Source organism: Sphingosinicellaceae bacterium (assembly GCA_019285715.1).
Lineage (GTDB): Bacteria > Pseudomonadota > Alphaproteobacteria > Sphingomonadales > Sphingomonadaceae > Glacieibacterium.
In genome coordinates, this window is the sequence record CP079108.1 from 741,531 (window position 1) to 799,201 (window position 57,671).

Annotated in this window: 40 protein-coding genes and 1 pseudogene (2 of these 41 cut by a window edge); 23 read left to right on the forward strand and 18 right to left on the reverse strand. The window is 67.3% G+C overall.

Going from position 1 to position 57,671, the window contains the following annotated elements; translation table 11 throughout:
* Positions 1–3,191, reverse strand: partial view of a transglutaminase family protein gene (locus tag KX816_03550; protein ID QXQ08381.1) — the 5' portion only. The gene continues 70 nt to the left of window position 1, outside the view; the window shows 3,191 of its 3,261 coding nt (coding positions 1–3,191); the start codon lies at positions 3,189–3,191; its stop codon lies off the left edge, out of view.
* 79 nt (positions 3,192–3,270) lie between these two features.
* Positions 3,271–4,098, reverse strand: coding sequence for a transglutaminase family protein (locus KX816_03555; protein ID QXQ07139.1), 828 nt, complete (start codon positions 4,096–4,098; stop codon positions 3,271–3,273).
* Between KX816_03555 and KX816_03560 the strand changes: the two are divergent.
* The 11 genes and pseudogenes from KX816_03560 to KX816_03610 all read left to right on the forward strand — a co-directional run bounded on the left by KX816_03560 (position 4,070) and on the right by KX816_03610 (position 18,939).
* Positions 4,070–4,623, forward strand: a pseudogene (locus KX816_03560) (alpha/beta hydrolase). The gene KX816_03555 and the pseudogene KX816_03560 sit on opposite strands and share 29 nt — an antisense overlap.
* A gap of 97 nt (positions 4,624–4,720) precedes the next feature.
* The gene (locus tag KX816_03565) at positions 4,721–5,371 is read left to right on the forward strand and encodes an ABC transporter substrate-binding protein (GenBank protein QXQ07140.1); all 651 of its coding nucleotides are present in this window, start codon (positions 4,721–4,723) and stop codon (positions 5,369–5,371) included.
* 105 nt (positions 5,372–5,476) lie between these two features.
* A complete protein-coding gene (locus KX816_03570; GenBank protein QXQ07141.1) occupies positions 5,477–5,623 on the forward strand; it encodes a hypothetical protein in 147 nt (48 codons plus the stop codon).
* 49 nt (positions 5,624–5,672) lie between these two features.
* The gene (locus KX816_03575) at positions 5,673–8,117 is read left to right on the forward strand and encodes a LuxR C-terminal-related transcriptional regulator (protein ID QXQ07142.1); all 2,445 of its coding nucleotides are present in this window, start codon (positions 5,673–5,675) and stop codon (positions 8,115–8,117) included.
* Positions 8,118–8,202: 85 nt separating this feature from the next.
* Complete coding sequence (locus KX816_03580) at positions 8,203–9,783, forward strand: hydantoinase/oxoprolinase family protein (GenBank protein QXQ07143.1); 1,581 nt, start codon at positions 8,203–8,205, stop codon at positions 9,781–9,783.
* Positions 9,776–10,873 carry a DUF917 domain-containing protein gene (locus tag KX816_03585; protein QXQ07144.1) on the forward strand — a complete coding sequence of 366 codons (1,098 nt, stop codon included), beginning with the start codon at positions 9,776–9,778 and terminating at the stop codon, positions 10,871–10,873. Before KX816_03580 ends, KX816_03585 begins: the two co-directional genes overlap by 8 nt.
* 55 nt (positions 10,874–10,928) lie before the next feature.
* Positions 10,929–13,040: a TonB-dependent receptor gene (locus KX816_03590; GenBank protein QXQ07145.1), complete on the forward strand. Its 2,112-nt coding sequence runs from the start codon at positions 10,929–10,931 to the stop codon at positions 13,038–13,040.
* Between the two features lie 24 nt (positions 13,041–13,064).
* Complete coding sequence (locus tag KX816_03595; protein QXQ07146.1) at positions 13,065–14,327, forward strand: cytosine permease; 1,263 nt, start codon at positions 13,065–13,067, stop codon at positions 14,325–14,327.
* Between the two features lie 242 nt (positions 14,328–14,569).
* Positions 14,570–15,802 carry an HlyD family secretion protein gene (locus KX816_03600; GenBank protein ID QXQ07147.1) on the forward strand — a complete coding sequence of 411 codons (1,233 nt, stop codon included), beginning with the start codon at positions 14,570–14,572 and terminating at the stop codon, positions 15,800–15,802.
* Complete coding sequence (locus KX816_03605) at positions 15,803–17,401, forward strand: DHA2 family efflux MFS transporter permease subunit (protein ID QXQ07148.1); 1,599 nt, start codon at positions 15,803–15,805, stop codon at positions 17,399–17,401. It abuts the gene before it with no gap.
* Positions 17,398–18,939 carry an efflux transporter outer membrane subunit gene (locus tag KX816_03610; protein QXQ07149.1) on the forward strand — a complete coding sequence of 514 codons (1,542 nt, stop codon included), beginning with the start codon at positions 17,398–17,400 and terminating at the stop codon, positions 18,937–18,939. The genes KX816_03605 and KX816_03610 overlap by 4 nt, the downstream gene beginning before the upstream one ends.
* A 3-nt stretch (positions 18,940–18,942) precedes the next feature.
* On the opposite strand, the gene KX816_03615 is transcribed toward KX816_03610, so the two are convergent.
* Positions 18,943–21,255: a TonB-dependent receptor gene (locus tag KX816_03615; GenBank protein QXQ07150.1), complete on the reverse strand. Its 2,313-nt coding sequence runs from the start codon at positions 21,253–21,255 to the stop codon at positions 18,943–18,945.
* A 121-nt stretch (positions 21,256–21,376) separates the two neighbouring features.
* A complete protein-coding gene (locus KX816_03620) occupies positions 21,377–22,357 on the reverse strand; it encodes a GlxA family transcriptional regulator (protein QXQ07151.1) in 981 nt (326 codons plus the stop codon).
* 127 nt (positions 22,358–22,484) lie between these two features.
* Here KX816_03620 and KX816_03625 point away from each other — a divergent pair, with 127 nt between their 5' ends.
* The 3 genes from KX816_03625 to KX816_03635 are packed head-to-tail and all read left to right on the forward strand — an operon-like array spanning position 22,485 to position 26,000.
* On the forward strand, positions 22,485–23,615 hold the full coding sequence (locus tag KX816_03625) for an aromatic ring-hydroxylating dioxygenase subunit alpha (GenBank protein ID QXQ07152.1): 1,131 nt from the start codon (positions 22,485–22,487) through the stop codon (positions 23,613–23,615).
* The gene (locus KX816_03630) at positions 23,599–25,266 is read left to right on the forward strand and encodes a choline dehydrogenase (GenBank protein ID QXQ07153.1); all 1,668 of its coding nucleotides are present in this window, start codon (positions 23,599–23,601) and stop codon (positions 25,264–25,266) included. Before KX816_03625 ends, KX816_03630 begins: the two co-directional genes overlap by 17 nt.
* The gene (locus KX816_03635; protein QXQ07154.1) at positions 25,263–26,000 is read left to right on the forward strand and encodes a class II aldolase/adducin family protein; all 738 of its coding nucleotides are present in this window, start codon (positions 25,263–25,265) and stop codon (positions 25,998–26,000) included. Before KX816_03630 ends, KX816_03635 begins: the two co-directional genes overlap by 4 nt.
* Here KX816_03635 and KX816_03640 read toward each other — a convergent pair.
* The 6 genes from KX816_03640 to KX816_03665 all read right to left on the reverse strand — a co-directional run bounded on the left by KX816_03640 (position 25,988) and on the right by KX816_03665 (position 31,597).
* Complete coding sequence (locus KX816_03640) at positions 25,988–26,296, reverse strand: hypothetical protein (protein ID QXQ07155.1); 309 nt, start codon at positions 26,294–26,296, stop codon at positions 25,988–25,990. The genes KX816_03635 and KX816_03640 overlap by 13 nt on opposite strands.
* On the reverse strand, positions 26,293–27,876 hold the full coding sequence (locus KX816_03645) for a PepSY domain-containing protein (GenBank protein ID QXQ07156.1): 1,584 nt from the start codon (positions 27,874–27,876) through the stop codon (positions 26,293–26,295). The genes KX816_03640 and KX816_03645 overlap by 4 nt, the downstream gene beginning before the upstream one ends.
* Complete coding sequence (locus tag KX816_03650; GenBank protein ID QXQ07157.1) at positions 27,873–28,166, reverse strand: hypothetical protein; 294 nt, start codon at positions 28,164–28,166, stop codon at positions 27,873–27,875. Before KX816_03650 ends, KX816_03645 begins: the two co-directional genes overlap by 4 nt.
* Before the next feature lie 150 nt (positions 28,167–28,316).
* Positions 28,317–29,210: a hypothetical protein gene (locus tag KX816_03655; GenBank protein QXQ07158.1), complete on the reverse strand. Its 894-nt coding sequence runs from the start codon at positions 29,208–29,210 to the stop codon at positions 28,317–28,319.
* 142 nt (positions 29,211–29,352) lie between these two features.
* Positions 29,353–30,216: a hypothetical protein gene (locus KX816_03660; GenBank protein QXQ07159.1), complete on the reverse strand. Its 864-nt coding sequence runs from the start codon at positions 30,214–30,216 to the stop codon at positions 29,353–29,355.
* A gap of 34 nt (positions 30,217–30,250) precedes the next feature.
* On the reverse strand, positions 30,251–31,597 hold the full coding sequence (locus KX816_03665; GenBank protein ID QXQ07160.1) for a lipopolysaccharide biosynthesis protein: 1,347 nt from the start codon (positions 31,595–31,597) through the stop codon (positions 30,251–30,253).
* Positions 31,598–31,719: 122 nt separating this feature from the next.
* Here KX816_03665 and KX816_03670 point away from each other — a divergent pair, with 122 nt between their 5' ends.
* Positions 31,720–32,427, forward strand: coding sequence for a nucleoside triphosphate hydrolase (locus KX816_03670; protein ID QXQ07161.1), 708 nt, complete (start codon positions 31,720–31,722; stop codon positions 32,425–32,427).
* A gap of 55 nt (positions 32,428–32,482) precedes the next feature.
* Here KX816_03670 and KX816_03675 read toward each other — a convergent pair whose 3' ends face one another.
* Genes KX816_03675 through KX816_03690 form a run of 4 tightly spaced genes read right to left on the reverse strand, consistent with a single transcriptional unit; the run spans position 32,483 to position 37,619 of the window.
* A complete protein-coding gene (locus tag KX816_03675) occupies positions 32,483–32,779 on the reverse strand; it encodes a formate dehydrogenase subunit delta (protein QXQ07162.1) in 297 nt (98 codons plus the stop codon).
* Positions 32,776–35,628 (reverse strand): formate dehydrogenase subunit alpha, encoded by a 2,853-nt coding sequence (gene fdhF, locus KX816_03680; protein ID QXQ07163.1) that lies wholly within the window; start codon positions 35,626–35,628, stop codon positions 32,776–32,778. The genes KX816_03675 and fdhF overlap by 4 nt, the downstream gene beginning before the upstream one ends.
* A 6-nt stretch (positions 35,629–35,634) precedes the next feature.
* Positions 35,635–37,155, reverse strand: coding sequence for an SLBB domain-containing protein (locus tag KX816_03685; GenBank protein QXQ07164.1), 1,521 nt, complete (start codon positions 37,153–37,155; stop codon positions 35,635–35,637).
* On the reverse strand, positions 37,152–37,619 hold the full coding sequence (locus KX816_03690; protein ID QXQ08382.1) for a formate dehydrogenase subunit gamma: 468 nt from the start codon (positions 37,617–37,619) through the stop codon (positions 37,152–37,154). The genes KX816_03685 and KX816_03690 overlap by 4 nt, the downstream gene beginning before the upstream one ends.
* A 203-nt stretch (positions 37,620–37,822) precedes the next feature.
* On the opposite strand from KX816_03690, the gene KX816_03695 reads away from it, so the two are divergent.
* The gene (locus tag KX816_03695) at positions 37,823–38,761 is read left to right on the forward strand and encodes a LysR family transcriptional regulator (protein ID QXQ07165.1); all 939 of its coding nucleotides are present in this window, start codon (positions 37,823–37,825) and stop codon (positions 38,759–38,761) included.
* 39 nt (positions 38,762–38,800) lie between these two features.
* Here KX816_03695 and KX816_03700 read toward each other — a convergent pair whose 3' ends face one another.
* Positions 38,801–46,891: a glycosyl transferase gene (locus KX816_03700; GenBank protein ID QXQ07166.1), complete on the reverse strand. Its 8,091-nt coding sequence runs from the start codon at positions 46,889–46,891 to the stop codon at positions 38,801–38,803.
* 377 nt (positions 46,892–47,268) lie between these two features.
* On the opposite strand from KX816_03700, the gene yghU reads away from it, so the two are divergent.
* The gene (gene yghU / locus KX816_03705; protein ID QXQ07167.1) at positions 47,269–48,141 is read left to right on the forward strand and encodes a glutathione-dependent disulfide-bond oxidoreductase; all 873 of its coding nucleotides are present in this window, start codon (positions 47,269–47,271) and stop codon (positions 48,139–48,141) included.
* A 14-nt stretch (positions 48,142–48,155) separates the two neighbouring features.
* Here yghU and KX816_03710 read toward each other — a convergent pair whose 3' ends face one another.
* The 3 genes from KX816_03710 to KX816_03720 all read right to left on the reverse strand — a co-directional run bounded on the left by KX816_03710 (position 48,156) and on the right by KX816_03720 (position 51,602).
* A complete protein-coding gene (locus KX816_03710) occupies positions 48,156–49,295 on the reverse strand; it encodes a DUF1501 domain-containing protein (GenBank protein QXQ07168.1) in 1,140 nt (379 codons plus the stop codon).
* Between the two features lie 2 nt (positions 49,296–49,297).
* On the reverse strand, positions 49,298–50,776 hold the full coding sequence (locus KX816_03715) for a DUF1800 domain-containing protein (protein QXQ07169.1): 1,479 nt from the start codon (positions 50,774–50,776) through the stop codon (positions 49,298–49,300).
* A 100-nt stretch (positions 50,777–50,876) separates the two neighbouring features.
* Positions 50,877–51,602, reverse strand: coding sequence for a hypothetical protein (locus KX816_03720; GenBank protein ID QXQ07170.1), 726 nt, complete (start codon positions 51,600–51,602; stop codon positions 50,877–50,879).
* A gap of 194 nt (positions 51,603–51,796) precedes the next feature.
* Here KX816_03720 and KX816_03725 point away from each other — a divergent pair, with 194 nt between their 5' ends.
* The 6 genes from KX816_03725 to KX816_03750 form a co-directional block, all read left to right on the forward strand.
* Positions 51,797–52,198, forward strand: a complete 402-nt coding sequence (locus KX816_03725) for an acyl-CoA thioesterase (GenBank protein ID QXQ07171.1) — start codon at positions 51,797–51,799, stop codon at positions 52,196–52,198.
* A 90-nt stretch (positions 52,199–52,288) separates the two neighbouring features.
* Positions 52,289–53,056, forward strand: a complete 768-nt coding sequence (locus KX816_03730) for a 2-oxo acid dehydrogenase subunit E2 (protein ID QXQ07172.1) — start codon at positions 52,289–52,291, stop codon at positions 53,054–53,056.
* Positions 53,057–53,319: 263 nt separating this feature from the next.
* The gene (locus KX816_03735; protein QXQ07173.1) at positions 53,320–55,641 is read left to right on the forward strand and encodes a TonB-dependent receptor; all 2,322 of its coding nucleotides are present in this window, start codon (positions 53,320–53,322) and stop codon (positions 55,639–55,641) included.
* A gap of 272 nt (positions 55,642–55,913) precedes the next feature.
* Positions 55,914–56,747 (forward strand): kinase, encoded by an 834-nt coding sequence (locus KX816_03740; GenBank protein ID QXQ08383.1) that lies wholly within the window; start codon positions 55,914–55,916, stop codon positions 56,745–56,747.
* A gap of 174 nt (positions 56,748–56,921) precedes the next feature.
* The gene (locus KX816_03745; GenBank protein QXQ08384.1) at positions 56,922–57,389 is read left to right on the forward strand and encodes a MarR family winged helix-turn-helix transcriptional regulator; all 468 of its coding nucleotides are present in this window, start codon (positions 56,922–56,924) and stop codon (positions 57,387–57,389) included.
* A gap of 232 nt (positions 57,390–57,621) precedes the next feature.
* Positions 57,622–57,671, forward strand: the 5' end (the start) of a protein-coding gene (locus KX816_03750; GenBank protein QXQ08385.1) for a VOC family protein. The gene runs 436 nt beyond the window's last position; 50 of the gene's 486 nt are visible here — the first part of the coding sequence; it begins with the start codon at positions 57,622–57,624; its stop codon lies beyond the right edge, outside the window.

Sequence of the window (57,671 nt, forward strand, 5' to 3'; positions counted from 1 at the left end):
TTCACCACGCCGGGCGTGTGGCCATGCTCGTCGAAGCGCGCTTTCCGCCGGGCCTGGGCCTCGTAGAAGTTGACCGGGAAGGTCTCGTAGTTGCGGCCGCCGGGGTGGACGACGTGGTAGACGCAGCCGCCGAGCGAGCGGTTGTACGCCCGGTCGATGATGTCGAAGGTCAGCGGCGCGTCGACCTCGCGGGTCGGGTGCAGGCCGCTGCGGAGCTTCCACGCCTTGTAGCGGACACCCGCGACCGCCTCGCCCGAGTTGCCGGTCGAGGTCATCGGCAGCGCCCGGCCGTTGCAGGTGATGACGTGGCGCTCAGGGTTGAAGCCCTCGACGCGGACCTGCAGGCGCTCCACCGACGAGTCGACGAAGCGCACAGTGCCGGAGTCCGAGCCCTCCTCGCCCATGACGTGCCACGGCTCCAGCGCGTGGCGGATTTCGAGGCTGACCGGGCCGTAATGGACCTGCCCGTGGACCGGGAACCGGAACGCCCGCTGTGCCTCGTACCACTGGCTGTCGAAGGCGTAGCCGGCGCGGTTCAGGTCGGCGAGCACCTCCTTGAAGTCCTCCCACACGAAATGCGGCAGCATGAAGCGGTCGTGCAGCCCGGTCCCCCAGCGCACCAGCCCGCTGTCCTGCGGCTCGCGCCAGAACCACGCGATCAGGGCGCGGATCAGCAGCTGCTGCGACAGGCTCATGCGCGCGTCGGGCGGCATCTCGAAGCTGCGGAATTCGAGGAGGCCGAGGCGTCCGGTCGGGCCATCCGGAGAGTACAGCTTGTCGATGCAGATCTCGGTGCGGTGGGTGTTGCCGCTGACGTCGGTGAGGAGGTTGCGCAGCAGCCGGTCGACCAGCCACGGCGCCGGGCGCTTGGCCTTCGCACCGGGGATCATGCTGAGCGCGATCTCGAGCTCGTACAGGGCGTCGTGCCGGGCCTCGTCGATGCGCGGGGCCTGGCTGGTCGGGCCGACGAACAGCCCGGCGAACAGGTACGACAGCGCCGGATGCCGCTGCCAATAGATTAGCAGGCTTTTCAGCACGTCCGGACGGCGCAGGAACGGCGAGTCAGCGGGACTGGCCCCGCCGACCACGACATGCGCGCCGCCGCCAGTGCCGGTGTGACGGCCGTCGGTCATGAACTTGTCCGCGCCGAGCCGCGTGGCGCGCGCGTCCTCGTAGACCCCGTTGGTGATGTCGACCGCTTCGCGCCAGCTCGATGCCGGCTGGACGTTGACCTCGATGACGCCGGGGTCGGGGGTGACCTTGAGCACGCCAATCCGGCGGTCATCGGGCGGCGGGTAGCCTTCCAGCCGGATCGGCAGGCCCTCGGCGGCGGCGGCGAGTTGCGCGACCAGCTCGAGATAATCCTCCAGCCGCGCGATCGGCGGCATGAAGACGTACAGCATGCCGTCGCGCGCCTCGACGTTGAGCGCGGTGCGGACGACGGGCGGCTTGCGCTTCGACGGTGCCGGCGGCTGGGCCGGCTGGACGGCGCCATAGTCCGGCAGCGGCCCGCGCTCGACGTACGGGTCGAGCGGCACGATGTGCGGATAGTCCTTGTCCGCCAGCGTCGGCAGCGTGTCGAGCGGCAGCCGCAGCCCCAGCGGTGAGTCCCCCGGGATGACGAACAGGCCCTCGCGGGCGAAGTGCCACGCCTCGCTCAGCCAGCCGCCGCCCTCCGACTTGTGGAAGGCGCGGCGCAGCGGCAGCACGTAGCCGACGGCCTTCGACAGGCCGCCCTGCATGGCGCGGCGCAGCCGGGTGCGCGCCTTGGGCTCGTCGATCGCGGTTGCGGCGAGGTCGACGTCCGACGGCAGATCGCCCTCGGCCTTGATGAAGTGCAGCGCATCCGCGCGCGCCGGGATGATCAGCGCCGGATCGACCCCGAGCCGCACCGCGAGCCGGGTGATCAAGCCCTCGGCGTCCGCGATGGTGACGCCCGCCTCGACCCGCAGCGGATCGACCGTAGACTCGGGCCAGACCGGCAGGCCGTCGCGCCGCCAGTACAGCCCCAGCGCCCAGCGCGGCAGCGGCTCACCCGGGTACCATTTGCCCTGGCCGTAGTGGAGCATGCCGCCTTGGCCGAAGCGCTCGCGAAGGCGGTGGAGCAGGGTCTCGGCGATGATCGGCTTGGTCGGGCCGGACGCGTCGATGTTCCACTCGGCCGCCTCGAAGTCGTCGATCGACACGAAAGTCGGCTCGCCGCCCATGGTCAGGCGGACGTCCTGCTTCTGGAGGTCGGTCTCGACCTGTTCGCCGACGGCGTCGAGCGCGTCCCAGTCGATATCCTCGAATGGCCGCGTGATGCGGACCGTGTCGACCAGCCGCGACACCGTCATCGAGAATTCGAAGTCGTCCGCCGGGCGGCTCGCCCCGCCGGTGATCGCTGCGGCGGAGCGGTAGTGCGGGGAAGCGGCGAGCGGGATGTGGCCCTCGCCGCACAGCAAGCCGGAGGTCGCGTCGAGGCCGATCCAGCCGGCGCCCGGAATATAAACCTCGGCCCATGCGTGGAGGTCGGTGAAGTCGGTGCGGGTACCCTGCGCGCCCGAGACCGGGTCGATGTCGGCCTTGAGCTGGATCAAATAACCCGACACGAAACGCGCCGCCATGCCCATCCGGCGCAGCAGCTGGACCAGCAGCCAAGCGCTGTCGCGGCACGAGCCGAGCGCCAGTGCGAGCGTTTCGTCGGGAGTCTGCACCCCGACCTCCATGCGCACCGTGTACTCGACGGCGCGCGCGATCTGCTCGTTGACCCCGACAATGAAGTCGACGGTACCCTTGCCCTCAAGGCGCAGGTCGCTGAACATCTTTTCAAGCAGCGGCCCGCCGTCGTCGACGACCAGGTAGGGCGACAGATCCTGCGCCAGTTGCTCGGGATAATTGAACGGCAGCGTCGTCGCGTACGGCTCGACGAAAAAGTCGAACGGGTTGATCACCACCATCTCGGCGGTCATGTCGACGACGATGCTGAACTCGGTGGTCGGCTCCGGAAAAACGATCCGCGCCAGCCAGTTACCGTGCGGGTCCTGCTGCCAGTTGATGAAGTGCGCCGCCGGCGTCACCTTCATCGAATAGCTCGGGATCCGGGTCCGGGTGTGCGGGGCCGGCCGCAAGCGGACAACGTGCGGCCCGAGCGTGACGGGCTCGTTGTAACGGTATCTGGTAACGTGATTGAGTGCAGCGACGACGGACAGGGTATTTCCCAAACATTACCGAGGAGCGACCTACCTTAGCGAGCGCTCCCGGCATCGGCAACGCACGTCGGGGGCGGGTTCAGGCGGGCGTTAGCTCGATGGTCGCGACTTCGTCGGTGTGGACCTTGAAGCCGTTGAGCCAGACCGGGCCGAAGGTCGTGGTCAGGGCGGTGTCGGTGGCGTCGCGGCCATGGGCCATCAGGATGCGGCCGATGCGCGGGCGGTTGTGCCGGGCGTCGAAAGTGTACCACTGGCCGCCGAGATAGGCCTCGAACCAGGCGTGAAAATCCATGTCGGTCGCCGCCGGGGGAACTCCGATATCGCCGAGGTAGCCGGTGCAATAGCGTGCCGGGATGTTCATGCAGCGGCACAGCGCAATCGCGAGGTGGGCGAAGTCGCGGCACACTCCGACACGGTGCTCGTGGCCTTCGTGCGCGGTCCGGGTCGCGTCGGCGTGCTCGTAGCCGTACTGCAGGCGCTGGTGCGAGTATTCGACGATCGCCTGGACCCGGCCCCAGCCGGGTTCGATGCCTCCGAACTGGTTCCACGCCAGCCCCGACATGCGGTCGGTCTCGCAGTAGCGGCTGCCCAGCAGGTAGATCAGCACGTCGTCCGGCAGGTCCGCGACATGGTGCTGGACGGCATCGGGCACATACGCATCGGGCTCGCCGCTGTCCTCGATGACCAGGTCGCAGCTGAGCACGGTATCGCCCGGCGGCAGCGTCATCCGCGTACAGACGTTGCCGAAGCGGTCGACATAATCGCGGGTCTCCAGCCCCCGGCTGGTGACGACGACTTCCGGGGTGCGCAGGTCGGCGACGCGCGATGGGTGGACCTTCAACATCGCGGTCATCGCGGTCGGGACGTTGACGCCGAGAATGATTTCGTACCCGGCGCGAATCAGCATCGAAAACCTCGTTGAGCGAGCGCCTTGGACGGGCGCGTCACGGTGTAGAACCAATGGTCACGACGCGCTGTCGTTCCCGCCGTCGATCCCATCGAAAATTGATGAGTTCGCACCGGCATTGAGCCGGAGTCCCTTCGGGTGGCAAGGGGTCCGAAGCGGATTTATCGCGCTTCCGGTTTGCGGCATGCGCGCCCGACGTCCGCACGCCGAATACCGGGCGCTGTGTGCGCAAGATTTTCGCAGTAATCCCACGCGTAGCGCTGGATATAAGGCTGGCGAGCGGGTCCTCGATTGTCCCCACCCCGTTCGATCGACATGGCGCGGCCAGCCACGTTGCGGTCCCGCCGAATTTCTGTTTTGCGGCGCCGAATATTGGGGCGCGGATTTCGTCGATGCGGGCGCGCTCGGGCACATCAATGCGGCGTCGGGCCTTGGCGTCTGGGATATGGGCAACGGCTGCTCGACGATCTGATCGCGGTCGTGCGCCGGCCGGACCTTGCGGTTCGTCCCGCCACGGCCGACTAAGTCGTTCGACTTTCCGGAGCTCGCGGACCCGATGCAACACACGACCGGTGCGCGACACTTGACCGCCGCGGGCGGCCTGACCCGACGCGCGTTCGGCGTGTCCATCACATCGGCTCTGCTCGCGGCTTGCAGCAAGGGTTCGGATGCAAAGGCCGACACGCTCTACGTCGGCGACCAGCGTGGTGTCTCGCGGGTCGTGCTGAACGCCGCCGGCAAGCTGAGCGGGCTTCCCTACAAGGTCGAATGGGCGACATTCCCGAATGCGGCACCGTTGCTCGAAGCGCTCAACGCGGGCGCGATCGACACCGGGATCGGCGGCGATGCGGCGTTTATCCCGGCCATGGCCAGCGGCGCGGCGATCAAGACCATCGGCGCGCAGAAATACACCGGACTCGGCTCCGTGCTTGTCGTCCGCGGCGATTCGAGCATGCGGTCGCTCGCCGACATGGCGGGCAAGACCATTGCGACGACACGCGGCTCGATCGCGCACAACTTCGTCCTGGCAACCTTGGAGAAGCAGGGGCGCCCGTTCGATGCGGTCCGCCTGGCGTTCATGCCGCCGTCCGACGGCCTGGCGGCGCTGCAGAGCGGGGCGGTCGACGCCTGGGCGGTCTGGGACCCCAACGCGACCGTCGCTGCGCAGGGCGGCGCCCGGATCATCCATGCCGAGGGCTACGTGACGTCCTACACGCTGCTGTTCGCCAGCGACGGCGCGATTTCGAGTAAGCGATTGATCTTACAGGACTAACGGCGACGTCTCTACGCCGGGTGGGAGTGGGCGGCGCAGCACCGCGATGCCTACTCGGAGCTCATGCACCGGGAGACCGGCATCCCGCTCGATATATGGAAAACCGTGAATAAGCGTACCATTCGTACCGGAGTCCCTATCGACGACACCCTGATCGCCTACGAACAGCAGACCGCCGACCGGTATTTCCGCGCCGGCCTGCTGCCGAGGAAGCTCGACGTCTGGAAAGGCTTCGATCGCAGCTTCAGCTGATCTGACGGCTGAATATCAATCCGGTCCCCGCCCTCGTACACCTGCGGCGATGGCCAACAATCACCTCGAGATGGCGGCAAGCGGCGGCTGCCGGATCATCGTGATCGTGGCACCGGCGGGCTTCGGGAAAACCCGGATCCTGCGGGATTTTGCCAGTTCGCAACGGGCATCGGGTGATTCCGTAGCGTGGCTGGACGGTGAAGCGGCGACACTCTCTCGTGACGGGGCCGCAGCCTTGGCGACCGTTCGGGAACTTGCGGCGAGCGCCCAGACACTGATCATCGACGGTGCCGACCGGTTGGTAGCGCAAGTGCGCGACATGCTGTGTGCGCTGTTCCTCGACGCTTCGCCCTCCGGACGCCTCGTCATCTCGCTCCGCAACCACGACGGACTTCATCTCGCGCGCTGGCAGGCAAGCGGCCATGCGACGATCGTCAACGGCACGGCGCTGCTGCTTCGGCGCAGTGATCTGGCTCGCCTGTGGAAGGGACGGCTGACTGCCGACCAGATGCGCCGGATGGAACGAGTCACGGAAGGCTGGCCCGCGCCGTCGTGGCTGCTGGGGGAGTATCTGCTGGCCGGTGGCCAGATCGACGATGACGGCGTGTATCTCGAGACCAGCCTGATCGCGTCGTACGTGGCCGAGGAGGTGCTGGGCGCGCTGCCGGCAGAATGGCTGCCGACGCTGGCAGCGATCAGCACGGCCCCGGGCTTCGATGCCGAACTGCTGCGCATATTGGCGCCAGACCCGGCGCTGTCGATCGATACACTGGTCCGCCATCTCGGACCTCTACTGGTCGTCGCCGGGCAGGGGATGTTTCGCTTCAACGCGCTGTTGAACCAGTGCTTGCGGGGTCTTTTTCATCGGGCCCTGCCAAAAAGCAACGGCACAGCGCTGGAGCAGGTCGCCGATTGGGCAGCGGCCCGCGGCGATATCCTGACCGCGGCGCGGCTTGTCGTTCAGGGCCCATCACCGAGCCGATTGGCGGAGTATGTCAGGGCCGCCGGCGACTTGCGATTGTGGATGCTGCTTGGCGATCTCCACGATCTGGTCGGTATCGCCGGGCCTTTGACGGAAACCGCCCCCGCCCTGATGCTCCTGCGCTGCATCGTGCTGTTAAAGGACGGCGAGGCCGGACAGGCGAATGCGCTGTTCGAGCGCGCGATGGCGATCATGCCCGATACCGCCGATGCGCAACGCGATGCGACGATCGTTCACGCCGTGCTCCACATCTACGGGTGCCGGACGCTGCTCGCCGCGGACGATGCCATTCTGGTTCGCATCGTGGCGCTGAACAACGACCCAATGCTGCGGATGCTGCTGCCGACCATGTTGGCGATGCGGCACTCTCAAAAGGCCGAGTTCGATCACGCGGTTGCCTATTTCCTGGAGGCGCGGGGGCAGGCGCAGCGCACGCATTCGTCGTACCACCGGATGTTCCTCAGCGTGCATGATGCGACCATAGCGATTGCGCGTGGATCGCTGCCCGAGGCCGGATCGTCGCTAGCCGACGCCAGGCGGCTATGGCGAATGCACTTCCGCGACGATCATGGCGCGGAGACCGTGGTGGCCGCGCTCTCAACCCAGCATGCCTTCGAGAGCGGCCGGTTCGCCGACGCGCGGCGCCATCTTCGTCTATCGGGGCATCGCTTGCCGGGGTCGGAGGCGTGGCTGGACGTGTATGTGGCGGCCTATGAACCAATGATGCGGTTGCTGGTGATCGACCACGGCATCGGTACGGCCGTCGCGACGATCGAGGGGCTGTGCAGCCGCCTGCGGGCGCAGAGCCTCGACCGGATTGCCGTGCTGCTCGAGTCCCTTTCGATCTGCCTGACCGGCGAGGCGTGGCTACTTGGCGCGTTCGAGCAGGCTCAACTCGCGGCGGTCGCTGCCGATGCCCTCGTGATCGACCCGCAGGCATCGTGGCAGGAGCGCGAGTTCCTGCTGCTGGCGCGGACCTATGTCAGCTTGGCCCGAGACGACTTCGCTGACGCGCGTGATGCCGCCGGGGAATTGATCGACTATGCGCGCGATCGCGGCCTCAAGCGCAGCCTTGTGCGCGGGCTACTGGTCCGCGCCGCGGTGCTCGACCGCACTGGTGAGGCGAACACGGCGGACCGGGATTTCCGCGACGCCCTGGAAGTCGGCAACGCGACCGGACTGCGCGCCGCGTTCCAGTTGTTCGGCGGCCCGGCCACCGCGCGCCGGCTGGCGGTCGTCCAGGAAAATCCACCGGCACGGTTGGCGGACTTCCTGGCTGGATTCCCACAAACGGTGCCGCGGACCCACTTGACCCCGCGCGAGCGCGAGATCCTGCTCGAACTGGCGATCGGCGGGTCGGATAAGGCGATTGGACGCCGGCTCGGTATCAGCGAGCACGCCGTGCGTTTTCATCTCAAGGGCCTGTTCCGCAAGCTCGGCGTTCGCGACCGGGCGGCAGCGGCGGCGCGTCAGGATGCCCTTCATGACGGGTTGGGGACTAAAACCTCCTAAGTAGGATAGCGTAACCTCCTTGAATCGGCGTTGGCATTCAAATGCCTCCCGTGGCCTCATTGCGCTGTAGCAATGAGGGTTTGACATGCGGGTCGGCGTTGACGTGGGAGGGACCAATACCGATGCCGTACTGGTCGATGCCGGCAGGGTCGTAGCCTCGGTAAAACGCCTGACCACCGCCGACGTCAGCGAGGGCATCCGCGAAGCGATCGCCGTCCTGCTCAGCGAGTCCGGCGTGCCGGCTACCGAGATTGACTCGGTGATGATCGGCACGACTCATTTTACCAACGCTTTCGTCCAGGCCGTTGGACTTGCGCGCGTTGCCGCGATCCGTATCGGATTTCCGGCAGCGCGCAGCATTCCGCCATTCGCTGCCTGGTCGCCGATGCTCCGTGACGCGGTGCGCGGGCCGATCGCGATGATCGCCGGCGGCTTCCAGTTCGACGGGCGCACGATATCGCCGCTCGACGAGCCGGCGCTACGCATTATGGCCCGCCGCATCGCCGACGAGGGCATCACCGAGGTCGCGGTCGTGTCGATCTTCGCCCAGGTCAACGCCGAGCACGAGCAATCGGCCGCCGCCATCCTGATGGACGAGATCCCCGGCATCAGCGTGACCCTGTCGAGCGAGGTCGGCCGCACCGGGCTGATCGAGCGCGAGAACGCTGCGATCATGAATGCCAGCCTGCGGCCGCTCGCCAATCATGTTGCGCGCGCGTTCGGCCACGCGCTGCACAGCCTCGGCATCGATGCGCCGTTCTTCGTCAGTCAGAACGACGGGACCTTGATGAGCGCCGCGCACATGCAGCGCTACCCGGTGCTGACCTTCGCCGCCGGGCCGACCAACTCGCTGCGCGGTGCTTATTTCCTGACCGGCAATGCCGATGCGCTGGTCGCCGACATTGGCGGAACGACATGCGATATCGGGGTGCTCGTCGGCGGTTTCCCGCGGCAGTCGTCGATGCACGTCGACATCGGCGGCATCCGCACCAACTTCCGCATGCCCGACATCCTGTCGCTGGGGTTGGGCGGGGGCAGCCGCGTTCGCAGCAACGGTGATACCGTCACTGTTGGCCCTGACTCGGTCGGCTACCGCATCGCCAACGAGGCGCTTGTGTTCGGCGGCAACACGTTGACCGCGACCGACCTTTGCGTCGCCGGTGGCTACGGCGACATCGGCGACCGGAGCGCGGTCGAGCGCCTCGACCGGACCATGGTCGAGCGCGGCGTCGTCGAGATGCACCGGCTGCTCGCGGACGGCCTCGACCGGATGAAGTCGAGCCGGGCGTCGATGCCGCTCATCCTCGTGGGTGGCGGCTCGGTGCTGATCACTCGCGCCCTGCACGGTATCAGCGACATGATCCGGCCGCCCGACGCCGGTGTCGCCAACGCGGTCGGCGCCGCCATCGGCCAGGTCAGCGGCAGCGTCGACCGGATCTACAACTGCGACCAGGCCGGGCGCGACGACGCGATCGCCGATGCCAAGGCGCGCGCCACCGAAGCCGCGATCAGCGCCGGTGCCGATGCCGCCACTATCGTGATCACCGAGGTCGACGACCTGCCGCTACAATATCTGCCCGGCGGAGCGCGGCGCATCGTCTGCCGTGCCGTCGGCGACCTCGCCAATCTGGGCTCCAGCCTTCGGAAGGATGCGGCCAATGGTTGAGTTCCTCACCGTCGAGATGATCGACGAGCTCGTCACCGGCGCGGCGTTCCTCGGCACCGGCGGCGGCGGCGACCCCTACATCGGCGCGTTGCTGTGCCGGGAGGCGCTGGCGCAGCACGGACCGGTGCGGCTGATGCAGCTCGACGAACTCTCCGACCACGACGCGGTCTACACCGCCGCGGCGATGGGCGCGCCGACGATCCTCATCGAAAAACTGTTGTCGGTCGAGGATGCGGACGGTGCCGTGCGTGCCCTCGAGCGCCACATGGGCCGCACCGCGACCGCGATCATCGCGGCCGAGATCGGCGGCATCAACGCCACCCTGCCGATCGCCTACGCCGCAATGCGCGGTCTGCCGATCATCGACGGAGACGGCATGGGGCGCGCCTTCCCGGCGCTCAACATGACGACCTACAACGTTGCCGGCGTCGGCTGCGCACCGCTGGTGCTGTCGGACGAGTTCGGCGACTATTCGCTGGTCGTTGCCCGCACCGGCCTGCGCGCCGAGCAGCTGGCACGGTCCCTTGTCGTCGAGTTCGGGGCGAGCGCGACCCTGTCCTGCTACCCGATGACCGGCGCCGAGTGCCGGCGCGCGGCGGTCGGCGGCAGCATTTCCGCGGCGTTGATGATCGGCACAGCAATCCGCGGCAGCAGTGACGAAACGGCAGAGCCGATCGACCGGTTGCTGGCCGTGCTCGACAACCATCCGCTCTACGGCGGTGCGCGACGGCTGTTCGACGGCAAGATCACCGGGTTGCGGCGCGACACCAGCCGCGGCTGGGTGCTCGGGCGCTGCGAGATCGAAAGCCTCGACGGCCAGCGCAACGCCGTCGTCGCGTTCCAGAACGAGAACCTGTCGGTCGAGATCGACGGCGTCGTCCGGGCGATCGTCCCGGATCTGATCACCATCGTCGACCGCGAAACCGCGCAGCCGATCCCGACCGAGGCGCTGCGCTACGGCCAGCGCGTCGCGGTCATCGGCTGCCTCGCACCGGCGGCGCTGCGCACGCCCGAGGCTCTGGTCGTGATGGGGCCGGCGGCCTTCGACCTGCCGGGCAATTATACGCCGATCGATCAACTCGACGGATGAACACGGGGAAGAGCTTTGCTGGCCGCCAGCGAAATCTTTGAAAGGGGACTATGAGATGATCGGTAACAAAACCTTGCGTTCGATCCTGCTTGCCGGCGTTGCGCTCGGTACGCCGGGACTGGCCAGCGCCGCCGACGATGCGGTCCCGGCGGCCCAGCTCAACGACATCATCGTCACCGCGCAGCGCCGCAGCGAAAAGCTGCAGGAGGTGCCAATCCAGGTGACGGTGCTGAGTGCCGAGACCATCGAGAAGGCCGGCATCAAGTCGACCGCCGACGCGCTGATGCTGGTGCCGAACGTCACCTTCGACGAGTCGTTCACCTATCTCAACAGCTTCATCACCGTGCGCGGGCTGGCGCAGATCAACAACGCCGATGCGCCCGTCGCGGTGATTGTCGACGGCGTCCCGCAGAACAGCCAGAAGCAGTTGCGGATGGACCTGTTCGACATCGAGCGGATCGAGGTGCTGAAGGGCCCTCAGGGTGGTCTCTACGGTCGCAACGCGCTGGGCGGTGCGATCAATATCGTCACCAAGCGGCCGACCAACGACTTCGAGGGCTTCCTCGATGCCAGCTACGGCAACGGCGACGCCGTCAACATCAGCGGCGCGGTGTCGGGGCCGATCATTCCCGACACCCTGCTGTTCCGGGCCAGCGGCAGCTACAAGTACGATGGCGGCCGCATCGACAACGCCTACACCGGCAAGGCGGTGGACTTCGTCAAGCACGACTACGACCTGCGCGGCCAGCTGAACTACATCGCCAGCGACCGGCTGCAGTTCGACCTGCGCGCGTCCTACCGCGATTTCTCGGCCGGCAGCATCTACGACAGCGTCGTCCTCAGCGGCGACGCCAACGATTTCCAGTCGCCGCGCTCGAACATCGAGGGCCTGTCGTTCGGCCACGTCGGCGACTACTCGTTGAAGGCCGACTACGACTTCGGCGGCGTCACGCTGACCAGCATCACCGCGCACACCGACCTGGTCGAGAGCTACCGCGGCGACCTCGATTTCGACAACCCGGTCGACTTGCCGAGTGGCTTCGCCGGGCTTGGTTTCCAGGCCGGGCAGGGTCAGGACCTGCGGCTCAAGCTGACCAGCCAGGAACTGCGACTGGTGTCGGATTCCCACAAGCCGTTTCGCTGGATCCTAGGCGGCTACTACCTTCACACCAAGCGCTCGCTGAATACCCAGGTGTTCATCGATCTCGACGGCAGCCGTGCCCAGTATGACAACCAGTCGCTGATCATCGTGCATCTGCTGGAAGACAATTCCAACGATGCCTACGCCGCCTACGGCCAGTTCGACTACGACATCAACGATGCGCTGACCCTGTCCGGCGCGCTGCGCTACGATCACGACCGGCGTGACCAGACCGACGAGATCGGCGGCGGCGAGCGCGTCGCCAACTTCTCCAAGGTCCAGCCCAAGGTCACGCTGACCTACAAGATCGACCCGTCGCACCTGCTGTACGCGACCTACAGCACCGGCTTCCGGTCCGGCGGCTACAACGCCCCGACGGTCGTAATCCCGGTCTACAAGGCGGAAACGCTGACCAACTACGAGGCCGGCTTCAAGACCAGCTGGCTCGACAACCGCCTGCGTCTTAACGGCGCCGTCTATCTCGAGAAGGACCATAATTATCAGTCGTTCTACATCGACGTGACGACCGGCTCGCAAATCATCGGCAACATCGACAGGGTCAACATCTGGGGTGTTGAGCTCGAGGCGCAGGCGCTGGTCGCCAAGGGCCTGGAACTCACCGCGGCGCTCGGTACGACCGACACCGACATCCGCCGCAACACCGCCGCGCCGGACACCGTCGGCAACCACACGCCGAAGACAACACCGTGGACGCTCAATCTCGGCGCCCAGTATAGTCGACCGATCGGCGCGGACACCAATCTCATCCTGCGCGCCGATTTCCAGCACCGGACCAAGAAATACTGGCAGGTCGACAACCTCGACGTGCAGCAGGCGGTCAACATCGTGAACCTGCGCGCCGGTATCGAAAAGGGCGCGTGGTCGCTGTACGGCTTTGGCCGCAACGTCTTCAACGTCAAATATTACAGTGACTTCAATCCTGGCAAATACTCGGGCGCGCAGTTCGACATCGGTTTTCGGGCACAGCCGGCGACGTATGGTGTCGAAGCCAAGGTGAAGTTCTAGGGGGAGCGGGTACCGGGCACCGCCATGACCACCAAGGCGGCACCCGGGGCCACCCTCGACGGCTTTGCCGCGGAACTGGTGCCCAGCGACCGGCAGGGCAGTGGCCGCAAGGTATTCTTCATCGTCGCCGGCAGCATGTGCGGGCTGCCGGCGTTTATCCTCGCGGCACGAATCTTCGATGCGTTGGGGTTCTCGGCAGGACTCGCGGCGGTCGGCATCGGCGGCGCGATCTCGGGGGTGCTCGGAGCCTGCACCGCCTGGGCGGGATCGCGCACACGGATGGGCCTGGCGATGCTCGTCGACGCCGTCCTGCCGCCTGTCGGTGCGCGCGCGGTCAAGCTGATCATCGCGCTGTCGGCAGTCGGCTGGTTCGGGGTCGGGATCAGCGTGCTCGGTGAAACCGCGGCTCACGCACTGTCGAGATTGACCGGCGTGACGGTGGCACCGCTGGCCGTCGCCGTTCCCGCCTGCTTACTGATTGCGGCAGTGACCCTGCGCGGGACACGGGGGCTGGAGCGGCTCGGCCTCGTGCTGATCCCGGCAACGCTGGCGTTCCTGGGCCTCTCCACGCTGCTCGTCTTGTCGCGCCTCGGCGAAGCGACGGCGGCGGTGGCGACCCACACGCTGAGCTTCGGCGAAGCCGTTTCCGCCGTCGTCGGCAGCTACATCGTCGGCATCGTCATCCAGCCCGACTACGGCCGCTTCGTGCGCCGGCCGATGGCCGCCGCCGGTGCTGCTGCCGCGGCGCTGGGCATCGTCTATCCGCTCGTCCTCACACTGTCCGCACTGGCCAGCAGCGTCACCCACACGCCCGAGCTGATCTCGGCGATGATCCTGCTCGGTTTCGGCGTGCCGGCGCTTGTGATCCTGGCGCTCGGCTCGGGCATCGACGCGTCCGCAAGCCTTTACTCCGGCAGCCTGTCACTCTCGAACCAGCTGCCGCGCCTGCCGTTCGCCGCCGTCATCATCGCGGCCACGCTGGTCGGCCTTGGCCTCGTCCTGCTCGGGGCCGAGACGGTGTTCATCCCGTTCCTGCTGGTGCTCGGCGTCAGCCTGCCGCCGCTGGCGATCGTCATGATCCTGGCGACGCTGACGGCGGGGGAGGCCGTCGCCGCCCCGGGCCGAGCGGCTCGAAACGCGGCGCTGGCGGCGTGGCTGGCAGGCAGTGCGGTCGGGTTTCTTACAGCGCACACCGCGATCGCCCTGACCTCGCTGCCGACGCTCGACTCCATTCTCGCGGCCGTGATCGTATTCAGTGCTGCCCGCTTCGTGCTTAAGCGCGGCTGACCGCTGCTCGCCGAATTGGCAGCCTCCGAACGTCCGCACCCGCTCTGCGACCATCCATCGCATTCTTCGAGGTCCGCCTCGGTGCCGTAAGTTCGCGCGGGTCGGGAGCGACATGCGCTGCTCTGCCGCGGCAAGACTGGAACGGAACAATTAAGCGGTCATCAGCTTCTACGTCGCGAGTTAGCCGATCGTCATCGGCACGCAGGGCCCGATAACATGGTAACACCACAGTCTCTTCGGGCATGACCAGCACTGACGAAAATAGGCAAGATCGCGACCGACCTGAACCGGATGGCCGAGATGCGGAAGCTGCTCCCGTACAGCCTGACGAGCCGCATCCCGACGACGATGCGAAGAAACCCGTGGGAAATGACGATGCTGGAAAATCTGAGCCGGCAAAGGGCGGTGACGGGGACGATGAAGAGCCCAAGGAGCCGGAGAAGCTGCCGCTCTACAAGCGCCCGCTTTTCTGGATCATCGGCGGCATCGTCCTCGTTGTCCTGATCGTCGGCGGCACGCTCTACTGGCTCCACGCCCGGCAATACACGTCGACCGACGACGCCTTCGTCGACGCGCACATCGTGCGGCTTTCAGCCGAGGTGTCCGGTCGCCTGACCGGGGTCGCGGAGCTTGATAACCGCCATGTCGTCGCTGGGCAGATTCTCGCTACCATCGAGCCGACCAGCGCCAACGCGACGCTGGAGCAGGCGCGCGGCCAGCTGGTCACGGCGCAGGCCAACGTCCGCGCCGCCGTGGCGCAGGTCGCCGCGGCGCGCGCGACCCGGGCGCAGGCGGTAGCGACCGCGCGTGGCCCCGCGGCGCAGGCCGAGCAGGCCCGGCGCGACCTCGAACGCTATCTGGCGCTGCAGCAGCTTGACCCGGCGGCGGTGGCCGGGACCCAACTCGACGCGGCCCGGGCCAACGCGCGCAACACCGAGGCGCAGGCCGCCGCGGCGCGCCGTGATATCGCCAGCCAGACCGCCAACATCGAGGTCGCGAAGAAGCAGGCGGACGCCAGCCGTGCGCAGATCATCGCCGCGCGTGCCCAGATCGCCAGTGCGTCGAACACCGTCGGCAACCTGCACATCGTCGCGCCAATCTCGGGTCAGGTCGTCAACCGCAGCGTCAACCTCGGCTCGTACGTCGCGCCGGGGCAGCAGGTCATGGCGATAGTCCCCGACCGGCTGTGGATTACTGCCAATTTCAAGGAGACGCAGCTCGTCGACATGCGCCGTGGCCAGCATGTCGACATTAAGGTCGACGCCTTCCCCGACGTCGACTTCGAGGGCCACGTCGACTCGATCCAGCGCGGCGCGGGCCAGGCCTTTGCGCTGCTGCCGCCGCAGAACGCCACCGGCAACTACGTCAAGGTCGTCCAGCGTGTGCCGGTCCGGATCCTGTTCGACCGTCCCGACCCGCGCCGCTATGCGATCGGCCCGGGCATGTCGGTGATCCCTACGGTCAAGGTCCGCTGAGTGGCGAGCGCGGCCGCGGGTGGCTGGACCGACGAGCGTTCGGCGGCGGGCGACCGCAACCCGTGGGCGATCGTCGCGGTGATCAGCATCGCGACCTTCATGGAGGTGCTCGACACCTCGATCGCTAATGTCAGCCTGACCAACATCGCCGGCGGCCTGTCGGTATCGCTCGACCAGGCGACCTGGGTGCTGACCAGCTACCTGGTCTCGAACGCGATCGTCATCCCGATCTCGGGGTGGCTGTCCGACGTCATCGGGCGCAAGCGCTATTACATGCTGTCGGTGGCGCTGTTCACGGCGGCATCGTTGCTGTGCGGGCTGGCGCCGAACATCCAGGTCCTGGTGATTGCGCGCATCCTGCAGGGCATCGGCGGCGGCGGGCTGGCACCGTCGGAGCAGTCGATTCTCGCCGACACTTTCCCGCCGGCGAAGCGCGGGCAGGCATTCGCGGCCTACGCCATCGTCGTCGTCGTCGGGCCGGTGCTCGGGCCGACGCTGGGCGGCTACATCACCGACAACATCAGCTGGCACTGGATCTTCCTGATCAACGTGCCGATCGGCATCGGCTCGCTGCTCCTCGTCAACACCTTCGTCTGCGAGCCCGAGGCGTTGAAGAAGGAGCGTGCGGCAAAGCTCAAGTCGGGCCTCAGTGTCGACTGGGTTGGCTTCCTGCTCATCGCCATCGGGCTCGGTTGCCTCGAGGTGACGCTGGACCGCGGCGAGCGCGAGGACTGGTTCGACAGCAACTTCATCCTTGTCACGGCGGCGCTGTCGGCGACCGCGCTGATCGCGCTGGTCGTGTGGGAGCTCAACCGCAAGGACCCGATCGTCAACCTGCGGCTGATGGGCAACCGCAACTTCTCGATTGCGCTGTTCGTGATGCTGACTACGGGGCTGATCCTGTTCGGGACGACGCAGTTGATCCCGCAGCTGCTGCAGGAGGTGCTGGGCTATTCCGCCACCGACGCTGGACTGGCGATGACCGTCGGCGGCATTGTCACGATCGTCGTCATGCCGCTCGTCGGGGTGCTGACCGGCAAGGTCGATACGCGGCTGTTGCTGTTTCCGGCGCTGGTGGTGACCGCACTGGCGCTGTGGAACCTGTCGCATTTCAACGCCGATATCTCGTTCTGGGACGCAGCGCAGGGGCGGCTGTTCCAGGCGGTGGCGCTGCCGTTCCTGTTCGTGCCGATCAATACCGTCGCCTTCGTCGGGCTGCCCAAGAACCAGACCAACCAGGCCTCGGCGCTCCTCAACGTGGCGCGCAATCTCGGCGGGACTTTCGGCATCTCGTGGGCGCAGACTTTGCTCGCCCAGCGTGGCCAGGTCCAGCAGTCGCGGATCGTCGAGGGGCTGAGCCCGCTCAACCCGAACTACAACGAGGGGCTGGGTAATATCGCCGGGCTGGTCGGGCAGGCGACCGATGCCAACATGACCCAGCTCGGCATCCTCTACAGCCAGGTCCAGAAGCAGGCGCAGACGCTCGCCTTCCTCGACACCTTCCACGCGTTGATGATCTTCGTCATCATCGTCGCGCCGCTGACCCTGTTCCTGCGCCCGCCCAAGCCCGGCGAAGGCGGCGGGGAGGGCGGGGCATGAAGCGCGCCGGCATCCTCCTCGCCCTGCTCGCCAGCGCCTGCACGGTCGGCCCGGACTACGCGCCGCCCGCCCTGCCGACGCCCCCGGCCTACGGCGAGCCGCAGTCGACCGATACGCGCCCGTTCGACATCGCGAGATGGTGGCAGGGCTTCGGCGATCCCGAGCTGAACCGGCTCATCGCCATCGCGCTCGCCGACAGCCTCGACATCCAGACCGCGGCGTCGCGCATCCGGCAGGCACGCACCGACGTTCGCATCGCCCGCGCCGAGGGCTTGCCGACCGTCGATGCGATGGCGGGGGACAATTACATCAAGCTCAGCAAGAACGCCGGCATCTCCTCGCTGGCGAGCCAGTTCGGCGGTGGGGCGAGCGGCGGCGGCGCGGCCGGCGGGGGTTCATCCGGCTCCGGCGGCGGAATCGCGCTACCGGGCGGCGGTATCAACACCTTCTCGCTGGGCTTCGATGCGACCTGGGAGCTCGACCTGTTCGGCGGTGTCCGGCGCGGCATCGAAGGCGCCGTCGCTCGCGTTGATGCGGCCGTGTGGAATGCCCGCGATGCGCAGGTGACGCTGACCTCCGAAGTCGCCGACGCCTATCTCCAGCTCCGCCTCGCGCAGAACCGGGAACTCGTCGCCAAGGCCGAGATCGCCCGCCAGACGCGCAGCCTCGACCTGCTGGTCAAGACGGCTACGGTAGGGCTCGTGCCGGAGAGCAACTTGCTCCAGCAGCGCACGCAGCTTGCGGCCGCGCAGGCGACGCTGCCGCAGATCCTCACCGAGGAACACGTCCAGATGCACGCGCTGAGCGTACTGCTCGCCAAGGCGCCTGACACGCTGACCGCCGAGCTGTCGCAACGCCGCGTCGACCCGCCGGTACCCCCGGTTATTCCGCCCGGCCTGCCCTCCGAACTGCTGCGCCGCCGTCCCGACATCCGCGCCGCCGAACGCAATCTTGCCGGCGCTACCGCGGATATCGGGGTCGCGGTGGCCGATCTCTATCCGAAGCTGTCGCTAACCGGCGCGGCGGAGCTGCTGTCGTCGTCGCTGTCGAAGCTGTTTACCGCGGACTCGATCCAGATCACCGGCGGCGCGGCGCTCAGCTTTCCGCTCCTCGACTGGGGCCGCCGCAAGGCGACCGTCCGCGCCCGGCGCGAGGCCGCGACCCAAGCCTATCTCGATTATCAGCGGACCGTGCTCGCGGCGCTGCGCGACGTCGACGATGCGCTGGTCCGGATTGCCACCGAGCAGCAGCGCGTCGCGGTGCTCACGGCGGGCGTCGTCGATGCCGAGCGGTCCGTCCACGCCGTGCAGGCGCGCTATGTCTCCGGCCTCGAGAACCTGACCGCGGTCCTCGACGCCCAGCAAGCGTTGCTTCAAACGCGCGACACGCTGGCGCAAAGCGACGGTGCCCTGCGCCGCGACACGGTCTCGCTCTACAAGGCGCTCGGCGGCGGCTGGTCGGACATGCCCGTCCCCGATGCGCCCAGGCCGCGCGATAAAAAGCGCTTTCCGGACGCCACAGGCGCTTCCGGATCGTAAGCGTCAGCTGCCGAAGCGCACAGTCCCGGTCAGGCCCCAGACCCGCGGCTTGGCATAGACGCCGCTGGCGTTGCCGGCGAACAGCGAGCTGTCGTAGCCGTAGACCCGGTATTGCTCCGAGAAGACGTTGTTGAGGAAGGCCGCGACTTCCCAGCGCTCGGTCGCATAGCCGATGCGCGCGTTGACGACGTTGTAGCTGCCTTCGCGCTCGACGGGGGCGCACAGCACGGTGAAGCAGAACTTGCCAGAATGCTGCGCGTCGACCTGCACCGAGGCAGTGCCGCCCGCGACCGCGAATTCGTAGCGGACCAGCGCGTTGCCGGAGAAGCCGGGGGCCTGCGGCAGGTCGTGGCTGACCACGGTGACGAGGTCGGGGAGCGTGATGTCCTTGACCTTGGTATCGAGGAACTGCGCACTCAGCTGCAGCGTCAGGCCCTTGACCGGCCGGGTCGCGAATTCGGCCTCAAGGCCCTTCGACCGCGCCTGCTTGTTCACCACCGTCTGCACCGTCGCGTACTGCGCGAACGCCTGGTAGTCCTTGTAGTGGTAGTAGAAGGCCGCGACGTTCAGCGTCGTCCCGGGCGCCAGCGTCATCTTCGCGCCCGCCTCGTAGGAGTCGAGCTTCTCGGGCTTGTACGGAATGCCGTTCAGCGTCGCGACTTCGGAGCCCGGGAAGGGCGTGCCGGTGCCGAAGGTGAAACCGCCGGACTTCGAACCGCGGTTATAGCTCAGGTACAGCAGGATGTTGTCCGTCGGCTTGTAGTCGGCTTCAGCGCGCCAAGTCAGGCCGTCGTAGGTCGGTGTCGCGTCGGCGGTAGTGGTGATAATGCCCGTGGTCGGCTGGAGCACGCCGAACGAGCCATAGCCGACCTGATCGGGGTTGAAGATGATCGACACGCCGGTCGACGGCTCGGACGCGAAGTAGCGGCCCTTCTTCTTGTCATGCCAATAGCGGATGCCGCCGATCAGTTTGAACTGGTCGGTGATCGCGAACTCGTCCTGCGCAAAGACGGCGAAGGAGCGCGTCTTCTGCGAGAAGTCGGCGCGCGGGTCGTAGCCGTAGAACGGGTCCGAATATTTCCCGAAATAGTCGCCGTTGATCAGCATGCCGAAGGCACCGAGGGTAAGCTGGTTCCTGCCGAGGTCGGCGTTCAGGCGGATCTCCTGCGAGCCCTGGTCGATCTTGGAGCCCTGGTAGAAGTAGATCCCCGCCAGCGGCGAGGCGTCGGCGTCCTCGGTGTAGAACTTCTTGCCGTGCTGGTAGTCGGTGATCGAGATCAATGAGATCCGGTCGGTCAGATTGGCCTCGATCTTCAGCGTCGCGCCGAAGTTGCGGCGGTCGACATAGCTCGGCGCGGTCGCTGCGGTCTTGTACACCGAACCACCGCGCGTCGGGTCGATCGCGTCGTTGCGGTAGCCTGAACCGGTCTCGCCCGGGCCGGTGCCCCAGTAGGCGCAGCTTTCGTTGGGGCCGAGGACCTCGCCTTGGAAGTTGGCGTTCGGGCAAGCCGCGATCAGCGGGTACATGCCCGCCTGCCGCTCCTTCGGCGCGCGCAGGTAGCGCAGCGTCAGGCTGGTCTTGATGTCCGACGTCGGCTGCCAGGCGATGATGCCGCGCAGGGCATAATGGTTGTTCGCGCCGACGTTCTTGAAGCCCGGGTTGATGTTGTCGATATAGCCCTTGTCGCGGTCGCGGATGCCCGCCAGGCGGACCTGCAGATTGTCGGCGAGCGGGCCGGTGACCGCCGCCTCGGTGACAATCTGGCCGTAGCGCCCGACGGTCACCGTCGCATAGCCCCCGAAATCCTTGCTCGGCTGGTTGGAGATGAACTGCACTGCACCGCCCGTCGCATTACGCCCGAACAATGTGCCCTGCGGCCCGCGCAGCACCTCGACCCGCGCCAGGTCGAAGACCGGGAAGCTGGCGAGGTTGATCGAGCTCGAATAGCTGTCGTCCTGATAGACCGCGACCGGCGGTTCCTGCTGGTCGCCGTAGTCGTTCTGGCTGACGCCGCGAATGTTGTAGACCACCTGCGCGGACGAATAGGCATTCATCTTGAGCGTCGGGATCGCTCGCGTGATGTCGCTCGCGGACGTGATGTTGAAGTCCTTGAGGCTCTCGCTGGTCAGCGCGGTGACCGCGATGCCGACGTCCTGCAGCCGCTGCTCGCGGCGCTGGGCGGTAATGACGATATCGCCGGTATCGGCTTCCGCCGCTGCCGCCGTGACCTGCGCCACGAGCGGGACGGGACAGGCGGCCAGCACGCCGAGCCATACGGCTGCCCCGCAACGGATCGAGCGATTTAACTTGACCATGTTGAGGCCCCCTTGATCGAAAGGTTGCAGCTTTCGCCAATGTCGTCCTGCACATTTGCGACATCTTCGGTGACAATCCGACAGACATGCTGCGCTGCGAAAACTTACCCGCGAGTTGTGCTTACCGTGCCACGGCGGCGTATCGAAACACCGGAGCGGTCGTCGACTGGCGCCGGTCTGTACTCGGCGAACAGCCGAAGGTCCGCCGATAGAGACGCGAGAAATACGCCGGCGAGGCGAACCCGCAGGCGATCGAGATGTCGGTGACGCTGGCCTCGGTCTGCTGGAGGAGCTGGTGGGCGCGCGCCAGCCGCAGCAGCAGGTACTCGGCTACTACCGAGCGCCCGAGCTCGCGGTCGAAGCGCCGCTCGATCTGGCGCAGCGACAGCCCGACATGGGCCGCGATCGCGTGGCACGGTAGCGGCTCCTCGAGATGGTCGCGCATGATCGCCTGCGCCGCCGCGACCCGGGCATCGGCGACCGCGAGCCGCGCCGCGCGCGCCGGGCGTTGCGGGCTGGCGGCGTCGCGCGCGCGACCGAGCAGCAGATGGTCGGCGACCTCACCTGCGAGTTCGGGCAGGCCCTGCCAGCCGATCCACGCCACCATCAGGTCGAGGATCGCCGCCGCCCCGGCGCAGCTCAGCCGCCGCCCACTGCGCGCGAACAACTGGTCGACGGCGCGGACCTTGGGGTAGCGTTCCTCGAAGCCGACGCGGTTGTCCCAGTGGATCGCCGCCTCCAGGCCGTCGAGCAGTCCTGCCTCTGCCAGCACCAGGCTGCCATTCTCGATGCCGCCGACTTCGGCCCCGGCGCGCGCCGTGCGGCGCAGCCAGGCGAGGACCGCCGCGTCGCGGACGACGTGGTGCGGATCGAAGCTCGCCAGTACGAACACCGTCGCGCTGCCCGCGGCGCTGGCGAGGTCACCGTCGACGGGCGCGAGCACGCCGTTGCTGGCGCGGACCGGCTGGCCGTCGCGCGACACGATCGTCCATTCGAACAAGGTTCGCTGCTCCAGCCAGTTGGCGAGGAACAACGGCTCGATCGCCGCGGCGAGGCCGAGGTGCGAGAATTCGGGCATCAGCAGGAAAGCGAGCTTGTGCACGACGCGGAGGGTAACGCCGACTGCGGGCGCGCCTGTAACGATTTCGACACCACGGTGACGTTTTCCGGCAAGTCATGCGGGACTGGTTCGCTAGGGTTGGCGGCAGCCGATCATGCGAGACACGCCGATGGACACCGACGCCCTATGGACCGAGGCCGACCAGCAGGCCGGTTTCGCGCTGCCGTCGCGCTATTTCTACGACGAGGACATCTACCGGCGCGAGCGCACGGAGATCTTCTTCAAGTCGTGGCACCTGGTGGCGCACGTCAACGAGCTGCACACCCCCGGCGCGTTCGTCACCCACGACATCTTCGACCAGAGCGTGCTCGTGCAAGCCGGCAAGGACGGTACGATCCGCGCCTTCCACAACGTCTGCCAGCACCGCGGCAACCGGCTCGTCGAGGCGCGTCGCGGCACGTCCCCGGCGACCGTCTGCGGCTATCACGCCTGGACCTATGAACTCGACGGAGCCTTGCGCGGTGCGCCCCGCAGCGCCTGCGTTCCCGGCTTCGACAAGGCCAAGTTCGGGCTCAAGCCGGTGCGTGTCGAGGTCTTCGCGTCCTTCGTGTTCGTCAATCTCGATGCTGACGCCCTCCCGCTCGCCGAGACCGCACCGACCGCGGAGGCGATCATCCGCCGCTTCATCCCCGACCTCGACCGGCTGGTGCTGATCGAGGAGGTCGACGTCCCCGTGCCCGCCAACTGGAAGGTCATCCAGGAGAATTCGATCGAGGGCTATCACTTCGATTACTCGGGACCGCACCATAAGACGCTGGTCGATTTGATCGATTTCGCCGGCTACGACCTGCAGGAACACGGCGACTGGTGGACCTATATCGGGCCGCCGAAGCCGGACACGACCGAGGCCTATGGCGTGCCGCTGGCGAGCGCGACCTGGCAGACCGACGCGTTCTTCAACATCGGGCTGTGGCCGAACACGACGATCTACGCCTTCCCCTATGCGGACGTCGTCGGCACCTTCATCATGAACCCGACCGGCCCCGAGACCTCGTCGCTGCGCTTCGGCTATTACGGGGTCGAGGGGCGTATCCTGCCGGAGGTCAGCAAGGCCTGCATCCGCTGGATGAACGAGGATCTGGGTCCAGAGGACATCCGCCTCAACGTCTCGAACCAGAAGGGCCTGCGCTCGATAGGCTTCGACCACGGCGTCTACATGATCGGCGACGGCCTCGACAACCGCAGCGAAAAGCTCGTCCGTCATTTCCACAGATTGTGTCACGATGCCGTCAACCGCTGAGGCCTACGACTATGTGATCGTCGGGGCCGGGTCGGCGGGGTGCGTCCTCGCCGCGCGGCTGACCGAGGATCAGGCGGTGCGCGTGCTGTTGCTCGAGGCGGGGCCGCCGGACCGCAGCTGGCGCATCGACATGCCAGCGGCGGTCGGCTCGCTGCTGTCGTCCGACCGCTTCAACTGGGCCTATGTCTCCGATCCCGAACCGCATCTGGGCGGGCGGCGGCTGGCGCATCCGCGCGGGCGGGTGCTCGGCGGCTCGTCGTCGATCAACGGCATGGTCTATATCCGCGGCCACGCGCGCGACTACGACGGCTGGGCACAAGCGGGCCTCGCGGGCTGGAGCTACGCCGACATCCTGCCCTACTTCAAGCGCGCCGAGGGGCACCTGCTCGGCGGCGATGCCTATCATGGCGGCGACGGGCCGCTGGCAGTGCACGCGCCCGAGATCGCGGCCACGCCGCTTGCCGCCGCCTTCGTCCGGGCGGCGGCGGAGGCCGGCTATCCGCTGTCGCCCGACGTCAACGGCGCGCAGCAGGAGGGTTTCGGCCGCATCGACCGCACCACGCGCAACGGCCGCCGCTGGAGCGTCGCGAAGGCGTACCTCTACCCGGCTCGGTCGCGTTCCAACCTCGTCGTCCGGACCGGCGCGCTCGTTCACCGCATCGTCGTTGACCAGGGCCGCGCCGCCGGGGTCGTCGTTGCGGTTGGCGGCACCACGAGCGAAATCCGGGCGACCCGCGAGGTCATCGTCGCGGCGGGCGCGATCAATTCGCCGCAGCTTCTGCAACTGTCGGGCATCGGCGATCCAGAGCATCTCGCCAGCGTCGGCATCCCGCTCACCCACGCGCTGCCTGCGGTCGGTGCCAACCTCAACGATCATCCCGATATCGTCATCCAGCACCGCTGCCGCGACGCGAGCTCGCTGTTCGGGATCAATCGCGGCCTGCGCAAGGTTGCCACCGGCCTGCGCTGGTTCGCGCGGCTGGACGGCCCCGCTGGCTCCAACCACTTCGAGGCGGGCGGCTTCCTGCGCAGCCGCGCCGGGATCGAGCATCCCGACCTCCAGCTGACCTTCATGCCGATCGCGATCCAGCCCGGCACGGTCGACGATGTCGGCGGCCACAGCTTCCAGGTCCATATCGACCTGATGCGACCGCGCAGCCTTGGCCGGGTACGGATCACCAGCGCTGATCCCACGACGCCGCCTTCGATCCTGTTCAACTATCTCGCCGATCCGCAGGACCGGGCCGACCTGCGCCAGTCGGTGCGGCTGACCCGCGAAATCCTTGCGCAGCCGGCGCTCGACCGGTTTCGCGGCGCGGAGATCTTTCCCGGCCCGGAAGTCGCCAGCGACGACGCCATCGACGCCTGGCTGAACGACGCGGTGGAGACCTGCTATCACCCGGTCGGTACCTGCCGAATGGGCCGCGACGCGCTCGGCTCGGTCGTCGACGGGACCTTGCGCGTCCACGGCCTTGAAGGCTTGCGCGTCGTCGATGCCTCGATCATGCCCGCGATTGTCAGCGGCAATACCAACGCCCCGACGGTCATGATCGCCGAGAAGGCGAGCGACATCATCCGGGGCCGGGTACCATTGCAGCGCGAGGACGTGCCAGTCTGGATTCACCCGAAGTGGGAGAGTGCGCAGCGATGACCGGGTTCGATCATCAACAGGCGCGGGTCGACCTCGCCGCCGCGTTTCGCTGGTTCGCGCGGCTCGGCATGCACGAGTCCGTCGCCAACCACCTGTCTATCGCGGTGTCGGACGACGGCGCGCGCTTCCTGGTCAATCCGCGCGGTCGCCATTTCGCCCGCGTCCGGGCGAGCGACCTGCTGCTGCTCGACGCGAACGACGCGGCGACGATGGACCGGCCCGACGCTCCCGACCCGACCGCCTGGCACCTGCATTCGCGGCTGCACGCATTACTCCCGCAGGCGCGCTGTATAATGCACCTCCATTCGAAGTACGCGACCGCGCTCGCCTGCCTCGCCGACCCGTCGATGCCGGCGATCGACATGAACACCGCGCGTTTCACTGGCCGGATGGCGATCGACGACGCGTTCGGGGGCATGGCGCTGTCGAACGCCGAGGGTGACCGCGTCGCCGGGCTACTCGGCGGCGGCAAGACGGTCCTGCTGATGGCCAATCACGGCGTCCTCGTCGTCGGGCCGACGGTGGCGGACGCGTTCGACGAGCTGTATTATTTCGAGCGTGCCGCCGAGACGTTGTTGACCTGCTACGCCACCGGTCGCGCGTTGCGCATCCTGCCCGATGCGGTGGCGCAGCGGACCGAGGTCGATTGGCGCAGCTACGGGCAGTTGGCGGTCGACCATCTCGCGGAGGTCAAGGCGATCCTCGACGTCGAAACGCCCGACTATCGGGGATGAACGGGCGGCGTCGTGAAAGCCGCGCGGCGTCCTGAAGATAATGCGCCGAACGCGAGCACGATCAACCAGCCGATGAGGCCGCAGCCACCGAGCCAGATCAGGAAGCCAGCGGCATCGCCGACCGCGATAAAATAAGCACCCGGGAGGCAGATGAGCGCGGCGAGCAGCCAGCGCAATGGGGTGCCCCGCGCGGCGATCCGATTCCCGGCGGCGCGCCGCCGCTTCGGATCGCTCCGGCAAAGGCTGATTATCAGGATCGCCGAGACGGCGATGGCGGCGAGCGGGGCGGGGATCATTCGGCGGGCTGCAAGGCGACAATGTTCGACGGCCGGTCCTGCGGGTCGCGGACCAGCAACCACAGCATCCCTCCGCCCGCGGCCGCCAGCGCAATGTCGACCGCGATGATGACCGGCTGGCCGGCATCAAAGGTGTCGGACCAGCCCGGACCGCCGGTCGCGAGCCGGACCACCGGCAACGCGAGCAAGGTCGCGCCGGTGACCGCCTTGAGCAGCCGGTCGAGCTGTGTATTCGAACGTGCCACGAAGCCGCCGGCGACTGCCAGGCCCGCCGCGATCAGGAAGGCCGCCGGCGTCCAGTAGACCGCCGAACCCTGCGGCATCGCCAGCAGGAAACCGACCGCTGCCGCTGCCAGTCCGAAGGGGAGGCCGAAGCCGACAACGGTGACCGCGCGCTCGAGCCAGTCGAGCGAACGCTGGCGCTCGCGGCGGCGTACCAGCCACAGCCTGAGGCCGGTGAACGTGACGTAACACATCGCAAAACCGAGGCCGAACCACATGGCCTTCGACAACACTCCAGCGAAATTGCCGAAGTGCACGGGCCCCATGATGCCGGCCGCGGTCCCGCCCATCGACGGCCGGGTGCCGATCAGCGGCTTGATGCGGTCGAAGTTCGCGGTGGCGCCCGAATACGCGAGGGTCATCGGCGCGAGGTCGCCCGGTCGGGCCGGGTGAAAGGTGGTCACGGCGGCGTCGGCGCGACCGAAGTTCTCGATCGTCATGAAATTCGGGGCTTCACCGGTGCGGCGCGTCGCGTCGCTGGTGAGGCGGTCGAGGTTGCCGAGTGGACTAGGCGTTGTGTTGGTCTTTGCGGGATTGCCGAACACCGCTTCGCTCAGGGCTTGCTGGTCGCCGCCGAACGCCGCCATCGCGACGATCGGCACGCCGATGGTGCCGAAGAACGAAAAGAAGCTGCCCGTAAACGCCAGGACGAAGGCGAATGGCAGGCTCCAGGTTCCGGCGACGCTGTGACGGTCGCGATTGGCCAGCACTGGGCTGACGTTGCGCCGCAGCGTGAAGACGTCCTTGAACAGATGGCGATGGATCAGCAGGCCGGAGATCGCCGCGACCAGCATGGTCAGCCCGAGGATGCCGGTCAGCAGCAGCCCCCAGGGGTCGGGCAGGCGCAGTCGGACATGCGTGTCGACCAGGAAGCTGCTCAGCGCATCGTCGTTGCGGGGACCAAAGACATCTTCGCCGGTGCCTTCGCGCTGGCTGACGATCCGGCCGGCGCGGTCGAGCTGGTAATAGATGCCGCGGCTGGTCGGCTGGCCACCCGGCGCGACCTCGTCGTGATGAAAGTAGGCCCCGAGGCCGTGGTCGCCGACCTCGAACAGGTTGATGTCGGCGCGGTATTTCGCGGGCGTGCGGGCAGTAAGCTCGCGGACGGACCGGTCGATCGGTCCCTCGAACGCTGAGCGCGTCTCGACGCGTCCGGCGGACCAAATGCCGATCTCGTCGGCGAACACCGCCGTCATGCCGGTCAGCACCACCGCATACAGCAGCAGGCCGAGCACGATCCCAGACCAGCCGTGGATGGCGACGAGAAGCTTGGTCTCGTGCTTGGGCAGGTGGATCATGAAAGCGGCTTCACGGCGGCGACCGGGCGGTCGAGAAACTTGTCCGCGATCAGCGCGGCATGGACTGCGAACAGGCCGAACGCGACCAGTGCGACGCGGCCGATGCGAGGGTCGAGGCAGGCATGGAAGAACAGCGCCGCCCAGATCAGCGGCACCAGCAGCAGCGGCAGCACGAGGTTATCGATGCCAGCAGCGCCGCCGGGCAGCCACAACGCCATCCCCGCCATGACCACCAGGGCAACGAACACCGCACCGGGTCCCGCAATGCCGATCCGGACCCATTTCGTCACAGCCGAAGACACGATGACCAGCCACCCCCTTGGTTCAAGCGGCAGGTGTCGCGATGTGCATCGACCCGCCGGTAGCGAAGCCGATAACACGAGTGATAACTATTCTCAATATTAACTGAGAGGCGGCGTCAGGCCCTCGCCGAGTTACGACTAGGCGTCGATCGCTTCGCGGATCAGCCTTCGCGCCCTCGTCGACAGTTCCTGGTAGGGCAGCGTCGAATCGAGGTCGACGATCCGTGCCCCGTTGAAACGAAGGCGCGGCGTCACCGCGACCTTTGCTATCAGCGAGTTGAGCTTGTGGTCGGGTTTCCGGCGATAGGCGGTGGCGGCATCGATGTTGAGCCTGATCACGAGGTCGGGGCGGTAGTCGACCATCAGGTCGTACATCCGGCGCTCGCGGCTCGCGAGCCAGGCGACGAACCAGCCGCCGGCACGCGCGGCGGACAGTCCGGGGCCGTCGTAGAACCCCATCACTTCGGTCTGCGGGTAACGGTCGGTGACGACGATCACGCCGCGCCGCCGCAGCGCCAGCACCCTGCGGAAACGGCGACGCCTTGCCAGCGAGAAGCCGAACACGACCAGCGCGGTCACGACACCGGGAATTTTCTTCCCGGCCGTCCGGGTCTGCGTCGCCTTCTTCGCAAGCTTCGCTTCGATTGCCGGTCCGACCAGTGGCCAGCGCTTGATCCGCTCGCCCATCTCCCCCGAGCCGAGGCCAAGGTAGCATAACGCGACGGCGTGATCGGTCCCTAGCCAGCCCGTGACGTCACTCGACAAGGTGCTCTTGCCCGCGCCGTCGCAGCCGACGATCGCGATCAGGGGGGCCAGGTTTTCAACCGCATCGTCGCGAAGGAACTCGTTGATCGACGCAAAGCCAAGGACGAGTGCCGCGATTCCGGAAGAGCCTTCGAGCAGCAGATGGTCGCTCTGGGTCTTGAACAGCAGCAGGGCCAGTATTGCAAAACCGAGGGCAGCCAGGCCGCCGAGACGCGGATTGAAGCCGGTGGCTGCGCTCCCTCGGCCAGCTATTGAGTGTCCGATCATCGCGCTCCTTCAAGGAAGCCGAGATAGGACGTCGACGCTAAATTGTCACAAATCTGCAAAGAAAAATGCATATTGCGTCATTATGACGCATGCGGGTTCAGGACCAGGGGTCTTTGCGGATCGCGTTTTTGGGTTGCCGAGACTAATCGGGACGCGGGTAATGCGCCGTCAGGACGTCGAGCCGTCGCCGAATCTCGGCGGGGAAGGCGAACTCCTCGGTGGCATAATCCTGGAGGCCGCTGTGGCGCCGGACGATCAGCTCATCATGATAGCGACCCATCAAGCCGTTGATGACGCTCAGGTATGCGAAGACATCGTCGTGGTAGGCCGACGGGTAAAGCGTCGCGAGGCCGACGTAGAGCGAAGCCTGGCGACTGATGATCTTGCGGATGTCGTGGAAGTCGCGACCGGCTGTGTGCGAAAGCGCCAGCCGTGACCGGACAGTCTCCATCTCCCCAACGACATAACGCCGAAAATCCGCGACGGTGGTGGGCTGCAGTCCGTCGAATTCATGCTCCAGCGCGGCGTAGGCCGGCCGGGTCAGCAGCAGCCTGACCAACAAGGCGCGGTAGCCGATCGCGGCCCGGCGGTTGTTTTTGAAATCATCCTGGAGGTGGCCCATCACCGCGGTGATGAAGTTGAAGCGCCGGGGATAGCGGTGACGCGCGTCGGCGTTGGCGAAGGCGAAGCGCAGCTGCTTGAATTTCGCCCGCGCGTACTTGAACGCAAGCTGCTCGTCGCGGTCCAGATGCCGCTCCGCAAACAGATGCGCGATGGTTCGGTCGAAGGCCACACGGTCGACACCCGTCGCCCAGACCTGGTGGCAGATCCGGAAGCACTCGATCAGCTGGTCTTGCGTGTAGTCGAAGTGAACCACGGGCATCGTGTCGACCGACAGGTCGATATCGTCATTGACGAGCACCCGGTCGAATAGCGCCGCGCACTGCCCGGTCGTGAAGGGCGGGCGGGTGCGCCACGAGGCCAGTGGTCTTTCGTTCGAACTCATCAAGCAGCTCTCGTTGTGTCGGGTGGCCGTTCGATCAGGCGGCTGGCGAGGGGACGGCTCTCCCGACCGGCCAACCGTAGTTTTCGCGGCTCCGGTAGCTGGTGAGGACCGGTAGAAGCCGGAAAACCGCCAACGCGACTGTACCGACAATGAAGGCCGCCCCGGCTCCCGGCAGGCCGTAGCGATAGCTCAGCACCGACAGTGTCGCGAGATACAGGGCCGTCCCGGCCGCCTGCGCGACCAGCGCGGCCCGCTGGCGGCCGACCATGTAGAGCAGGGACTCCAGCGGGAAGCTCGCCATCGCGACGACCAGTGCGACGACCATCGCGCTGAGCAAGCCGTAGGCAGGAAGATAGCGGCTGCCGAACGCGAAGGCGATTACGGGCTTGCCGCCGAGGACCACGACCGCGACGACGGCGACGCCGACCAGGCCGGCGAACATTCCGGTTCGCAGCGCCAGCTGCCAGGGTTGCTTGGTCGCCGGATCGAGACGCATGATCTCGGGATAAAAGCCCTTGGTCAGCAGGTTGGCCGGCTTGCCCGCGGTGTCGATCAGGGTGTTGGCGATCTTGTACAGACCCGCCGCGACCGGTCCGAGGATGCCCGCGACGACAAGATTGCTGAGCTGACCCCACGATGCATCGAGCGAGATCGCGATGTTCGTCGTCCAGGCGAAGCTCCAGGAATCGGGCAGGCGACGCGCGGTGCGACGCAGCCCCGGACGCAGTGCGCCGAGCATGTCGCGGCGGCGCAATTCGCGGACCGCCATCCACCACAAGGTCAAATCGCCGGCGAGATCGGCGATGTACCAGGCGGCGACGAAGCCGACGAAACCCGTGCCTGCCAAGTATGCCGAGCCAGCGCCGACAGCGCGCAGGATCGGGGTCGCGAGTTGCTGCGCGGCGAGCAGGTCGAAGCGGTCGAGCAGGCGCAGGACCCCGGTCGGGGTCGCCGCCGACATCGTCGGTACCAGCGTGCAGTAGAAGAAGGCGATGCCGAAATAGGCGGCCGGGATCTGGAAGATGCTGGCGAGGAACGGCAACGCCGCCATCGCCAGCACCATGCCGACCAGGCCGCTGACGATGTCGAGGCCGAAGGCGAAGCGGATGGCGTCCTCGGCCCGCGCCGTGTCGCCCTGACGCATCGCCGGTGCCCCGTATCGCAGGATCAGCTGCCAGCTTTGGAACTTGACCAGCGAACCGGTGCCGGTGGCATAGGTGTGGACGATCATCAACACGCCGAACAGCTCCGGCCCGAGCCCGCGTCCGGCGCTGGCGAGCGCAATCAGCCCCAGCCCCGCGCCGATCAGCTTGGTCGACCCGAGATAGCCGGCGTTGCGCAGAACGGCGCGGAAGACCCCGTCTGCGAACCACTTCCTCATGAGCGTGACTGTCGTGCCATTGCCGGACGCCATAGCCCGGTTTCGGTCGCCCGGTCATCAGGGCGTGATGCGCCGGCAGTTCGGTTGTGCGATCCGCAGCGGGCCATTAAAGCCCGGCGGTAATGCGCGACCCCGACCTTGCCCCGCTGATCGCCGTCGTGGGGTCCGACGGCTCGGGCAAGTCGACCGTCTGCGCCGCGCTGGTGGAGTGGCTGGGCGAGCAGCGGCCAGCGGAGATCCGGCACCTCGGGAAGCAATCTGGCAACCTCGGCCGTGCCATCGCGCGCGTGCCGCTGATCGGCAAGGGTGCCGACGACCGCATCGTCGCCAAGGCGAGCAAGGCGCGTGACGACGACGGTCCGGGCGGAGTCACCGCGATCGTCATCTACCTGCTGTCGATGCGCCGGGTGCGCCGGTTCCGCCGGATGCTGGCCGTTCGTCGTCGCGGCATCGCGATCATCGCCGACCGCTATCCGCAGATCGGCGTGCCCGGTCCGATGGACGGCCTCGGCCTGTATGCGCCCAGCCCGAAGAGCGGCATCGCGCGCTGGCTCGGCCGTCGCGAGCGTGTCCATTACCAGTGGATGGAGAAAACCGTCCCGGACCTCGTCATCCGTCTCAATGTCGATCTCGCCACCGCGTCGGCGCGCAAACCGGACCACCGCTACTCGTCGCTTAAGGCCAAGATCGAGGCGGTCCCACTTCTGTCCTTCAATGGCGCGCCGATCGTCGATATCGATGCGACGCTGCCCTTGAGCGAGGTCCTCGCCCAAGCCAAGGCGGCGGTGGCCGCGACGCTCGAACGGATCGCCGCGGAGCGCTCAGCTTAGTTCAGCGCTCGCGCGCTATCGTTGGCACCCCAAGCCGAAGAGCCGTGTCGCAGGCTTAGCCCGCATCTCCCTCGGTATTGCCGTCGGCGTCGGCTCCGAACTCGGTGGCGCGGGTCTGTGACACTGGTTCCCGCCCGTCGGCTAGCCTGGCCACGGCGATCGCCGCGGCCGGGGACAGGCCGTCGCCGCCACCTGCGGCATGGTCGAGGATCTGCGCTTTCATGCGCGGGTCCCAGAAGTGCCACAGGTGATCGTAGGTCGCCGCCGGGGCGTTGCCCGGTTGCTGGTGGTCGAACTCGGCAGCGATCTGGTTCGCCATGCGGACCAGACGGTCGATCGTGGTGGCGCTCATTCGGCGGGCACGAGCGGCTCGGCGATGCGCTTGGACAACCGGCTCCGCTCCTCATAACCGACCTGCCAGTCGGTCGGTCCATTCGAGCGCCCGACCTGCACCGCCGTGACCTTGTACTCGGGACAGTTGGTCGCCCAGTCGCTGTTGTCGGTGGTCACGACGTTGGCCTGCGTCGTCGGGTGGTGGAAGGTCGTATAAACGACGCCCGGCGCAACCCGGTCGGTGAGGTCGGCGCGCAGCGTCGTGTCACCGGCGCGGCTCGCGACCTTGACCCAGTCGCCCGCCGCGATGCCGCGCTGCTCGGCGTCGTGCGGGTGGATCTCCAGCATGTCCTCTTCGTGCCAGCGGCTGTTCTCGGTGCGCCGCGTCTGCGCGCCGACATTGTACTGGCTAAGGATGCGGCCGGTGGTCAGCAGCAGCGGGAAGCGCGGCCCGGTACGCTCCTCGGTAGCAACGTATTCGGTGCGGACGAATTTGCCCTTGCCGCGCACGAAGCCGTCGAGGTGCATGACCGGGGTGCCCTCGGGCGCGGCGGCGTTGCACGGCCACTGCACCGAGTTGAGCTTGTCGAGCAGATCGTACGACACGCCCGCGAAGGTCGGCGTCACGGCCGCGACCTCGTCCATGATCTCCGACGGATGCGCGTAGTTCATCGGGAAGCCGAGTGCCTGCGACAGCTTCTGGGTGATCTCCCAGTCCTCGAAGCCGTTGCGCGGTTGCATGACCTTGCGGACCCGCTGGATGCGGCGCTCGGCGTTGGTGAAGGTGCCGTTCTTCTCGAGGAAGGTCGACCCGGGCAGGAAGACATGGGCGTAATTCGCGGTCTCGTTGAGGAACAGGTCCTGCACGACGACGCACTCCATCGCCGCGAGGCCGGCCGAGACGTGGCGGGTGTCGGGGTCGGACTGAAGGATGTCCTCGCCCTGGATGTACAGGCCCTTGAACGTGCCATCGACCGCGGCATCGAGCATGTTGGGGATGCGCAGGCCCGGCTCACCATCGAGCTCTACGCCCCACAATTCGAGGAACATCGCCCGCGCGCCGTCGTCGGAGACGTGGCGATAGCCCGACAATTCGTGCGGGAAACTGCCCATGTCGCAGGCGCCCTGGACGTTGTTCTGGCCCCGCAGCGGGTTCACCCCGACGCCGTCGCGACCGATGTTGCCGGTGACCATCGCAAGGTTGGCGATCGCCATGACGGTGGTCGAGCCCTGGCTGTGCTCGGTGACGCCGAGCCCGTAGTAGATCGCGCCGTTGCCGCCGGTCGCATACAGCCGCGCTGCGGCACGCACGTCGGCGGCAGGCACGCCGGTCATCGGCTCGGTCGCTTCGGGTGCATGGCGCGGATCGGCGACGAACTCGGCCCAGTCGGCATATTCGGACCAGTCGCAACGCTCGCGGATGAACGCCTCGTCGGCCAGCGCCTCGGTGACGATGACGTGCGCCATCGCGGTCAGCACGGCGACGTTGGTGCCGGGGCGCAGCGCCAGGTGATGCTCGGCCGCGATGTGTGCGGAGCGGACGATGTCGGTGCGGCGCGGGTCGATGACGATCAGCTTGGCGCCCTGCCGCAGCCGCTGCTTCAGCCGCGAGGCGAACACCGGATGCCCGTCGGTAGGGTTCGCGCCGATGATGACGACCACGTCCGTCGACTCGACGCTGTCGAAGTCCTGCGTACCTGCGGACGTGCCGAAGGTCGTCTTGAGGCCGTAGCCGGTCGGCGAGTGGCAGACCCGGGCGCAGGTATCGACGTTGTTGTTGCCGAACGCCGCGCGGATCAGTTTCTGCACGAGGAAGGTCTCCTCGTTGGTGCAGCGCGACGAGGTGATGCCACCCACCGAACGCATGCCGTACTTGGCCTGGATGCGCTTGAACTCGGACGCGGTGTGGGCGATCGCCTCGTCCCAGGTCACTTCCTGCCACGGCTCATCGATGCTGGATCGGATCATCGGATTGAGGATGCGCTCGCGGTGGTTGGCGTAGCCCCAGGCGAACCGCCCCTTGACGCAGCTGTGGCCGTGGTTCGCCTTGCCCTGCTTATGGGGCACCATGCGGACCAGTTCCTCGCCGCGCATCTCGGCGCGGAAGGTGCAGCCGACGCCGCAATAGGCGCAGGTGGTGATGACCGAGCGATCGGGGGTACCGACCTCGATGACCTTTTTCTCGGTCAGCGTCGCGGTCGGGCAGGCGGCGACGCAGGCCCCGCACGACACGCACTCGCTGCCGAAGAATGGCTCCTCCTGCGATGCCGAGACGCGGCTGCCGAAGCCGCGCCCGGCGATGGTCAGCGCGAAGGTGCCCTGGACCTCGTCGCAGGCGCGGACGCAGCGCGAGCAGGCGATGCACTTCGAGGTGTCGAAGGTGAAATACGGGTTGGACTCGTCCTTCGCCAAGGCGAGGTGGTTCTCGCCGGTATAGCCGTAGCGGACATCGCGCAGGCCCACCGCGCCGGCCATGTCCTGCAGTTCGCAGTCGCCGTTCGCCGGGCAGGTCAGGCAGTCGAGCGGGTGGTCGGAGATGTAAAGCTCCATGACACCCTTGCGCAGCTTCTTGAGCTGCGGGGTCTGGGTGGTGACTTTCATGCCCATGGCGACCGGCGTCGTGCACGAGGCGGGCGTGCCGGCGCGGCCGTCGATCTGGACCAGGCACAGGCGGCACGATCCGAACGCTCCGAGCACGTCGGTCGCGCACAGCCGCGGGATCGTCGTGCCGAGCGTCGCCGCGGCGCGCATAACCGACGTGCCCGCGGGCACGGTCACGTCCTGCCCGTCGATGGTCAGCGTCACGTCGGCGGCGATGCCGAGCGGCGGGGCAGGGGTTCCGAGGTCGATTTCGCGGGCGAAGCTCATGGTCGCTTACTCCGCCGCCAGCGCGAGGGCGCGGCGGTTGAAATGCTCGGGGAAATGGGTGATCGCGCTCATCACCGGGTAGGGCGTGAAGCCCCCCAGCGCGCACAACGACCCGAACTTCATCGTCTCGGCGAGGTCGGCGATCAGCTCGAGGTTGGCCTCCGGCCGGTCGCCGGCGATGATCTTGTCCATCGTCTCGACACCGCGGGTCGCGCCGATCCGGCACGGCGTGCACTTGCCGCAGCTTTCGGCGGCGCAGAACTCGAAGGCGAAGCGCGCCATCCCGGCCATGTCGACGGTGTCGTCGAACACCGTGATGCCGCCGTGGCCGATGAGGCCGCCGGCCTTGGTGAAAGCCTCGTAGTCGAAGGGTGTGTCGAAGAGTTTTGGTGGGAAGTATGCGCCTAGAGGGCCGCCGACCTGAACTGCATAGACTGGGCGACCGCTGGCGGTGCCGCCGCCGATGTCGTTGACCAGCTCGCCGAGCGTGATGCCGAACGGCGTCTCGTACAGGCCAGGATGGCGGCAATTGCCCGCCAGCTGGACCGGCATCGTGCCACGCGAACGGCCGAGGCCGACCGCTGCATAGACCTCGGGACCGTCGGCGAAGATGTGCGGCACGGCGGTCAGGCTCAGGACGTTATTGATCACGGTGGGCATGCCGAACAGGCCCTTATGCGCTGGCAGCGGTGGCTTGGCGCGGACCTGCCCGCGCTTGCCCTCGATCGATTCGAGCAGCGCGGTCTCCTCACCGCAGACATAGGCGCCGGCACCGACGCGGACCTCCATGTCGAACTCGCTGCCGAGCCAGCCGCGCCGGCGGGCGCCTTCGATCGCGATCTCCATCGCCCGGATGGCGTGCGGATACTCGGAGCGGATGTAGACGTAGCCATAGTCCGCGCCGACGCAGAGAGCGGCGATGATCATGCCCTCGACCAATTCGAACGGATCGCCCTCCATGATCATGCGATCGGCGAAGGTGCCGCTGTCGCCTTCGTCGGCGTTGCAGACGATGTACTTGCGCGGTGAGTCGGCCAGCGCGACCGTGTCCCACTTGATCCCGGTCGGGAAGCCCGCGCCGCCGCGACCGCGCAGGCCCGACGCCTTGACCAAGTCGATGCGCTGGGTCGGCTCGAGTGCGCGGGCACGCTCCAGCCCGAAGCCGCCGCCGTGGGCGATGTAATCGTCCATGCTCGCCGGATCGACGATGCCGCAGCGCGCGAAGGTCATCCGCTGCTGCGAGGCGATGAACGGGTGCTGCTCGGGGCGACCGATGCGGAGGGGGTGCTCGCCACCTTCGAACAAGCCCGCAGCGACAAGACCCGCGACATCGCCTGCGCTGACCGGGCCGTAGCCGATGCGCCCCTCGGAAGTTGTGACTTCGACTAGCGGCTCGAGCCAGTGCATGCCGCGCGAGCCGTTGCGGATGATGGTCAGCTCGATGCCGGTCGCGAGCAAGGCGGCGACGACCTCGTCGGCTCCGCAGGCCACCGCGACGGCATCGCCTGGGACATAGACCGTGATCATGCCGCGATCCCGTCGATCAGCGTGTCGAGGCGCGCCGCCGTCAGCCGGCCGACGATCTGCCCGTCGAGCATCGCCGACGGGGCCGCGGAACACAGCCCGAGGCAATAGACTGGCTCCAGCGTCACCACGCCATCGGCTCGCGTCGAATGCATCGGCGTTGCAAGGCGGGCGGAGGCCTGCGCGATCAGGTCGTTGGCGCCCATCGACTGGCAGGCCTCGGCACTGCACAGCTTGAGGACGTGGCGGCCCGCGGGCTTGCGCCGGAAATCATGATAGAAGGTCAGCACGCCGTGGACGTCGGCGCGGCTCAGGTTGAGACGATCCGCGATCACCGGCACCGCAGCATCGTCGACGTAGCCGAAGGCGGCCTGGACGGCATGCAGGATCGGCAGCAGTGCACCCGGTTCCTTGAGGAACGGGGCAATCACGGCATCGAGTGGTGCGTTCTCGGCACTGACGGCCACCCGGGCACGGGCAATTTCCCGGTCGCCGGCCTCACGATTTCGCCTGTCGCTCTTCTTCAAAACTTAACTCCTCCCCCGGGTAATGCTGGGCGCGACGCCCTCCAGGGTCAAATCGACAAGCGACATGATCGATGGGCCTGCTCTATCAAGGCTCAGCGCGGGTTAGGCTGGGCTGGCGCTCAAGCCTGCTATAGGTCCGGTCGATGCAGCTACGATCCGTCGAATATTTCTGTGCGCTGGCCCGCGAGGAGCATTTCGCCCGGGCGGCGGCACAATGTGGCGTCAGCCAGCCGACCCTGTCGGCGGGCATTGCGGCGCTCGAGCAATTGCTCGGCCACCGACTGGTGGTGCGCAACCGCCGCTATGTCGGACTGACGCCGGAGGGGCAGGCGGTACTGCCGCTGGCTCAGCAGCTGATCGCCGCGTTTGCCGCGATGCGCCTTGCGGCAGCGGGCGACCGCGGGCCGCTGGAGGGCGAATTGCGGCTCGGCACGATACCGGCGGCGTTGCCATCGATCGGCCCGATCACGCATGCGCTGAGCCAGCGTCATCCGGGCCTGCGCGTCTCGATTACGTCGCTGAGCTCGCGCCAGATCGACCGCGGTCTCGAGGAGTACGAGCTCGATGCCGGCATCACTTATCTCGACAACGAGCCGTTGCCCAACGTGCTGCAGGTCGAGCTGTACCGCGAGCGCTACATCCTCGTCGCCCATCGCGACATCAAGGTCAGCGACCCGCTAAGCTGGACCGAGGCGGCAGCGCTACCACTGTGCCTATTGCCGCTGTCGATGCAGAATCGCCGTATCCTCGACGCCAAGCTCGCCGCGGCCGGAGCCACGGCGACGCCGCAAGCGACCGCGAACTCCTACGTCGCGCTGCTGTCGATCCTGCACATGGGGACCCTCGCCAGTATCCTGCCGGACACGTATGCGCCCTACATCGCCGGCAATCCGTCGCTGGCCCGGCACGTGATCACCGGGCAGGAGGAAGGCACCGCGGTCGGGCTGGTGGTGCGCGACCGGCAGCCGCTGGCACCGTTCGCCCACGCCGTTTTCGTCATCGCCCAGTCGGAACTGATGCGCCGGACCTTTGCGCAGGCGCTCGGTCCGGTTGCCAGCAACCAGCCCGGCTTCAATCCGTAAGCCTGATACGGACGACCGGCATCTTCGACGTCGGCAGTCTCAGTAGGACAACTTGACGACGTGCCGGCCGCTCGTGGAGGGCCACGTCACCGCCCCGGAAACGACGTCCAAAGCAACGCCATCGATCTCGAGAACGGTTGCAGCGGCAGGTGCAGCGCGCTTGATCTCGATCTCATAGACGGCGTCACCCAGCCGGAGCGTTGCCGAAATACCCGGCCAGTCTTCGGGCAGGCACGGATTGAGGTGGATCATACCGCCGACCCGCTTCAGCCCGAGGATGCTCTCGATGCCGGCGCGGTACATCCAGCCCGCCGCGCCCGTATACCAGGTCCAGCCGCCGCGGCCGTTGTTCGGTGCCACCGAGTAGATATCCGCTGCGACGACATACGGCTCGACCCGGTAGTGATCGGCGGTCGCGGTGGTCAGGGCATGATTGATCGGGTTGAGCAGGTCGAACAGGGCGACCGCACCGTCTCCGTCCCCCATCCGGGCGGCGGCGACGATCGTCCACATCGCGGCGTGGCTGTACTGGCCGCCGTTTTCGCGCAGGCCCGGCGGGTAGCTGCGGATGTAGCCGGGGTCGTGCGCCGTCTTGTCGAACGGCGGGGTGAACAGCTTGACCAGACGCTGGGTCGGATCGACGAGATGGAGGCGCACCGAGGCCAGCGCCTGCGCGGCGCGCGCCGGGTCGGCGGCACCGCTGATCACCGCCCAGGTCTGCGCGATCGAGTCGATCCGGCATTCGTCGCTGTCCTTCGAGCCCAGCCAGGTGCCGTCGTCGTAGGTCGCACGCCGGTACCATTCGCCGTCCCAGGCGACCGCCTCGATCGCGGCGCGCAGGTTCTCGGCATGCTCGCGCCAGCGGGCGGCGCGCTCGGGCTCGCGGACGTCGGCGAAGGGTGCGAAGCGGTTGATCGCGTGGATCAGGTGCCAGCCGAGCCAGACGCTCATGCCCTGGCCGCCCTCGCCGACGCGGTTCATGCCGTCGTTCCAGTCGCCGCCGCCGATCAGCGGCAGGCCGAGCGCGCCAGTCATCGCCACCGACTGGTCAAGCGCGAGCGCGCAGTGGGTGTACAGTGAGGCCCGGTCGAGGCTGGTTTCTGGCTGGTAGAAAGCGTCGTGCTCGTGCGGTTCGAGGTGCCGGCCGACGAGGAAAGCAATCGGGGTCTCGAGGATCGCGCTGTCGCCGGTGCTCTCGACATAGTCGGCGACCGAAATCGCCAGCCAGCCGCGGTCGTCGGAGATGCGGGTGCGGACGCCGCGCCCGCTTTCAGGGAGCCACCAATGCTGGACGTCGCCCTCGCGGAACTGACGCCCGGCGGCGCGCAGCAGGTGGGGACGGACCAAGTCGGGCCGCGCCAGCAGCAACGCGCCGCCGTCCTGCAACTGGTCGCGGAAACCGTACGCGCCGCTCGCCTGGTAGAAGCCGGCACGGCCCCAGACCCGGCAGCCGAGCACCTGGTAGAGCAGCCAGCCGTTGAGCATAATGTCCATGGCGCGGTCGGGGGTACGCAGTTCCACGGTGCCGAGCGTCGACGTCCAGTGTGCGGTGGTGCGCGCCAGCTCGGCATCGAGGTCGGCGGCACGCCACTCGTGGACCAGCACGCGCGCCGCGTCGCGGTCGGCGGCCTGTCCGATGGTCCAGACGATTTCGCACGACTCTCCCGGTGCCAGGGTGACGTCGGTGGTGAGGACGGCGCAGGGGTCGTGCCCGGCCCCGGCGCAACCGACCAGAGGGGTGTCGTGCGCCAGCGCCGCGGGATGGACGAGGCTGCCGCCGCGCCCGATGAAGGCAGCTCGGTCGCAGGTCCAACCGGTCTGGCAACCGTCGAGATCGGCAAAGGCGATGCGGGTGCCGGTCTCGGGGTCGAACGGGTTGCGCGCGAACAGGGCGCCGGTCTCGGCATCGCGCTCGGTGACGATGTGCGACGCGGTCTTCGACCTTGCCCCGCCCAGCACCCACTCGGCGTAGCCGGTCACCGACAGCCCACGGGTCCGGTCCGAGCGGTTGCGCAGCGTCAGCCGCGCCAGCCGCAGCGGCGCATCGAGCGGGACGTGGACCAGCAGGTCGCTCTCGATGCCGTGCCCGACGGCGTGAAAGCGGCTGTAGCCGAAGCCATGGCGGGTGATGCGCGCGCCGCCCGCGCCCGCCGGGGCCAGTGTCGGCGACCACACCTGGCCGGTATCGAGGTCGCGCAGGTAAAGCATGTCGCCGGGCGGATCGGAGGCAGCATCGTTCGACCACGGCGTCAGCTGGTTCTCGCGGGCGTTCCCCGACCAGATCGCACCGAGCGCATCGGCCGACACCTGGCAGCCGAACTCCGGGTTGGCGAGGACGTTGATCCACGGTGCCGGGGTCGTCTGGCGGTCGTGCAGGATCATCGCATATTCGGTGCCGTCGGCGTGGAAGCCGCCGTAGCCGTTCCAGAACTCGACCGTCTCCTCGAGCGGCAGCGCGGTATCGGGCGGGCGGCCGGCGCGCGGCGGGCGGCCGGTCGGGGGGGGCACCACGACGACGGGCGCGGTCAGCGCCTCCGGCCGTTGCAACTGGCGGCGGAGCGTGCCGCGCTGGGCCAGGAACTCGACCCGCGCCAACGCGCGCAGCGTCGCCACCTGCTGCTCGAGCATCAGGTCGGAGCGCAGCGTGTAGACCTCACCCCGCACGCCGGGGGGCGCCGGGCGGGCCCGCACGACACGGACCGCGTCCTCGATCGCGGTCTGCAGGTCCTGGATGTACGACGCCTTGCGTTCGTTCAGGATGACGAGGTCGAACGCCAGGTAGCGCGCCTGCAGAAACTCGAAGGCGCGGAGCAGGTCGGAGACAACGGCCAGGTCGCGAGGGTCGTCGATGCGGACGATGACGATCGGGAGGTCGCCCGAGATGCCGTGGACCCACAATGCCGATTGCGGCCCGGCGGCAGCTGCCACCAGCGCGGGCGGGGGTGCATGGGCGGCACCGGCGTTGACGATGTGCCCGGCCAGCCGCTGGAAGTCGGCGGCGTCGCCGGGATCGAGCTTGAGGAAGCGGCGCTCGATCTGCGCCTGGGTCCAGGCGCCGACCTGTGCGCGGTCGAAGGCGCTGGCGTCGCTGTGCCGGTCGATGGCGTCGATCAGGTCCTCGCGCGACGCGGCGGCGATGGTCCAGAAGGCGACGCGCACGGTTTCGCCCGGCGGCACCAGCACCGGGCAGCGCAGGACCAGCGCGGGATCGAGCACCGTGCCGGCATGGCCTTCGAGGTCACGCCCGAGGCCGACGGGATTGGCCGCCGAATGGCCGCGCCCGAGGAAGCGGCTACGGTCGGTCTCCCAGATCGATGGCGCGACCACCGCCCCCTCGATAACCGCGAGGTGCGCGACCCAGATCGACGGATCGTCCGACCCGCGCGGCCGCCGGTGCGCGACCAGTACCGGGCCTTCGAGGCACTCGGTCTCGATGAACATGCGCGCAAAGGCCGGGTGCCCGAGGTCGGTCGCCTGGGCGCCGACGGTCAGCTCGATGAACGACGTCAGGTCGATCTCGCGCGGGCGGCTGCCACGGTTGGCAACCGACACGCGTCGCACTTCGGCGTCGTCCTCGGGTGAGATCAGCACTTCGGTGGTCGTCGCCAATGCGCCGTCGCGGCGGCGGAACTCGGCGCGGCCCTCCGCGAAGACTGCGGTGTACTGGGTCGGCTGGGCACCGAGTGGGGCAAGTGTCGCCGACCAAGATTCATGGCTCTGGCGGTCGGTCACGTAAAGCCACGAGCCGTGCCCGGCGACGACCGGGTCCTCGCGCCAACGGTTGATGGCGAGCCCGTGCCAGTGGCTGTAGCCGCCGCCGGCGCTGGTCAGCAGCACCGAATAACGCCCGTTCGACAGCAGGTGGACGGGATGCACGCCCTCGGGCCGGTGGCTATAGACACGGGTCGCGCCAGACTCGGGTGGCCGGTCGGTGGCGGTCAGCGCGGCTTCCTCGGCACGTGGGCTGAAGGTGCCGACCCCGCGTGGCGGGCGCTCGTGGAGAAGCAGCGCCGTTGCGCGGATCATCGGTTCCGCATGGAACGCGTCGCGCAATTTGCCGCCGTCGAGGGCGTTGGCGACCGCGAGCAAGGTCATGCCCTGGTGGTGCGCCATGTAGTTTCGCACGATCGAGAAGCGCTCCCCGTCGGGGACGCGGCTAGGGGTGAAATCGAGGGCTTCGTAGAACCCCATCGCGCCGCGCCCGCCGATCGCCGTCAGCGCCGCGAAGTTGTCGAGCGCGGCGGCGGCATCGACCATGACCGCGAGGCCGGTCGCGTAGGGCGCGATCACGAGGTTCTCGGACAGGCCGCGCTTCAACCCCAGCCCGGGCACGCCGAAGTTGGAATACTGGTAGGTCATCTCGCGGTCGCGAGCGTTGTAGGCGGACTCGGAGATACCCCACGGCACGCCGGCCTCGCGGGCATAGTCGCGCTGGCGCTGGACGACGAGGCGGTTCGAGGTTTCGAGCAGGCTGCCATCCGGCGCGCGCATCAACAGCGACGGCATCAGATACTCGAACATCGACCCCGACCACGAGATCAGCACCGAGGCACCGCCCGCCGCCGTGGCGCTGCGGCCGAGCCGGAACCAGTGTCGGGCCGGGATGTCGCCCTTGGCGATGGCGAACAGGCTGGCCAGCCGTGCCTCCGAGGCGAGCAGGTCGTAGCAGCTTTCGTCGCGCCGGTTGTCGGCGACCGACCAGCCGATCGACAGCAGCAGCCGCTCGGGGTCGACGAGGAACGCGAAGTCCATTGCCATCGCCATCGCCCGCGCCGTGGTCGCGAGGCGCGTCGCGCGGGTCATGCTGTCGGGGTCACGCCACGCCCCGAGCAGGTTGGCGAGAGCGATCAGGTGGCCGGCGAGGTTGCCGCTGTCGACCGCCGAAACATAGGCGGGCTCCAGCACGCGCAGGTCACGGGTGTCGTACCAGTTGAAGAAATGGCCGCGGAAGCGGGACATGCGGCCGAGCGTGGCAAACGTCGCTTCGAGCCGGTCGAGCGCTTCGATAGGCGGGCACCAGCCATTGTTGCGCGCGGTGGCGACGACCAGCAGGTACAGCCCGATGTTGGTCGGCGAGGTCCGCCCGGCGACGACAGGTTCGGGCGTCTCCTGGAAGTTGTCGGGAGGCAGGTGGTTGTGCTCCGCCGTGACGAGTGTCGTGAAGAACCGCCATGTCTGCTGGGCGATATCCTCGAGCTGCGCACGCTGGCCGGCATCGAGCGGCGGCGCGGTGGCGATCGGGCGGGGCTGGCTGACCGCCCAGGCGATCGCCGGTGCCGCCAGCCACGCCAGCGCCAGTGGCACGACCAGCGGCGAGATACCCGGCTGTACGAAGATCGCCACCCCCGCCACGACGAGCGCTAGCACGACCGACTGGCCCATGAAGCGGTAAAGCTGCCAGATGCTGGGGTTGGGCGACGCACTGGCCTTGGCCGCGGTCGTCCACTCGAGCAAGTGGCGGCGTGTGACGAACAGCCGGATCAGCGTGCGGACGATGGCATCGACCATCCGTACCGCCTGGTCAGCGACGGTCACCAGCTGCAGCGCAAGGACGCCGAATGCCGACCGGATATCGCCGCCGGTGGCCCCGAGATGCGCCCGCAGAGGCACGTCGCGCCGCCGCCGCGCCAGCAGCAGCGAAGGCAGCGGCAGCAGCGGCGGGATCGCGATCAGCAGCAGCACGCCGAGCGTCCACCGCGCGGAGGCCAGCGGCGGCATGAACCAGGCACCGATCAGCGCCGCGAGGATCGCCGGGGCGACCAGCGAACGGCGGAGGTTGTCGAGCATCTTGGCGCGACCGGTGCCCGGCAGATTGTCCGCCGCGGCTCGCCGCAGCGTCAGGATCCACGGCAGCAACTGCCAGTCGCCGCGAACCCAGCGATGCTGGCGGCGCGCGGCGGCGTCGTAGCGTACCGGGAAATCTTCGACGACCTCGATGTCGGAGACCAGCCCGGCGCGCGCGTAGACCCCCTCGAAGAGGTCGTGGCTGAGCATGGTGTTCGGTGGCACGCGCCCGGCCAGCGACGCCATGAATGTGTCGATCTCGTAGATGCCCTTGCCGGTGAACGAGCCTTCGCCGAGCAGGTCCTGGTACAGATCCGAGGCGGCCGATGCGTACGGATCGATCCCTGCCGGGCCGCCCGCCAGTGCCTCGAAACGCGACTGGCCGCGCCCGGTCGGCAGTGCCACGGCAACGCGCGGCTGCATGATGCCATAGCCCGAAACCACCCGCCGCAGTGCGACGTCGAACTGTGGGCGGTTGAGCGGGTGCGCCATCTTGCCGATCAGCCGGCGGGCGGTGCCGAGCGGAAGCTGGGTGTCGGCGTCGAGAGTGATGACGTAGCGCACCCCTTGGGGGACCTCCGGTGAACCGCCGTCGGCGGTGCAATAGGAGGTGTCGGTCGCGCCGCGCAGCAGGCGGTTGAGTTCGTGCAGCTTGCCGCGCTTGCGCTCCCACCCCATCCAGCAGCTTTCCGCCGGGTTGTACTGGCGACGGCGGTGCAGGAACAGGAACCGCGGGGCGCCGTCGGTCGGATAGCGAGCGTTCAGTGCGGCGACCGCAGCCTGTGCGCTGGCGAGCCGCTCGGTCTCGCCGGGCAGGGTTTCGCTCGCCGCGTCGCCGAAGTCGGACAGCAAGGCATAGCGGACCGCGTCTTCGCGGGTCGTGAGATGGTGGACTTCGAGGTTGGCGATCTCTTCGGCGACTTGGTTTTTCCAACCCATCAGGATCGGCACGACCACCAGCGTCTGGAGGTTAGCGTCGACGCCGTCGTCGAGTTCCAGCGCCGGGACGATGCGCGGTGGCAGCAGCGTCGCCATGATCCGGTTGACGATCGCTGTGGCAGTCTCGATCGCCAGGATCAGTGCCGCGCCGATCATCGGGATCACGAACCACCAAGGCAGCGCCGCCGTGGCAAGACCGCCCAGCGGAACCTGCACGAGCAGCACTGCGGCGAGCATGATCAGCGCGATATAGACCTTGATCCCGCCGCTCCGAAGCCAGCGTGCGAGACGGGTCCCGACCGGCGGGACATAGTCGATGTTGTCCTCGAGTTCCGCTCGGCCGGCGCCGACCAGATAGAACCCCGGATCCTTGTCGACGGCGTTGTGCCCGACGCGCCCGTTGGCCAGTGCGAGCGCGCGCACCGCGACCTCGTCTTCAGCGTAGGCGGAGCCGCGCGACAGCTCCTCGAGGGCGTTGCGGTAGAGATTGCGCGACGGGAAATCCATCTTGGCAAAGTTGCTGCCGTCACGCAGCACCTGGTCGGGAAGGCTGAGCGCCTCGACCATGTCGCCCCAGTCGGTCTCGGCGATCGCGCGCATCGCCATGATGACGTTGCGGATCGAGGCGGTTGAGGCGATCAGCGCCCACTGCGCGACGGTGTCGACCTCGGCGATGCTGCTGCCTGCCGCGACGGTCCGGGATTCGAGCCAGCGCCGCGCGATTTCGCTGCGGTCGTCGACATCGCGCAGCCGCAGCGCGAGCTGGCTGACAAAGGCCGGCGGCTGCGCGCTATCGATCGTGGTGAGGCTGGCCAACGCGGTCGCGTCGCTGGTTGCTGCGAACAATGCGTCGGCGAACGCATCGGCGCGGGTGCGGTCCTGCTCGTCGGTGATCGCCAGGTCGGCGAGCCTGCGCAGGTTTTCGACGAGGACGAGCTGGAGCGAAATCGCCAGCGCCCACAGCTCGCCGATGGTCAGCGCATTGACACGCTGGTACGCCGCCACGAAGCGCCGCAGCCGCTCTTCCTCGAACAGGCTGTCGCTGTGAGCGACATAGGCCCAGGCGATGCCGAACACGCGGGGCAGGGTGGCCAGCGGCCCGTCGGCAAGCTTGGGCAGCTGGCGGTAGAAGTCGGGCGGCAGGTCGTCGCGGATCTTGCGGATCTGCTTTTCGACGATGTGGTAATTGTCGATCAGCCATTCGGCCGCGGGTGCGATGGGGCGGTCCAGTTCGAGTGCATGGGCAGTTTCGCGGTAGGTCCGCTTCAGTGCATCGGCGTTGTCGTCGAGGCGGGTAAGCAACTGGCGAGAGCGGGTTGCGCCCGGCTCGATTCGCTGCGCCCCCGCGAGCGAACGGCCATGGTCTTCAAGCCGTTCGACACCGAAAAGTTCGGCGCGAACCGGCATGCGCTCCTGCCAGACCGATGCCGTCGGGCCTCCCCTCGCCCAGTTTCGGGATATCGAGCCTGGTGAGGAGGTCTTGACTGATGGTGCCACCCAGCATTGCTAGCGCGAGTTTGGGACACGCTGCTAGTGCCAATTGTTCGCCTTAAGTAATGGTCAACTGCGAGTAGCGACGAACTGCGGAGAGGACGGTTCAGGCGAGCCGATCACCGGAGCCAACGCTCGCCGCAATTCGAGGCGGCCTAGCGGTGAAACCTCGGTCAATCGGCTGGTATCGGCGTCGGCTGGGCGGATTGGGGCGACGACCCCTATGAGTCATGTCGCGCCAGAGCAGAACCGGTAATAAGAGGGGCGACGAATTAGATCCCCAAGGAGAGACCATGTCCGACGCCGCCTATACGCCGCCGCGAGTTTGGGAATGGACCAAGGCCAACGGCGGGCGCTTCGCGAACATCAACCGCCCGATCGCCGGCCCGACCCACGACCAGGAGCTGCCGGTCGGCAAGCACCCCTTCCAGCTGTACTCGCTGGCAACGCCGAACGGCGTCAAGGTCGCGATCATGTTCGAGGAGCTGCTGGCGCTCGGGCATACCGGGGCCGAGTACGACGCCTGGCTGATCCGGATCATGGACGGCGACCAGTTCGGCAGCGGCTTCACGGCGGTCAATCCCAACTCCAAGATTCCAGCGCTGGTCGATCACAGCACGCCGGTGCCGACCCGAATCTTCGAATCCGGGGCGATGCTGCTTTACCTTGCGGAGAAATTCGGGGCGTTCCTGCCGTCGGACCATGCGCAGCGCACCGAGTGCCTGTCGTGGCTGTTCTGGCAGATGGGCAGCGCGCCCTACCTTGGCGGCGGCTTCGGGCACTTCTACGCCTACGCACCCGAGCGGATCGAATATTGCATCGACCGCTTCACGATGGAGGCCAAGCGCCAGCTCGACGTGCTGGACCGCCGCCTTGCGGAGAACGAGTACATGGCAGGCGACGCCTACTCGATCGCCGATATCGCGATCTGGCCGTGGTACGGGGCCGTCATCCAGAACACCATCTACGACGCGGCGGAGTTCCTCGATGCCGCCAGCTACGTCAATCTCGGCCGCTGGACCCGGCAGATCGGCGAACGTCCCGCGGTCAAGCGCGGCTGGCTGGTCAACCGCATGTTCGGCCCGCCCGAGGTCCAGCTTCACGAGCGCCACGACGCCGGCGACTTCGAGACGCAGACACAGGACAAGCTCGTGCCCCAAGGCTGACCCAGCCCATTGGCCTAGCTGTGCAGGAGGCCGGTCATGGCGCGGACGTTGTTACCCGGAAAGACCGTCCGCGACACCCGCTCGGGATCGAGCCCATAGGCCTCCGCCGTAAGTCCGAGCATCAGCGCGCGCAGGTCGGTCGTCGGTCGCAGGTCGCGGTTCTGGTACAGCTGCGACGGTGCGAGGCCGGGCCACTCGGCGATCACCCGCCCGCCGCGCACCGCGCCGCCGGCGACGATCGCCAGTCCACCGGTGCCGTGGTCGGTGCCGCCGGTGCCGTTCACTGCGGCCGTTCGCCCGAACTCGGTCGCGGCGAGGACGACCGTCTTCGACCACACCGGGCCGAGACCGAGCTTCAGCGCCGCCAGCGTGTCATCGAGCTGCTTCAGTTGTGTGCCGAGCCGTCGGACTTGAGCGGAATGGGTGTCCCAGCCGTTGATCTCGATCGTCGCCAGCCGCGGGCCGGCGGGCTTTGCCAGGAAGCTTGCGGCAAGCTTGCCCAGCGCCGCCGGGGCCATGGTGCCCGGACCGTTCGCTCCGGCGAGCATTCGCGCATCCATCGCCGCCGACCATAACGGATGCAGCTGCGGATCGGCGGAATACAGCGCCCCGACCCGGGCGAGCAGGTCGTCGCTCGCGTCGGGCAGCGCCGACGGCGCGTAGCTGGAGACCGGCGCCTTGCCCCGCAAGGCCAATGGCACGGTGGCGGCGATGGCGATTGCAGGGTCCTGCGGGACCATTCCGCCGAACCGGTTGAGCCAGCCATCCTTGAACGCAAAGGCGACGGTGCCGCCGGTTTCGAGGACGTTCTGCGCGTCGAAGTGCGAGCGCTCGCGGTACGGTGAGGCGACGGCGTGGACGAACAGCGCTTCACGACCGGCGTACATCGCGGCGGTCGCGGTCATTGCCGGGTGGAGCGCGAACAGCGTGTCGAGCTTGGTCGACTGGCCCTGCGGGTCGGCGAGTGCGCCGCGCAAGCCTGCGTACGCCGGATCCCCGACTGGCGACACCACGGACAACCCGTCCATCGCGCCGCGCAGGATGATGAAGACAAAGCGGCGGTCGGTCGGCGCGTTGGCCAGAGCGAGGTGCGGGCTCAACGCGACCATGCCGGTCAGCGCGGCGCGGCCGAGAAGTGTGCGACGGCTCAGCATGGTCATCTCCGCATGAACTCAGGTGCGACGAGCAACAGTGCGAGCGCTTGCGCCGGTGATGCGGCGCGCGCGATCGCCGCGCTCGTTTCGGGCCTCAGCGTGCCGGGCAGAAGGCGGCGTGCGAGCATTCGGGCGTCGAGCCGGTCGCCGATCGTCGCCGCCAGCCGCTGCGCCACCTCGACCCGGCGCAGCAGCGCATCGGGGGCCGCCCAGCTCGGGGCAGTATCGTCCCAGCCGGCCGGTGAGCGCGGTTTCCAAATCGACTGGCCAAGGTCCCTCAATTCAACCACGAACTTGAGATCCGGTGCATCGGTAACGCCGACGCCGCGCAGCGCCGACACCAGCCATTCCCAGGGTGTCTTGAACTTCGCCAGCGACCGCGACCAGATTTCGGGCGCGTCGATCAGCGTCTCATACACCCGCGACAGATCGCCCCCGGTCTTCATGTGTGTCGCCGCCAGCCGTTCGACCAGCGCCGGCGGCGGCACGTCGCCGGCGAAGTGCCGAGCCAGCTTGGTCGCGAGATGGTGCGCGGTCGCCGGATGCACCGCGAGGTCGGCGAGCATCGCGCGTCCTTGCGCGTCGCCGTCCTGCCGGTAGGTCTTGCCGAGCAAAACCCGCTCGCCGGGCTGATGCCAATCAGGCTGGAAAACGAACCCACCGTCGACGGCTGCGATCGCGGTCGTCGGAGGCAGGAAGCCGCCGACACTCCAGCCCGTCAGCGCCCGTGCCAGTTCCTGGACATCTGCTTGAGAATAGCCGCTACCGACCCCGAGCGTATGCAGCTCGAGAATCTCGCGCGCCAAATTCTCGTTGAGGCCGACGCTCTTCGTCCTGGCCTGGCGCAGCGACGCGCGGCGTTGCACGGCGCTGTCGGGTCCGATCGACTGGATCTGGTCGAGATACGACAGCATCGCCGGATGGGTTTCTACCGCCTGCAGAAGGTCCCCGAAGCGACCGAACACATTGGGCCTGATCGCCTCGAACTCGAGCGTGCCGGCCAGCCCGAGCATCACGACATTGTCCGCCGAAACCGCGAAGTGGTTTGCCCAGAAGTATGTCAGCCGCTCGGCGAACGGCGCCGGCGTGGTCAGCGCCGCCAAGAGTCGCGCTCGCTCCTGTGCCTCGTAGCTATCGCGGTTGAAGTGGCGAACGTCATGCTGGAGCGGCTTGCCCGGTGTCGCCGGCTTGGCGAATGCGACTGGCATGACCGCGGCCGGGGCGGTGGATGGGGCAAGCCCCGCGTTCGCGGCACGCTTGGCCTTCATGCTCGCGGCTCGCACCTGCGTAGAATACTCGTGCCACGCCGCTGCAAGCGCGGAACTGTGGGGCGTAGCGGCGATAACTGTGGGGCGGGGGTCGAAGTGGTGCTGCTGGGCGCGGAGCCAGGCTTTCGGGTCAGCCGGCGGGGTTTCGCCAGCGCGGGCACCGAGGCCGAAGCGGTTCAGGGCGATCGCGGCGCTCACTGGTTCGGCAGGCATGCCGAACATTACGCGCGGAAGTGTTGATATCCTCTGTGTGTGCCCAGCCGATTTTTGGCTCAGCGGGTTCCGGCTCAGGCGATTTCCGGCTTGGCCATCTTCAACTCCGCTGTGCTGCAGCCTGTTGCGGTTTGCGCAGCCAGGAGAGCAGGAAGGGCCTGAGGAACTGTGACGTGCCATTTGGCGTCGCGATGTCGATACTTCGCGTCTGGAACTGCCGATAAATGACGACGCTCAGGATGGCCGCGTAAAAGCACCACACCGAGGCGAAGGCATAGCCTTTGACGAGATGGACGATCGTCAGCCCGACGACGTTCAGCACGCCGTAGACCCTGACGACGCGATGGCTCGACAACAACAGCGCGCCGCACGTGGCGAGGATGTAGAGCAGCGACACCCAGAGCACGCTGGTCATCGGGTTATGATAGGCGATCGAGTGGTGTTCGATGAATGCCTGCGTCGGAAACAGGATCACGCCGGCGATGTCAAAGGCAAAGACGACCGCCCCGACCAGCGTCAGCCCAAGGATCACCAGACGCCGCCAGCCGGGCGGCTCCATCAGCGCCACCGCCGTCGGCATCAGCAACGGCAGGACACCGAGCGCGTAGAACGTGAACATGAAGACGACATGGTCGAGCGCGAAAATGCCGATCCTGCCCTCCAAGGCGAACCAGACCAGGCCTTCGGAAAACTGGTGCGCCGCGAACAGCAACGGGACCGCGGCAAAGAGCAGGGCACGCGGCTCGCGGACATGGCGCAGCGTCGCCACTCCGATGATCCCGAGCCCGCCGGCGGCGATGAAGCTGGCGGTGGCCGAAAAGCACATTCGCAACGCCCCCGGGCTATGGCCGTACAACCCTGTGCCGTGCGCCCCCTCGCATAGCCAGCGCAATCGCATGGTCGATACGGTGTGGCCCGCGCCTGCCGGCAGAGGCGATGTTCGACTATTTACCCGCCACAAACTGCCGCCGGATATATTTGCGCGCTTGTCATTCCGCGAGGCCCGGTCAGAGTGGCGTCATGTCCGACTATGCACACTACGATCACGTCGTCGCTATCGAAGCGGCCGACATCGACTTCATGGGGCATGTCAACAATGCCAGCTACCTGAAGTGGATTCAGGCCGCCGTCATCGCACACTGGCAGCGGTTCGCACCCGCCGAGGCCGTCGCCGATCACCTGTGGGTCGCGCTCAAGCACGAGATCACCTACCGCAAGCCGACGTTCCTCGACGACGACGTGATCGCGACCGTGGTGCTGGAAAAGATCCACGGCGCCCGCGCGTTCTACGAAACCATCATCAAGCGCGGCGAGGTCGTCCTCGCCGAGGCCAAGTCGAGTTGGTGCTGCCTCGACGCGCAATCACTGCGCCCGGCGCGCCTTGCCAGCAGCGTCATCGAGCGGTTTCTCGGCAAAGCCTGAGGCGGGGGCGGCAACCCGGTTCCAAATGGTTGCGGCGGGCTAGCACTTTCCTGAGTTTACCGCCGACAGCTGGCTACGCTTAGTGGCCGGATGAACCCCCCTTCCGAACTCGACCCCAAAGCAGACGCTGCCGAACTCCTGGCCGAGCGGCTCGAACGCCTCGGCCTGCCGCGGGGCAGCTACACGGTCAAACCCCTCGACCGCCTGCGCAAGTTCATCGCCCAGCGGATGACCGACAGCGCCCGCGACATCCCGCACTTCCCGCTGTCGATGGACATCGGCCTCGACGCGCTGATGGCGGCGCGCGCGAAGCACAACGTCGGTGATATGCCGAAGCTGTCAGTCAACGACCTGGTCGTCAAGGCGGCGGCGCTGGCGCTGGTCGACGTCCCCGAAGTCAACGTCAGCTATACCCCCGACGGCATGCTCCAGCACGCCCATGCCGACGTCGCGGTGGCCGTCGCGGTCAAGGGCGGCCTGACGACTCCGATCGTCCGCTCCGCCGACACCAAGCCCGTCGCCGCGATCGCTGCCGAACTCCGCGATCTTGCCGCGCGCGCCGCCAAGTTCCGGCTCCAGCCCGACGAATACACCGGCGGCACGTTCACCGTATCCAACCTCGGCATGTTCGGGGTGACGAGTTTCGGCTCGATCCTCAATCCACCGCAGGCGGCGATCCTGTCGGTCGGTGCCGGGCGGCGGCGGCCGGTGTTGGTCGACGGCGGGCTTGCCGAGGAGCAATTCATGACCGTCACCCTGACCTGTGATCATCGCGCCCTCGACGGCGCGACCGGCGCGCGGTGGCTGCAGGCGTTCCGTGCTCTGGTCGAAGCGCCCGATCGTCTGCTCGCCGACTAATTTGCCGACGGACCTTGGCCAGCGGTTTGTGCTGCGTCGCCTCGACGGAATGCGCTGGTTAGAAGCGATGGGAGCGCTCGCGTCCGCCCTCAGGACGTGTCTCCGCTTAGCAACACAGCGCGCCGTTCTTGCGGTTTCGAGAGTTCCGACGGCGGGTCGGGCGCGCGTGTCACCATCTCGCAATACGCGTGTCATGACTCCGTAATGTGTGCCCGCCATGGCCCCGGTGCGCCCAGCTCAGGGCAGAATCAAAGGCCGGGAAAATGCAGCTGAAACATCTCTATCTGCTCGGCAGCGCCGCGCTGTGCACCGTATTGCCGTTCCGTACCCTGGCGGCCGACTTGGCTGCCGCCGACGCAGCCAGCGACGCAGCCGCCGCGACCGACGACACCAGCGCCGACATCGTCGTGCTCGGCTTCGGCCAGAGCCGCCAGGTCCAGTCGGTGACCAGCGACGACATCGCCCGGCTCACTCCCGGCACCAGCCCCATCAAGGCGATCGAGAAGCTGCCCGGCGTCAACTTCCAGTCGGCCGATGCCTTCGGTGCCTATGAATGGTCGGCGCGGATCTCGCTGCGCGGCTTCAACCAGAACCAGCTCGGCTTCACTCTCGACGACGTGCCGCTCGGCGACATGAGCTACGGCAACTACAACGGCCTGCACATCAGCCGCGCCCTGATCTCCGAAAACCTCGGCAGCGTCGAGGTCGCGCAAGGTTCGGGTGCGCTCGGTACCGCCTCGACCAGCAACCTCGGCGGCACTCTGCAGTTCCATTCGCGCGCGCCGTCCGAGACCTTCGATATCGTTGGTTCGGGTACCTACGGCAGCGACTCTACCTACCGCGGCTTTGTCCGCGTCGACAGCGGCGACATCACCGGCAACGGCCTGCGCGGCTACCTCAGCTACGGTTATCTGAAGACCGACAAGTGGAAGGGCTACGGCGAGCAGAAGCAGCACCAGGTCAACGCCAAGCTCGTCCAGGATTTCGGCGACCGCGGCTCGATCACCGGTTTCTTCAACTTCTCCGATCGCCGCGAGCAGGATTACCAGGACCTCAGCCTCGATATCATCAACCGGCTCGGCTACAACAACGACAACATTTCCAACAACTTCCCGCTCGCGCAGCAGTTGGCGCAGGTGTACGACAATCAGGTTGCAACGGCGGGCGGCAAGCCGTTGCCGTACCCGACTGCGGGCATTGCGTTTCCGGCACCCTACAAGACCGTCGACGACGTCTATTACGACGCCGGCGGCCTGCGTAAGGACTATCTGACCGGTGCCACGATCGACGCGCACCTGACCGACCGGCTCGAGTTCAAGCTGACCGGCTATTACCACGACAACAAGGGCCAGGGCGTCTGGTACCTGCCTTACCAGCCGACGCCCGGCGGTTCGTCGCTGTCAGTGCGGACCACCGAGTACGGCATCCGGCGCGGCGGCACGATCGCCCGCCTGTCCTACGACACCGGCGCCAACCACCTTGATGTCGGCGGCTGGTACGAGTCCAACACGTTCCGACAGGCACGCCGCTTCTACGGTCTTGCGAACCAGGCGACCCCATCGCGCCCGACGCTGCAGTTCAACACCGACCCGTTCTTCACACAGTTCGACGTCAAGTTCGATACCGAGACGATGATGTACTACGTCTCCGACAAGCTCGATCTCGGCGACAGGCTCACGGTGACTGGCGGCTGGAAGGGCTACAAGGTCATCAACTCGGCGCATCCCATCGTCAACACCGGCGGGCTGGCCACGGGCAAGATCGATGCGACCGACTGGTTCCTGCCGCAGGCGGGCGTGCTGTTCCGCGTCACCGATCACGCCGAACTGTTCGGCAATTTCACCCAGAACATGCGCGCCTTCGTCTCGGCGGCGACCTCGGGACCGTTCGCGGCGACACAGTTCGCCTTCGACACCGTCGGCGGTAACCTCAAGCCAGAGCGCTCGAACACCTACGAGGCCGGCGGCCGTATCCGCAGCGGCGGCTTCCAGGCGTCGATCGCGGGATATTACGTCGACTTCAAGAACCGCCTGCTCAACATCCCGATCGGCAACGGCCCCCAGGGGCTGGCGACCGGGCTGGCGAACGTCGGCGCGGTCCGGACCTACGGCGCCGAAGTCAGCGCCACCTACCGCATCGCCAAGCCGCTCTCGCTCTATGCCTCGTACGCGTACAACCACTCTAAATATAAGGACAATGTCGTCGACGTGAACGGCAACGTCCAGCTGACGGGCGGCAAGTTCGTCGTCGACTCGCCCGAGCACATGCTCAAGGGCGAGATCGCCTACGACGACGACACGTTCCTCGCCCGGGTCGGTGCCGACTACATGTCGAAGCGCTACTTCACCTACAGCAACGACGAGTCCGTGCCTGGTCGGGTTACCCTCGATGCCAGCATCGGCTACCGCATCCATGGCCACGGCTTCATCAACGGCGTGTCGATCGAGGGCAACGTCACCAACCTGACCGACAAGCGCTATGTCTCGACGATCGGTTCGAACGGCTACACCTTCAGCGGAGATAGCCAGACGCTACTGGCGGCTGCACCGCGCCAGTGGTTCGTCACGTTGAAGCGCGGGTTCTAAAGATCAGCTCTGTTCAGAACAGTGGCACAGGCGCGGGCATTCGCTGAACGCAGTTCATGTTCCTGTGCTACTGGTCTGGGCATCCTCGCTCATATTGCCATTGCGGCAACTGATCTGACTGACCACATCCGCCTCGGCAGCGAGGCGGATATGGGCAGCATCGACCGACGCGCCGGCAGTCGCTGGAACTTGGAGTCGGTCAGATTTGGCCATACACGGCGGCATGCTGCTCCATTGGCTTCGGCTTCGGTCGGATCGCACAGGTGATCAAATTGCCTGAGGCGGCAGAGCTTGTCGCCAGCTTCGTCCGCCGCAGGCTTGCCCGATTTCCGCAGCGTCCGCAGCTTGTCGGTCTGTGCGGCGCCCAGGGCAGTGGCAAGACGACGTTGGCGGCCGTCCTTGCCGCGCGTTTCAATCAGGCCGGCTGCCGAACCGTGGTGCTCTCACTCGACGACCTGTATCTCGGTGCCGCGGAGCGGCGGCTGCTGGCCCGCGAGGTTCATCCGATGTTCGCCGTGCGCGGCGTCCCCGGCACGCACGACGTCGACCTCGGGACAAGCCTGATCGAGCGCTTGCAGCGTCCCGGATCAGTGAGATTGCCGCAGTTCGACAAGGCAACCGACGATCGCGCGCCCGAAAGTACCTGGCCGGTCGTCGAGGCACCCGCCGATTTGATCCTGTTCGAGGGCTGGTGCGTCAGTGCTCGCCCGCAGCAGGCTGCAGAATTGACCAAGCCGATCAATGCGCTCGAGGCCACGCGTGACTCCGCGGGGGTATGGCGAGGCTATGTCAACGAGGCGCTTACCGGCCCGTATCAACGGCTGTTCGCTCCCATCGACCTGCTGGTTTTCCTTGCCGCGCCGAGCTTCGAGATTGTGCGCCAGTGGCGGGGGCAGCAGGAAGATGACCTGCGCAAGCGATCACGAGTGGGCGCGACAGGCCTGATGAATCCCGAGCAAATCGATGCGTTCATTCAGCACTACGAGCGGCTAACGCGCCATATCCTCGCAGAAATGCCGAGCTACGCCGATCATGTCTTGTGCCTGGATGAGAGCCGCAATGTCGTTGCCGCACCCAATGGGGGCGACTGGCCCGCGCTGACGTAACAATCTACACGTCGCTGGGCATTGCGGCGCAAGACCTTGCTACTGCGGCTCGCGTTCTCGACCGCGCTCGTCGGCCGAGCGCCGGGCGCGCGGCCAAGTTTTGCAGGGGAGCGGACGATGACGGAGCAGGGCTTGCAGAGCAAACGGCGGCCGGCAGCCACGGCGAAACAGGTCATGCCGGAACCGGGCGGCCCGGAGCTCGAGACGGGCGACGGCTGGCTTACCGAGTTCCTGCCCTACCAATTGTACCGTGTTACCAATCGCCTCAACATGCGGCTGCAGAACCGGCTGCGCGCGATCGGCATCAGCGCATCACAATGGCGGGCGCTCAGCGTTCTGCGCGCGCACGGCACGCTCACGATCGGCAAGATCGCCGAGCATGCTTTGATGGAGCAGCCCACCGTTAGCCGCGTCGTCGATCAACTGGAGCTGGACGGGCTCGTCGTGCGACGCATCGCCGACGCCGATTCGCGTCGTATCGAGGTTCGGCTGACCGCCAAGGGTGTCGCCGCTTTCATCGATATCCTGCCGTTCGCGATGCGGCACCAGAAGCTCGCCTTCGAAGGCTTGAGCCCCGTCGAAATCCTGACGCTGCGCGAACTTCTCGCGCGGATCGAGCGCAACATCGACCTGTACGACTGATCCCGCAGGGCAGGCGCCGGATCGGCTGCGATCAGCGACAATGGCACGATTGGTCACCGTCGATGAGGCGATGATCGATTGACGCACTGCAGCAACTACGTGACATTCGTAAATCTCGGTGGTTGGCGGTGAATTTCGCCACGGGTCGGATGAGCGCGCAACCAGCCTGTCCATCCGCTGGGATGGCCGACAAGGAGGGTGTATGCTGGAGACGATCGAGCGTGAACCCGAGATGCCGCCACGTGTCGGCGAGACCGTCGTTCGCGGCGTAATTCCGCGCCT

Excerpts from the sequence above, each read along its gene's own strand:
- KX816_03555 (QXQ07139.1), bottom strand. The coding sequence starts at position 4,098 with ATGCTGATTCGCGCCGGGTACGAAATCATTCTCGGCGTCAACGTCCCG.
- KX816_03575 (QXQ07142.1), top strand. The coding sequence starts at position 5,673 with ATGGCCAACAATCACCTCGAGATGGCGGCAAGCGGCGGCTGCCGGATC.
- KX816_03580 (QXQ07143.1), top strand. The coding sequence starts at position 8,203 with ATGCGGGTCGGCGTTGACGTGGGAGGGACCAATACCGATGCCGTACTG.
- KX816_03585 (QXQ07144.1), top strand. The coding sequence starts at position 9,776 with ATGGTTGAGTTCCTCACCGTCGAGATGATCGACGAGCTCGTCACCGGC.
- KX816_03590 (QXQ07145.1), top strand. The coding sequence starts at position 10,929 with ATGATCGGTAACAAAACCTTGCGTTCGATCCTGCTTGCCGGCGTTGCG.
- KX816_03595 (QXQ07146.1), top strand. The coding sequence starts at position 13,065 with ATGACCACCAAGGCGGCACCCGGGGCCACCCTCGACGGCTTTGCCGCG.
- KX816_03600 (QXQ07147.1), top strand. The coding sequence starts at position 14,570 with ATGACCAGCACTGACGAAAATAGGCAAGATCGCGACCGACCTGAACCG.
- KX816_03610 (QXQ07149.1), top strand. The coding sequence starts at position 17,398 with ATGAAGCGCGCCGGCATCCTCCTCGCCCTGCTCGCCAGCGCCTGCACG.
- KX816_03615 (QXQ07150.1), bottom strand. The coding sequence starts at position 21,255 with ATGGTCAAGTTAAATCGCTCGATCCGTTGCGGGGCAGCCGTATGGCTC.
- KX816_03625 (QXQ07152.1), top strand. The coding sequence starts at position 22,485 with ATGGACACCGACGCCCTATGGACCGAGGCCGACCAGCAGGCCGGTTTC.
- KX816_03630 (QXQ07153.1), top strand. The coding sequence starts at position 23,599 with ATGCCGTCAACCGCTGAGGCCTACGACTATGTGATCGTCGGGGCCGGG.
- KX816_03635 (QXQ07154.1), top strand. The coding sequence starts at position 25,263 with ATGACCGGGTTCGATCATCAACAGGCGCGGGTCGACCTCGCCGCCGCG.
- KX816_03640 (QXQ07155.1), bottom strand. The coding sequence starts at position 26,296 with ATGATCCCCGCCCCGCTCGCCGCCATCGCCGTCTCGGCGATCCTGATA.
- KX816_03645 (QXQ07156.1), bottom strand. The coding sequence starts at position 27,876 with ATGATCCACCTGCCCAAGCACGAGACCAAGCTTCTCGTCGCCATCCAC.
- KX816_03655 (QXQ07158.1), bottom strand. The coding sequence starts at position 29,210 with ATGATCGGACACTCAATAGCTGGCCGAGGGAGCGCAGCCACCGGCTTC.
- KX816_03660 (QXQ07159.1), bottom strand. The coding sequence starts at position 30,216 with ATGAGTTCGAACGAAAGACCACTGGCCTCGTGGCGCACCCGCCCGCCC.
- KX816_03665 (QXQ07160.1), bottom strand. The coding sequence starts at position 31,597 with ATGAGGAAGTGGTTCGCAGACGGGGTCTTCCGCGCCGTTCTGCGCAAC.
- KX816_03670 (QXQ07161.1), top strand. The coding sequence starts at position 31,720 with ATGCGCGACCCCGACCTTGCCCCGCTGATCGCCGTCGTGGGGTCCGAC.
- KX816_03675 (QXQ07162.1), bottom strand. The coding sequence starts at position 32,779 with ATGAGCGCCACCACGATCGACCGTCTGGTCCGCATGGCGAACCAGATC.
- fdhF (QXQ07163.1), bottom strand. The coding sequence starts at position 35,628 with ATGAGCTTCGCCCGCGAAATCGACCTCGGAACCCCTGCCCCGCCGCTC.
- KX816_03685 (QXQ07164.1), bottom strand. The coding sequence starts at position 37,155 with ATGATCACGGTCTATGTCCCAGGCGATGCCGTCGCGGTGGCCTGCGGA.
- KX816_03695 (QXQ07165.1), top strand. The coding sequence starts at position 37,823 with ATGCAGCTACGATCCGTCGAATATTTCTGTGCGCTGGCCCGCGAGGAG.
- KX816_03700 (QXQ07166.1), bottom strand. The coding sequence starts at position 46,891 with ATGCCGGTTCGCGCCGAACTTTTCGGTGTCGAACGGCTTGAAGACCAT.
- yghU (QXQ07167.1), top strand. The coding sequence starts at position 47,269 with ATGTCCGACGCCGCCTATACGCCGCCGCGAGTTTGGGAATGGACCAAG.
- KX816_03710 (QXQ07168.1), bottom strand. The coding sequence starts at position 49,295 with ATGCTGAGCCGTCGCACACTTCTCGGCCGCGCCGCGCTGACCGGCATG.
- KX816_03715 (QXQ07169.1), bottom strand. The coding sequence starts at position 50,776 with ATGCCTGCCGAACCAGTGAGCGCCGCGATCGCCCTGAACCGCTTCGGC.
- KX816_03720 (QXQ07170.1), bottom strand. The coding sequence starts at position 51,602 with ATGTGCTTTTCGGCCACCGCCAGCTTCATCGCCGCCGGCGGGCTCGGG.
- KX816_03725 (QXQ07171.1), top strand. The coding sequence starts at position 51,797 with ATGTCCGACTATGCACACTACGATCACGTCGTCGCTATCGAAGCGGCC.
- KX816_03730 (QXQ07172.1), top strand. The coding sequence starts at position 52,289 with ATGAACCCCCCTTCCGAACTCGACCCCAAAGCAGACGCTGCCGAACTC.
- KX816_03735 (QXQ07173.1), top strand. The coding sequence starts at position 53,320 with ATGCAGCTGAAACATCTCTATCTGCTCGGCAGCGCCGCGCTGTGCACC.
- KX816_03745 (QXQ08384.1), top strand. The coding sequence starts at position 56,922 with ATGCCGGAACCGGGCGGCCCGGAGCTCGAGACGGGCGACGGCTGGCTT.